We start from the raw sequence: 57,671 nt of genomic DNA on the forward strand, positions 1-57,671 counted from the left end.
GCACCCTCGAGATGTCCGAGATAGAACGGCGCATGGAACATCCTGATGCTCCCGCCCGAAAGATCGCCAAGAGCACCAGGACCGTTGAGGACAAGGACGTTGTCGACGAACTCCCGCACCCGGTCGAATGCTGCCTGCTGCTCAGCCGGGTTCGTGGCGAGCAAGCCGGCGATCTGAAGTACGGCAGCGTACGGCACGAACGGCTGAGGCTTCCCGCCATAAACGTGTGGCCATCCTTTTATGTCCGGCACCCAGTATGATGTGACATACGCATGCCGGATCAGCGCCAGCTCTTGCTCCCAGGAGAACGGCTTATCAGCCGGCTCTGGCAGGCCGTGTACTGCGTACCAATGGTCGATCGCCCGGAGCACATCACCGGTCACCTCGGCCACCAGTTCGGCCCGCACCTGCAGCGGACGGCCGGCCACCGCAGAATACGGCGCTGCAGTCGCCCACGGCGCATTTTCGTCAACGAGTTCAGGTATGTCTGGCACGAACAGCGTCAAGGCATGGTTGGCTTGCCCTTCAATCCAGTTGGGAGACGCGAACCGTGGTGTCGGATGCCGCCGATTACCGTCCCATGCTTGGTTGGTGTCCCACTGCAGCGAGACGAGCCCCCCGTCTTGCAGCACTGCCATCAAGGGGACTGTCACCTTGAAAGGACTCGGGGTTGAGCGCAGGTGGTGCGGCGGAAGCACGTCGAGCGTCCCTGAAGATCGCTCTCCGGCCACAAGCCACTCCAGCCCGGGGAAAAGAGCCATATCCTGTACACTGCCGAAGCTACGCTCACCGGCTGTGAGGGACGGCCCACGGAATGCCAGAAGGTCACTGTCGTGGTCTGGTGTCGCAGTGTACGATGCACGCACGAACACATCATCGGCACCGAGCGAATAGGACAGCTCCACGCTCCAACGGGTTCCAGCTGCGTCCTTGACCTCACCGTTCAGGATGACTTGGCTGCGGTTACCTGCAACCAAGCGTACTTTATCGGGAACCACTGGCAATAGCTCCGGCCCACTCGCTGTCTGAACGCAAATCCAGGTCAACGGCTGACTGCTGGCCAACAAACGCCACCTCTCACTAGCGCGCACGCCAAGCAGGGCTTGCGTGAATCCGCGACGACCGCTGAGGAAGACTATCCGCACATCTGCATTCTGCAGGTAGATGTGGCCACTACTGTCGCGGAACACCTTTACCCCACTGGGGGACCAGTCTTGCAAGAGCTTCGCATCAGGCACAGCGGGCACGACCGCGCCGAATCGAAAAGCCCCTCCTGGTGCAGCAAGGTCGATAGTCACAGCGCCTGGGACCGATTCTGACACCCGCGCAATCCAACTGAGCGTCACTTCCGCATTAGGGGCGAGCGCGGGTACGTTAGCCACAGTGTCACCAGCGGTCAACATAACTCCTTCAGGTAACGTGAGTTGCACCGGAAATGCTGCTGAGGCCTCGCCGCCGAGGTTTCTGACTGTCGTCGCCAACTCGAACTCCTCGCCCGGGCGTATGCTTCCCAACGAGAGCGTCGGAGTGGTTGCCGAGAGGCGGGCAGCGAGCCGCTCAATGCGTATGTAATCGATCTCCAACTCCGTCCCCTCACTTGAGCCGCCCGGTTCGATGTCAAGCCGGATCATCGTAACGGTACCCGTCATCCATTGTTGGTGAGCTGCACCCAGGTCAAGCATCAACTCGTGGAACTCACCATCCAACGGCAGATCCACCACGATCATCTTGTCCCCGGAAAGCTTCGGCGACTCCTCAGTCATAAAGTAGAGGGCAAACCGACGGCCGCCACCACCACTCCCCTTGGCACGCATCCGCAGCTGTCGGTCGCGCCGACCGATAAGTCGTACTGGTGGCACGGAGATGAATGGATCGAATCCGATTACCGTTGTGCGGAGCATCCCACCTGACACGATGAAAGGCGACATGCCGTTAATGGCCTGTCTTCCCTTTGCATCTCTGTTGGTGTTGAACTCCCAAGCTATGGCGACACCGGTCGACACAAGCGGTTGTGCGAAAAGACCGAGCTTCGAATCGAAGCTCCAGCTACCACTCTGTGCGCTTCCCTTAGTGCTTGGCGCGCCAAGGGACAGACTTGCGAAGAATCCATTGGTTAATGCGGTGAACAGGCCGGCACCAGACCAGCGAAGCACAGTGCGCCGGCTCAGTTGGTGGGACTCAGGGAGAGATTCTGACTTTCTGGACATAGGAGGATCTCCAATGACAGCTTCCTGTACTTCGCGCAGCCATAGCGACGGCGCGCTCCTGTAATACCAAGGTAGGTAGCGCATGAATGGCATGGATCGGACTGGCTCAAATAGCTTCGGCCGTCTTTGACACTGTGATCCCAGAGTCGTCCTACCCGAGCTTGCAGCCCATACCGGGTGGGCAACGCTCCGCTTGCCCACCCTGGATGGCATCAGGTTTCCACCAGACTCCACTGCTTGCTCAACCGCTTGTCCGACACCGGCACCTTGGTCCCCAGCTGCTGGGCGAACAGCGACACCCGGTATTCCTCCAGCATCCAGCGGTACAGGGTCAGGTTGGGGTCGCGCTTGCCTTCCTGGGCGTGCTTGGCGGCGCGGGCCTGGTACTGTTCCCAGAGGCCGGCGAGTTCGCCGGTCCAGACGCGGTCGCGCTGGAGCTGGCCGCCGACCTTGTCGAGGCGCTGCTCGATGGCTTTCAGATAGCGGGGATACTCGCGCAGCCATTCGGCCGGCGTGTCGCGGACGAAGCCGGGGTAGACGAGCCGGGCGAGCTGGGCCTTGATGTCGTTGAGGGCGACGGCCTGGGCCAGGTCGATGCGGCCCTTGAAGCGCTTCTGCAGGTCGTGGCGGAGCTTGAGGATTTCCAGCACCAGCTTCGCCAGGCGGCCGGCATGCTCGGCCCAGGCGCCACGCTTGCGCTCGGCCAGCGCGGCCAGCGCGACACCGTCGCGGGGCAGCTGCGGCTCGCCATCGAGGATGCAGGCGTCGAGACTGGCCAGCAGGATGTCCTCGATCAGGGCATCCGGCTTGCCCATGTCGCGATACAGCAAGCTGAGCTCGGTGAGACCCGGCAGCTTGCCGCGCAGCTGCTTGGCCGATTCGGCCAGTTGCTGCAGGAGCAGGCGCTGCAGGGCACGGCGGTGCTGGAAGTCGGCCTCAGCCTGGGTGGGGAAGCGGTTCTCCTTCACCGTGCAGCCCTCTTCCACCAGCGCCGGGAACACGGTCATGGACAGGCCGGCGATCTTCTGCTGGGTCTTTTCCGCCACCGGGGCGAAGGCCCTGGCCTCGACCGGAGCAGCCGCGGCCTTCTGCTGCGGGATAGCCAGGGCCGCCTGGCTGGCTTCGGCGAAGCGGGCAGTCAGCTCGGCCAGGTCACGGCCCTCGCCGAGGAACTTGCCGCGGGCATCGACCACTTCGATGTTCATCTTCAGGTGGCTTTCGAGCTGAGCGGCGGCCTCCATCCAGGCCTCTTCGGGCACGCGGGCGCCGGTCATGCGCGTCAGCTCGCGGCCCAGCGCCTCGGGCAAGGCGCCTTCGGCGAAGACCAGCTTGGCCAGCGCCGCCTTGACGAAGTCCGGCACCGGCACGAAGTTCTTGCGGATCGCTTTGGGCAGGTTGCGCACCAGAGCCACGCATTTGGCCTCCAAGAGGCCCGGCACCAGCCAGTCGAGGCGCTCGGCCGGCAGTTGCGGCAACAGCGGCGCCGGCACGCGGACGGTCACCCCGTCGCGCGGATGGCCCGGCTCGAAGTGGTAGGTCAGCGGCAGCTGCAGCTCGCCGAGGCGCAGGCTGTCCGGATACTGCGCGGCGGTGACCTCGCTGGCATCGCGGGCCAGCACGTCCTCCTCGCGCATCATCAACAGCTGCGGATCCTTCGCGCTCTCGCGCTTGTACCAGCTGTCGAAGCTGGAAGTCTGGTAGATGTCCGCCGGCAGACGCGCCTCGTAGTAGGCGAACAGGGTTTCCTCGTCGGCGAGAATGTCGCGCCGGCGCGCCTTGGCCTCCAGCTCGTCGAGCAGCTCCAGCAGCTCGCGGTTGGCGGTCAGGCATTTGGCGCGGCTGGCGATCTCGCCACGCACCAGAGCCTCGCGGATGAACAGCTCGCGGGCGATGAGCGGATCGACCGGCCCGTAGTGCACCGGGCGGCGGCCGACCACGATCAGCCCGTAAAGGGTGATCTGCTCGAAGGCGACGACCTGACCGCGCTTCTTCTCCCAGTGCGGCTCGAAGTGGTTCTTCTTGACCAGATGGCCGGCCAGCGGCTCGATCCACTCCGGGTCGATCTTCGCCACCATGCGGGCGAACAGCTTGGTGGTCTCGACCAGCTCGGCGGCCATCACCCAGGCCGGCTTCTTGCGGCCGATCACGCTGGAAGGATGGATCCAGAACCGCCGCTGGCGGGCGCCGAGGTAGTCGCCCTCCTCGGTCTTCTGGCCGACCTGGCTGAGCAGGCCGGAGAGGATCGCCTTGTGGATGGCGGCGTAGTTCCTGGCCTTCTGCGCGGCTTCGCTGGCCTCGACCTGCTGGCGGGCGATGGCGTTGACCTTGTTGTCCTTGGTCGGGGCGATCTGTCCGGTGGAAAAGCCTTCGGCGTTTTCCACCCTACGGGAGTCGGATTTTGCGTAGGGTGGATGGCCGGAGCCATCCACCGACTTTCCGGTGCCGAGCTTCAGCTCGCGGCAGATCAGGGTGAGCTGGCGGTGGGCGTCGCGCCACTCGCGCAGGCGCAGGTAGTTGAGGAAGTTCTTCCGGCACCAAGAACGCAGGGCATTGGCACCCAGCGCCTGGCGCTGCTCCTCGAAGCCGCGCCAGAGGTTGATCAGCGCGGCGAAGTCGGAGTCCGGGTCCTTCCACTGGGCATGGGCCTGGTCGGCGGCCTGCTGGCGGTCCGCCGGACGCTCGCGCACGTCCTGCACGGACAGCGCGCTGGCGACGATCAGCACTTCCTCCAGGCTGCCCTGGCGGGCGGCCTCCAGCAGCATGCGGCCGAGGCGCGGGTCCACCGGCAGGCGTGCCAGCTGGCGGCCGAGCAGGGTGAGCTGGCCCTCGCGGGTGACCGCGGAGAGCTCCTGCAGCAGGTTGAAGCCGTCGCTGATCGCCTTGCCGTCCGGCGGCTCGATGAAGGGGAAATCCTCGATGCTGCCCAGGCGCAGGTGGAGCATCTGCAGGATCACCGCGGCGAGGTTGGTGCGCAGGATCTCCGGATCGGTGAACTCCGGACGGGCGAGAAAATCCTCCTCGCTGTAGAGGCGCACACAGATGCCCGGCTCGACCCGCCCACAGCGGCCCTTGCGCTGGTTGGCGCTGGCCTGGGAGATGGCCTCGATGGGCAGGCGCTGGACCTTGGCGCGGTAGCTGTAGCGGCTGATCCGTGCGGTGCCGCTGTCGATCACGTAGCGGATGCCCGGCACGGTGAGCGAGGTTTCCGCGACGTTGGTCGCCAGGACGATCTTGCGTCCGGCCGCCGGGCGGAAGATCTTCTGCTGCTCGGCCGGGGTCAGGCGGGCGTAGAGCGGCAGGACCTCGGTGTGTTTCAGGTTGGCCTTGCGCAGCACCTCGGCGCAGTCGCGGATCTCGCGCTCGCCGGGGAGGAACACCAGCACGTCGCCGGGACGCTTGCCGACCGAGCGCTCGTGGGCGGCGATCTCGTCAAGGGCGGCGAGGATGCCCTGATCGACGGTCAGGTCGTCCTCGACCCGGTTGCCCTCCTCGTCCACTTCGGCAGCCAGCGGGCGGTACCAGGTTTCCACCGGGTAGGTGCGGCCGGACACCTCGACGATGGGCGCATCGCCGAAGTGCCTGGAGAAACGCTCCAGGTCGATGGTCGCCGAGGTAATGATGACCTTGAGATCGGGCCGGCGCGGCAGCAGGGTCTTCAGGTAGCCGAGCAGGAAGTCGATGTTCAGGCTGCGCTCATGGGCCTCGTCGACGATGATGGTGTCGTAGCGCTCCAGGTAGCGGTCGTGCTGGGTCTCGGCGAGCAGGATGCCGTCGGTCATCAGCTTGATCAGGCTGCGCTCGTTGGACTGGTCCTCGAAGCGCACCTGGTAGCCGACCAGCTCGCCCAAGGGCGAACCGATCTCCTCCGCCACCCGGGTGGCCACGCTGCGCGCGGCCAGGCGCCGCGGCTGGGTGTGGCCGATCAGCCCGTGCACGCCGCAACCGATCTCCAGGCAGATCTTCGGCAACTGGGTGGTCTTGCCAGAGCCGGTCTCGCCGGCGATCACCAGCACCTGGTGCTTCTCCAGCGCCGCCTTGATCTCCTCGCGCTTGGCGGCGATGGGCAGTTGATCGTCGTAGCGCAGCGCCGGCACGCTGGCCCGCCGCGCCTCGACCTTGGCGCAGGAGGCCTGGAAACGCTCCAGCCACTGCGCCTGCCTGGCTTCATCCGGCTTCTTGCGCAGCTCGTGGACTTGGCGGCGCAGGCGGTGACGGTCGGCGATCAGGGCGTGGTCGAGGTTGTGCAGCAGCTGGTCGAAGGCAGGTGTTGCGTCGGTCATGGACAGCCGTGGGCGATTGCGGGGAAAGGGCACGATTGTCGCAGATTTCGGCGAAAGGAGCCGCAAGCACGTGCGCTTCCGCACCGCCCCTGGAGCCGCCAGGGCCGGCAAGACTCGCTATATCGCAGCCGGACTCAATAGGCGTTCTTGTCCACGAATCCCTTGTACAGCGTAAGCCCGATGATCTTCAGATCCAGCCACAGCGACCAGTTGTCGATGTACCAGAGGTCGCACTCGACGCGTTTCTGCATCTTTTCCAGAACGTCGGTCTCGCCACGATAGCCGCTGACCTGCGCCCAGCCGGTAATGCCCGGCTTGACCTTGTGCCGCTGCATGTAGGACTCGACCAGGTCCTTGTAGTACTCGTTGTGCGCCAGCGCATGGGGGCGCGGCCCGACGATGGACATGCGCCCCTGAAGCACATTGAAGAACTGCGGCAGTTCGTCCAGGCTGGTCCGCCGCAGGAAGGCGCCCAGCGGCGTGACCCGGGCATCGTCGCGCGTGGCCTGGGTCACTTCGCCCTCCGCCTCCCTGTGCACCACCATCGTCCGGAACTTGTAGACCTTGAAGCGCTTGCCGTTGATACCGGTACGGTACTGCTTGAACAGCATCGGCCCGCGGGAAGTGAGCTTGACGGCCAGACCGATCGCCACGGCGAGAGGCAGAACCAGCAACACGATCGGAATGCCGAGCAGTAGATCCTCCAGCCGCTTGAACAGCCGTGCCGGACCATCCATGGGGCTGCAGCTCAGGTCCAGGGTGTAGAGACCGGCGATATGGCTGACCCTGTGATTGAGCAGGCGGATATCGCCCCATTCGGGAATGAAGCGCACCGCCGCCGTGTGGTGGCGCAGCGCATAGAGGATCGAACGGATGGCGCCCCCCTCACTCATGGGAAGGCAAAGCCAGACCTCGTGTACCGCATGCGCACTCACTTCGGCAGCCAGGCTTTCCAGCCAGCTCTCGTCATGGCGGAACGGCAGACTGTGGACCACCTTGAAGCCGTACTCCTCCAGTGCCCGACCGCTGCTCAGGCGCTCGGCGCCCTCTCCTCCCGACTCCACCAGCAGTACCGTTTTCAGGTTCCTGCCGGAGGCACGCAGGCGGCGCAGGACCAGAAAGACACAGAAACGCAGCAGCAGGCATGTACTCCAGCCGATCAGCAGCAGGCTGACGAACCAGAGTCGCGAATAGGTTTCCGACACCTTGAGCAGGAAGGAAAGCGAAAGCAAAGTGCCTGCCGCCGCGAGCCAGGCGATGCTCAACACACTCGACTGGCGCAGAAAGGGTCGACCCCGCTGGGAGCCATAGACGCCGCCCAGCGCCAGACAGAACACCACGACGATGCCCGTCAGGGAAGTCGCCGTGTTGTAGCGCCCCGGCATGTCGAAATCGCCAAAACGCAGGTAATACGCCGCAAATCCCGCGATGACGACAAGCAACAGATCCAGTAGCGCCACGAACAGCGGCACCGGATAACGCTCGGCAAAGGTGGGTTGATAAGCAGGAGTCAAGGGTATGTCCTTAGCGTCGGCAGCCCTGCTGGTTCGAAGGATGGACTCGAGTATGCTGGAAGTACGCTAGCCGACACACTCCTCCAGCAGCCTGGCATAGGCGGGCAGGCACACCGACTCCAGGTCGAAGCGATCCAGGACCGTCTGCCGGGCCGCGGCACGCATGTCATCGTAGCGCCCGGGATGGGCCAGTACGTCGCACACCCGCTCAGCCAGGCCCGCCACATCGAAGAAGTCCACCAGCAGCCCGTTCCTCCCGTCCTCGATCGCATCCAGCACAGGTGCGGTACGGGAGCCCACCACCAGCGCACCGGCACTCATGGCCTCCAGCATCGACCAGGACAGTACGAAGGGGTATGTCAGATACACATGACAACGGGTGATCTGCATCAACTGCAGGAAGACCTCGTACTGGATATTGCCGAGGAAAAACACGCGCTGCGGATCAAGCCGCCTGGCTACCTCCATCAGGTAGCGCTGACGGTAGGAGCCACTCTCGGGAGCGGCCCCATAGCTTACGCCGTCGCCGCCGACGATAAACACCTTGGCGTTCGGCCTGCGCGCCATGATCTCCGGTAGCGCCCGCATGAACATGTGGTATCCCCGTACAGGCTCCAGATTCCGTGCCACGAAGGTCAGCACCTCATCCCCCGGACGAATTTCCACCCCCCGGTCTGGCAAGGCGATCCTGGCCGAAGCATTCGGCCGGCACAGCCCGGTGTCGATGCCCTCGTGAATCACCCGCAACTTGTCGCCCACCCAGGAAGGCAACGTCGAGGCCTGCCAGGGAGTGGGCGACACGCCGTAGTCCATGGCCTCCATTGCCAGCAGCAGATTGGCATTCTTGCTCGCCAGGCGCGCCTGATCCTCAAGGCCCACAACGGGAAACTCCGGATCGAACCCCAGGTCCTGCCCTTCGAGACGGTAGTAATACTCCATCAGGCAGACCAGCTTCGCCTGCGGAAATACCGCCTTGACGAACAGTGCCTCTCCCCAGCCCGGATGCGCGAAGATCACGTCGGGCTCGAAGCCTGCAGCCTTCAAACGCTGCAAGGCCAGAGCACAGGCCTCGCCGCGAATGACCTTCGACTCGAACTCCTGTGCCCAGGAATGAACGCCCGGTGCATTCCCCCGGCCCAGCGCATAACCGAGCACACGCATACCCTCGATTCCCGCGACCTGCCCCGCCCCCAGGCCGACCACTTCGTGTCCGCCTGCCTGGCAAAAGCGCACAAAATGCTTGAACTGTCCCGGGAAATTCTGGTGCACAAAAAGAAGTTTCATTCGAATTCAAAACCGGCAAATAAACTTGGGAGTCGTGAGCGCTGGATGCAACACTATTATGAAAATTGAAAGAGCATATCATGCTGCAACGATACCTCCCTGTCACGCGCTCGTGGCGTCACAATATTTCGAGAATGCACAGTCCCATGCGACGAAACACTGAGACAGTCGCACCTCTTGCAGAAGGCTAACTTGTCGAAGCCCTGTCATGGCAATTGACGCAATACCAGTGGAACTGGCACGACCAGCCACCCAGCAGTACGGCATAAAGCGACAATGCGACGCTCGATCATCGCCGATATATTCCAATAGCCAAGGAGCCAATAACCACACGAAGTCAGCCTGCCGGATCGACATGCGAGAGATGTTCTCTCAAGAACATTGCCCCACTCGAACATTGTCATCCGCAGCCATCGGCCTTCAATGAGGCCCAGATAGTCTGGCAGGCATGAACGGCCATTTTCCGGAACCTTTCGGCCCGACAGACAGCGCAACACGATGAACACGTCAAGAGTGCAAATCGCCGCATGATCAGGGATGCATTCATGCCCCCTGAAGTCATACCGCACAGACACTCCGATACAAGCCCCCGCTGCTTCCGGAGCGCCACACGCATACTTCGCTCATGACAAGCCATCTCACTCAGCGAGCACCATGACATATCGCTCGACCAGGTTGTCGCACAAAGGCAGATTTCAGGCGTTATTCGCTGGAGCATCTGCGCACTGGCATCACCTCACCAAAGAGTCACGGCACCTCAAGGAAGATTGATCCGAATCATTGTTCGCGCCCTTATTAACGCGGCAATCAAATTCACGATATAAAGAGGCATGAAAAAGATCGATGCCCGAAAGCTCTCTCGAGAAACTCAGGACCAGATGCGGCGCCTGGCCATGAATCTGCGTGAGCAGCGCGAACTGACTTGGCAAGAGGTTGCCGACGCATTGGGCGTACATCTGAGTACCGTACTAGCCTGGTCCAAACGCTACAGCGAGCAAGGCAGCGAAGGTCTGAAATCCAGGACACGAGGTCGGCGCCAGGCAAGCGGACGGACCTTGACGCTCGCACAGGAGTGGCAGTTGCGCTCGATTCTGGTGGGCCAGACCCCGAACCAGTTGCAACTCGACTTTGCCCTGTGGAACCGCCGGGCCGTCATGCAGTTGATCAAGCACTTGTATGGCATCGAGATGCCGATCCGGACGGTGGGTCAGTACCTTCAGCGCTGGGGATATACCCCACAGCGGCCGACCCGGCAGGCGCTGGAACAGAACCCGGAGGCGGTCGAGCACTGGCTTGAAGAGACCTATCCGGCCATCGTGGCACGCGCCAAGGCCGAAAACGCGACGATCTACTGGGGCGATGAAACGGCCGTAGCTGAAGATGGGCATTGGATTCGAGGCTATGCGCCGGCAGGCGTCACGCCGGTGCTGGTGGCGCCGACTCGGCGTCATGGCCTGAGCATGGTCTCAGCGATCAGCAACCAGGGACTGGTACGGTTCGAGTTCCTGGAGGGGGCCATGAATACTGAGCGGATGATCGGTTTCATGTCGAGGCTGGTGGCGGACAGTGACAGGAAGATCTTTCTGATCCTGGACAACCTGCGTGTCCATCATGCGCGTCTGGTCAGGGAATGGCTCGAAGGGCACCAGGAAGAAATCGAAGCGTTCTACCTGCCACCCTATTCGCCTGAGTGTAATCCGGACGAGTATTTGAACCGCGACCTCAAGACACGCTTGCGCACCAGTGACCGGGCGCGAAACAAGTCGGAATTGCTGGAGAAGGCCGAGGCATTCATGAGCTGGTTGGCCAAAACCCCGGAGCGGGTAGTTGCCTATTTCCAGCATGCGTCGGTGCGTTATGCCACTTAGATTGGGTATTTGATTGCCGGGTTAATAATGGGCCTGCGCAAAGATAAATATTTCAATTGTTTTCAGAGCATCATCACTCGCCGACGCCCCGCTCATCGCCTGGCGACCACTTCGAGTATATGCAAAACGAGCCGGATCGAATCATGCTGCGCTCGTGCAGCGAACACCGGGGTATCCCACAAGAAAGGCAGCATTTGCGGCACGAACGTGCAAATGCGACCAACGCCTTCAAAAGGCCATCATTTCTATGCAATAATTAAAAGATAAATAGTACTAGACGTTTACAACGCCACCAAGATAGCATTGGCTAAGCTCCATGGAAGGGAATGGCTTTCAGCACGGAAGCGCTGCTTCTCCAGCACTGCAATCCGTGGCCGTCAGCTTCTTAACGGAATTGAAGAACGCCAGCGACCAGCATGAATAACCTCTCCTTGAAAGTATCGTCTCGCATCGTTGTATTAGACGTCGGCATGTACATCTTTCGCTACGTCTCCGACACACTCGCCGCCCCCAGAAACAGTAGCCTCAGCTTGCATCAGGCCCCCATCGGCAAGGGCGTGGTCGACTTCTTCCCTGCCAGCGGAGTCGTCCGCAACACGCTTACGACACCGGGCGACTGCGTGGTCGTGCGCATCAAGGGAGCACAAGCCAGCGTACTCGTCACCGAGTACCACCCTAAAGGCGAAAGCGCCGCCATCCAGCTTCGGATCGATCAAATCAGCACAGCGCCCTCCGGACCGAAAGCCATCGAACCGTCGTCAGCCCCCCCAACCCAAGCGGCCAGGCTCAAATTGCACGGGCATATCGAAACCCGTGGCGATGTCGTCGTCGAGGACGGTTGGCTCGGCACACCGGGCACTCCACTGCGACTCGAAGGCTTCACCATCGACTGGCAGGACCAGCCCCAGGACGTGAACCTCGCCTACCTCTGCCGCTCCGCCAAGGACAGCGAGCCCCAGGTCGCCCTTGCCGGCCAGTTCGTCGGCACCCGGCGCCAGGCGAAGCCCATCACGTCCGTGGCCTTTGCGCTTACCGGACAACACGCGGCGCATTACGAATTATCAGGACAGGTGGTCTTCGGAGGGCAGCCTCCGCTCGACATCATCCTCGACAAAGAATTGTCCGGTCCGAATGGAACGGAACAACTGGTCGCACTGCGACTTGTCATCACTCCCAAGGCTGCCCAGGTCTCTCCTCCTGCTTCCCCTTGGAGCGATACCGCAACTACGCAAATTTTCCGTAACAGCTAAGTAACGGTTCAATCGATTTTTCCGAAACCGTAAATAACGGTTTAAAAGGAGAGCAGTTCAATGTCTTTTAACTACGAGCAGCCGTTCCCCCTTCCGCCCGAAGGGCTTCAGGATCTGCTGGAAAACATCCTTCCCAGCGACCTTATCGAAATCATCGGGGACATCATCCCGTCCCTGCCGGACGGGATTAATACCTTCAACGTGGCCCAGGGTGTTCTGAACGGCAACACCCTCGAAGTCGAGGGCGAGGGCGCCAACGCTCCCAACGTGGTATTCGCCAACATCGCCGGCGTACAGGGCCAACAGCAGGGGGTCGTTATCCCGACCGGGATCCTGCAGACCGCCAGCCTCTACGCCTTCAACAGCGTGGCGGATCTGGCGCTGGCCTTCAACACCGTTGAGCGGACCATCATTTCCGGCGCTGGCAATGACCTCATTACCGTCTCCGGCGACAAGAACACCACGGTGGTCGGCGGTGCCGGCAACGACACCATCATCACCTCGGGCGGTAACGACTCGGTCGTCGGCGGTCTCGGCAACGACTCCGTCTCGACCGGTGCTGGCAACGACACCATCGTGTCCGGCCTCGGCCACGACACTATCAACGCCGGCAATGGCTTCGACGTCGTGAAGTTCAATGGCAGCGTCGACAACTTCAACCTCTTCGACCTCGACAACGGCCAACTGCTGGTACACAACAAGCTGAGCCCCACCAACTCGGCCACCATCAGCAACACCGAGATCCTCAGCTTCGAGACCCCGGCCGGCACCGACAACATCGTCCTCGTCGACAACGAGACAGATGCTGTTGCAATGCGTCTGTACGAAGGCTTCTTCGATCGCGACGCTGACATCGGCGGCGCCGAATACTGGCTCGACCAGCTCGAATCGGGTGCCGTATCGCTGACCGACATCGCCAACAGCTTCCTGAACTCGGAAGAGCTCCAGGCCAATGGCGAGCTGGACGACTCGGCCTTCGTCGAACTGCTCTATGAAAATGCCCTGAACCGTGAAGCCGATGAGGCAGGCAAGGACTTCTGGGTCGAGCAGCTTGAAGGCGGTGCAAGCCGTGCAGATGTGGCCATCAGCATCGTTGGCTCTCCGGAAGCGGCTGAAACCATCGACAACGTCCTGATCATCTCGGGTGATCAGATCTAAGTCGGTTTTCATTCACTAGCCAGCAAATACTCCGGCCGCAAGGCCGGGGTATTTCTCGAAGGATTTCGCCCATCGCGTGATCCTTCGAGAAATACCGGCCCTCTTCACAGTACGATGACATTCCAAGCCATGCCGCCTTCACTGTCTTCGCACATTCACAGCCATTTCAAGACGGGGGATGCGGACGCAACCCAGGCTGCATTGGCTCTGGCAATGCAGACATCGGCCCACCGCAGCGAGGCGCTGGTCTGGCTGGGCGTCGTTGCCCTGCGTGAAGGCCGACCGGCCGATGCCTTCCTGCACCTGGCCAGGGCGTGCGAGCGCTTGCCTGGCCGGGCCGACCTCAGGACCCTGCTCGTCCGCTGCTCCCAGCGCCCCGAACCGACCGAAGCGCTCCTCCGCACAGCCCTGCAGCGTTTTCCCGCCGATCCCACCCTGCGTCGCTTGTACTGGAGCACTTGCCGAGCAAACCACCTGCATGCGGAGGTCGCCGCGCAGATCCATGCGCAACTGGCCGACATCCGCGATCCGGCCGAGCTCCGGCAGGTGCTGGAGATCCTCGCCGCAGACCCGAAGACTGCACGACCGGTCGGCGTGATCCAGCATGATGCCGCCCGCGGCATCGTCACCGGCTGGGCCATCGATCCGAAGAACCCGGAACGCCCACCCCGCCTCCAGATGGCAAGCAATGAGTTTCGCCTCGAATGCGTGGCGGACAATCCGAGCCCCCTGCTCGCCCAGGCCGGTTTCCCCGATACCCACGGCGCCATCCTGGTCCGCCTGCCTCAGGCGCCGAGGGTGCTGCGGGCAAGCTTCCATGACGGCAGCGAGCTCATCGGCAGCCCGCTTGCCATCGAGCCGCCCTTCAGCCCGCCCGCTCCGAGCCCGAAGGATCCGGCCACGCAGCCGGTGGACGTCCTCGTCCCGGTATTCAAGGGTACCGAAGCTACCCTGGAGTGCCTCGACAGCCTGCTGCGCCACAGGCGCGACAATCGCACGCCGCACCAGATCATCGTGCTCGACGACGCCAGCCCAGAGCCACGACTGGTCCAGGCCATCGAGCAACTGGCCCGCCAGGGACGGATCCAACTGGTCCGCCGTCCGGTCAACCTCGGCTTCATCCGCAACATGAACCGCGGCATGGCCCTGCATCCCGAGCGCGACGTGGTCTGGCTCAATGCCGACACCCGCGTGCACGGTGACTGGCTGGACCGCCTGCGAGCCGCCGCCTACCAGGCCGGGGACATCGCCTCGGTCACCCCCTTCACCAACAACGGCGAGTTGATGAGCTTTCCCAAAAGCCGCATCGCCAACCCCATGCCGAGCCCGCAAGCCCACGCCCGTCTGGACCGGGCGGCCCGCCAGAGCGGCCTCACCCCTGTCGAGCTGGAAGTGGGTTGCGGCTTCTGCTTCTACATCAAGCGCCGAGCGCTCGATGCGGTCGGTTATCTGGACGAAGAGGCCCTGCAGCGCGGCTACGGCGAGGAAACCGATTGGTGCCTGCGCGCCCGCCGCCAGGGCTGGCGCCACCTGGGAGCCACCAACCTGTTCGTCGCCCATGCGGGCGGTCACTCCTTCGGCCCGGAAAAGGCCCTGCGCGTATACCAGAACAACAGCATCCTGCGGCGCCGCTACCCCGACGCCGAGCGCCGCTTCGACGCTTTCGTCGCCCGTGATCCGCTGCGTCCGGCGCGGGAAGCCCTGCAACAGCTGCTCGCCCCCCAGGAACGTCCGGCCGAAACACCTTCGCCTGCGCTCTCTCCATTGGCCACCGCTCGCCCACTCCTGCCCGGCCGCTGCTGGCTGATCGCCGATCGACTCGAACAGCCGGGAATCGGCGAACGCTGGCTGCGGCTCGCGCGGCACCTGGCCCGTCAGCAACCGGCGATCACCCTGCTGCTGGCCGACGACACGCCCTGGGAAGTGCAACTGCTGGCTACCGACTGCGTCAGCCGCCTACCCCACGTCGAAGGCCTGGACGCCCGGCAGACCCTGGAACTGTGCGGCACCACGCTCGCCCTGAGCCTGGATGCCAGCTCGCCGGGCGCAACGCAACTCCCCCATCCTCTGCAGATCGCGCAACGCCATCGGCTGCCGCTGTTCGCCCCCGAAACCGCCGGACTCGACCGGTTCGGCGCCTTCGGCTTGCACGAACTCCGTCCCTACCTGCCAGAAGAAATTCAGACCTGATCCATGAAGCAATATCTTGGTGCTATTACCGGCCTGCACGGCGATGTCCTGCAGGGCTGGGCAATGGACCCCGGCAACCCGGACCTGCGTCTGGCGGTGGAGATCTATCTCGACCACGCGTTTGTCGCGCTCGTGCGTGCCGACCGGCAGCAACCGGCGGATGCCCCCGGCGACGGCTTCCACGGTTTCGCCGTGCAACTGCGCCCGAGCTGGCTGGCCAATGCCCGCCATATCGCCGCGCGCATCGCCAACCACGGGCCCTGGCTGGAGGGCAGCATCAGCCTGCCGGCGCCAGCCCGCCCCGGGCAGCCAGACCCCATTGCCACCCAGGTCCAGTACCGGGGCGGACTCAAGCTCAAGGGCTGGGCCTGGGATCCCGAGGACCCGGCCCGCCACGTCGCGCTTCAGATACGCGAAGGCGAGCGGCTCCTGCTCACCGGCATGGCCGACCGGCTTCATGCGGCCCTGGCCAACCGTCCGACCAGCGACCATGGCTTCGACCTGGACCTGCCCTGGGAGTTGGCCGATGGCAAGCCGCACGAGCTGCACATCGAAACCGACAAGGGCGTGCCCCTGGATGGCAGTCCGATCCGCCTTTGCCTGCATCCCGAGGGACTGTCGGCCCTGCTGCAACGTCACTGGCCCCAGTGCGACCGGCCGACCGACGATGCCCTGCCGCTCCTGACCCGCCTGAGCACAATCCAGGAGCAGCTTTTCCCCGCCAGTGTCGGCTTTGCTCACTACCCCCAGTGGCACGCCCTGTTCCAGCAGCCGCAGCCGTTCAAGGACACCCCCGGCAAGGTGCTGGTCGTACTGCTCGGCGAAGAGGACACGCAAGCCGAAGCGACCAGCCGCGCCAGCCTGCAGGAACAGCGCCTGCCCGCCGAGCAGATCCAGACGATCGCGCCCACCGAAGCGGACCTGCTCGACGCCGTGGCGCGGCACGCCCCTGGCGCCCGTCTCGTCGTGCCGCTCTGGCGCGGCGACCGGCTCGCGCCCCAGGCACTCGACACCCTGCTCGCCGGCCTCGCCGAATCCGGTGCCGCCTGGGCCTATGCCGACTGCGACCAGGACAGCGCCGACAGCGCGCACCGCAATCCCTGGCTCAAGCCCGCCTGGGACGAAACCCTGTTCTACGGCATGGACATCGTCAGCCCCGGCAGCGCCTTCGCCAGCGACACCCTGCTGAAGGCGATCGCCTACCTGCAGCAAGCGGGGCTCGCCACGTCGCCGGACTGGCATCGACTGCTCGCCAGTGTCGTGGCCATCCGGGCCGGGGCGGTTGCACATATTCCCCAGGTGCTCTATCACCGCCGCGCCTCCGCGCCCACCAGCCCGTACCAAGCCTTGCCGGATGCCCGCCGCCAGGCCGCCGTGCAATGGCTGGCACAACAGCGCATGCCCGGCGCTAGTCTGGAGCTCGTCGAAGGCCTTCCCGCCCTCAACCGTGTGCGCTGGCCCCTGCCCGCCCAGTTGCCGGACATCAGCCTGATCGTGCCGACCCGCGACCAGCTCGCACTGCTGCGTCCGTGCATCGAAGGGCTGCTCACCGCCACTGATTACCCGGCGCTCGAAATCATCGTCGTCGACAACGACTCCCGCGATCCGGCCACCCTCGCCTATCTCGACGACATCGCCCGCCGAGGCGTGCGCGTACTGCGCTATCCGTACCCGTTCAACTACTCGACCATCAACAACTGGGCGATCGAACAGGCCCGGGGCAGCATCGTCGGCCTGGTCAACAACGACATCGAAGTGCTCGAACCCGGCTGGCTGAAGGAAATGCTCGGCCAGCTGCTGCGCCCGGGCATCGGCGCGGTGGGCGCCAAACTGCTTTGGCCCAATGGCATGGTCCAGCATGGCGGCGTGGTAGTCGGCATTAACGGGCTGGCAGCGCACGCCGGCAACCACCTGAACAAGGACGATCCAGGCTACCTCGGCTTCAATCGGCTGGCCCGCGAGCAGAGCGCCGTCACTGCCGCCTGCCTACTGGTGCGCAAGGCCGACTACCAGTACCTGGGCGGATTGGACGAGGACCGCTTTCCCGTCGCCTTCAACGACGTGGACTTCTGCCTGCGCCTGGGACAGACCGGCAAGCGCCTGGTCTGGACCCCGTTCGCCATCCTGACCCACGCGGAGTCCGCCAGCCGCGGCCAGGAGGACATCCCCTCCGAACAGGCCCGGACCATGCGGGAACAAAGAAACTTCATCGAGCGCTGGAGCAGTTGCCTGGAACCGGGCGACGCCTGCTACCACCCCGGCCTCAGCGCCGACTACCTGACTGGCCCCTATGGCGGCCTCGCAATCCCCCTACGCCCGGCCATTGCACGCAAACGCCCGGCGTAAGGGGATTACACAACACGAAAATCCCGTCCTCAGGAAAGCACGAAGAAAATCCTGGGGCGGTAGCGTGCCTTGAGCAAGCAGGACAAGAAAGAAAAACGAGGAAACACTGGAGACTCTGGAAAGGCAAGCGACATGGCCTCATCACAGGACACAGGCTTTCACGACGATGCGCTCTTTCGCCCACGGAACGCACCCTGAGCGCCCCGTCTGCATGCCGCAGGCAAGAAACCGCCGAATGATGCCAAGGCGCCACTAACCATGCGAAGCAACCCTATTCTCAACGCACAGAAAAACCCATGAAAATTACCCACGACGATCTCGCCAGTTTCATTCCCAGTCTGCGCCAACCGGGCGCCAAGACCCTGTTGCACGTCGGTTGCGGCACCGCCGGCCCCGAGCGCCTGCCCGACTGCTTCAAGACTCCGGACTGGAAGGAAATCCGGCTGGACATCAACCCCGGCCACAAGCCCGACATTGTCGCCAGCCTTATCGATATGTCCGTCGTGGAAGACACCAGCATGGACGCCGTGTGGTCATCGCACAACTTGGAACACCTGGAAGGCTTCCAGGTTCAGCAAGCCCTCGCCGAAATCCGTCGCGTGCTCAAACCCGGCGGCTTCGCCCTGATCACCCTGCCCGACCTGAGGCAAATCGCTCAACTGATCATCGACGACAAGGCCGACCAGGTCATCTACGTCTCTCCCGCCGGCCCGATCACACCGCTGGACATGCTGTTCGGCCACCAGGCTTCGCAGCAGCAAGGCAATCACTACATGGCCCACCGTACCGGCTTCACCGCCGACAGCTTGGGCAGAAAGCTTGTCGAAGCCGGCTTCGCCGAGGTACGGGTCCGTCCCGGCAACGCCTTCGATCTCTGGGCCATCGCTTGCGTCACGGCGTAAGACAAGGACTCGGAGCAAGGGGCTAAATCGCTCATCCCTTGCCCGCAGAAACAGCGCCGCCATACTCCGGAAGCACACAGCACCAAGCTAGGCCCCGACAGAGAAAACCGATCCCGGCCGCTGCCGGGTTCATCAACCGCACTCACCAACAGACAGCCCATGAAAAGCCTCTGCATTACCGGCAGCGTCCAACGCAACCTAGATGCTTTTGCCGCCAATCTCGGTAAGGCGGGCGCCGCCGCTGCGCGCCCCTCCATCCGCGACGCGGAAATTTCTATCGCCGCCTGGCACCGTAAGATACTCGCCATCCAGGCGGCCCGCGAAGCCGACCTTGCGGCTCCCCCGCCCCTCGGCCGGGTCTGGGAACAGTTGGCCGGCGACATTTTTCTGGCCAACTATACCCAGCCGCTCTGGTACTGGGCCGAGGCCGACAGCGTCCATGTCCTCGACTTCTGGCTCGACTTCGACCCAAACACCTTCTTCCTGCTCCTACACACTTCCCCCCATCAAGCCCTGCTGGGTGCAATCAAGCATGGAGAAGCCACCCTAGAAACCCTACAGGACACCCTCGACGACTGGTATACGCGTACCCAACTGATCCTGCGCTTTCACCTGCGCCACCCGGCGCGCAGCGTCCTGCTCGACAGCTGCGACACACTCGGCCAAACCGGCGCCTGCCTCGAAGTTCTCGCCCAACGCTGGCACCTACCGCTGGAAACGTCAGACATCAAGCCTCTCCGGCAAGCCGAAGATCCGCTGGCCTATTATCTAGTCGACACCTTCCTGCAGAACCAGCCTCAAGCACTGGCCCTGCACAACGAAGTCCAAGCCAGCCTGCTGCTGATCGACGATGAACCAACATCGGCAGCCCTCCCTGCATTGAATGATGCAGTCGTCGACTACCTCGAAACACGCTGCCTGCTCCTCAGTGGGCAAGCGAAAAACGCCTCCCTGCACCAAGCCCTGGAGGCCAGCCAGACGCAGCTCGCCGAAGCCGAACGATTACTGCACGAGCAAAAGATCTGCCTTGCCCAGACCCTGGCTCAGGCCAAGCAATACCAACAGGAACTCTCCGCGACCTGCGACAGCCTGGAAAGCAGTGAACAGAAAAACCAGCTCCTGCTCGACCAGTTGCACCGGACTCTGAGCGATCTGGAAAAACTGGCTCTTGAAGACCAACGCAAAACCCAGCAAGTCGCCAGCCTGAGTACGGAAAAAGCCGCACTGCAGAACCAGCTCGATACCCTGCGCCAGACCTTGAAGGCCAGCCAAGCACAACTCCAACAGTCCCAGCAAGACCTATCCGATACCCGCGGCAACTTGGAAAGCAGCGAAGAGGAAAACCAGCTCCTGCTTGCCCATCTACACCAGACCCAGGAAGACTTCGAGCGGCTGGTTCTGGAAGACCAGGGCAAGACCCGCCAGTTGGAAAACCTGAAGGCGGAAAAAAACGCGCTACAGAACCAGCTTGATGTCCTCATTAGGGAAAAGGCCGACCTCATTGCCAAGCGCGATGCCTTGACCCAGGAAAAAACCGCCATTGCCACCGCCCGTGACGAGCAGGCCAAACTGGCCAGCGAGCGCAAGACCCAACTCGACGCACTCGCCAAGGAAAAGGCCGACCTCCTCGCCAAGCGCCATGCTCTGACCCAGGAAAAAACCGCCATCGCAGCCGCCCACGACGAGCAGGCCAAACTGGCCAGCGAGCGCCAGACCCAACTCGAAGAAGCGGAAAGCGAAAACGAACTGCTGCTGGTCCAAGTCCACCAGACCCAGGAAGAACTCGAGCAATACCTCCTGCAATCCCAAGCCATCCAGACGCAACTGGACGAACAGCACAGGCGTCTGGAGAAAATACAGGCACGCTACCCCAACTACTGGTTCGACAGCCTTGAAGCCAGCCTGCTGGACAGCAACGACCCGCAACAGGCCGTCCAGTGGCGCCTGACCGATGTCTACCTAGGCAAACGCCTGATACCCGAGATCCACTTCAAGACTATCCTGGTCAACGGCTTGGCCAATATCATCATCCAACGCACAGCGGGTATCTCCTCACCAGCACCGCTGCTGCGCTGGCCCGGAGCCTTCGCCAGCAGCGAAGAACTGCCTTTCATCCCCAGCAAAGGTCCGGCCATCCAAGGCAGCAACGCCGCCTTGAGCGGACTGGGTCCGACCGACTGGAATAGCCTGAAGATACTCGTCAAACACCTGGCCAGCCTCCTAGTAAAGCCCGCTGACAGCCGCCTGCCAAAACGGCTCGATACCACCGCCCTGCGCAATGGCCTGCTCGTCTTTGAACAGATTCTAGCCAAGTGGCCCAAAGTACTGCGCTATGACAGCATCCAGAGCCAAGAGGAGGCGTTGCCTGGCAATGCTTACGGCTTGAGCCTCAAACTGCGCAATCTGCATTTTGGCGACCATCAGTGGCCCGAGCTTGACTACAGCCTCGCCACCATCCACACGGCAAAGAAACCCTTTGGTCAGAATATCCGCCTGGAATTCCCCGAAAGTACCCGCAGTGCCTTGGATAATTGGTTTGCTGAAAGCCACGATGAGCGTGGTCCTCGCTTGGAATTGCGCTTCACCCAGCCGGACGTCATGGATACCTTCGTCTGGAACACCCTTGCCCAGAATGACCGCCAACTGATCGGTGCCCTGATTGGTGGCCTTCCACTCCAGATCGAAGAACTACAACACATCCACTCCTGCGCCATCAGGCCTTGGCAGGATTGGCAAGCCCTAGCCAACTCACTCAGGGAAATCCTAGCCAACAGTGCCATTGCCGCCGCTCGCCAACTGCAAGGAGCATGATGATGGATACCGCACACCCCACTGAAATCCGACCAATGCCCACCCCTGCGCAGACCACCCGCCTTTTGCAAGGGCTGTTCCCACCCCGAGCGGCAATCATTGTCGGCGCCAGCCGTAGCCATCGCCACCTGCTCGAGTGGCCGGGCGTCCGGCCGGAACACGTCCTGCTGGTCGATGCCCATCCAGAAGCCCTGGCCAACACCCGGCAGAAGATTGCTACGACAAGCGCCTGGCAGATGCGCCACGCAGTACTTGCCGACAGCAAACGACAGGCCCGCTTCTTCTGCGCCAGCAACCCCGGCGAAGATGGCCTCGTCCCACCGCAAAAACTTGCCGAACTCTGGCCCAACCTGCGCGCCACAGACGAGTGGACCTGCACTACACAGACCCTTCAGGACGTGCTCGCCGACCCCGAGCAGGCCGAACTCGTCGAGGCCAGCGACATCTGGCTAGTCGTGAACTGCCTGCCGGCGCTGCGCATCCTCCAAGGCGCCGGCCCACTGCTCGAACACTGCAAGGTGCTCTGGCTACGGGTCCTGCTCGAACCTTTGGAAGACGGCGAACCCGGCTCCACCCTGGAGGAAGCCGAGCGTTACCTCGCCGACCGACATTTCCGTCGTATCCACTGCATCGAGGAAAACCATCCCCGGATCGGCCAAGCCATTTTCCTGCGCGACGACAGCACCTTGCACGAACGAGAAATCGCCCGCCTCCAAGCTACCTGCGACAGCTTGGAGACGAGAAGGTCAGACCTGTTCATCGAATGTGACGCTCTGCGTCAGGAGCAGATCCGGCTCGCCGCCGAACATCAAGCCCAGCTCGAAGCCTTTACCAAGGAAAAAGCCGAGCTACTCGCAGCCCGCGATGCCCTGCTCCAGGAGAAAGCGGCCCTCACCAAAGCCCGCGACGAACAGGCTAAACTGGCCAACGAGCGCCAGGCCCGCATTGAGGCACTGACCCAGGAAAGCACCGCTCTGACGGCAACCCACGACAAGATGGTTGGCGAACGTGACCAGCAGACTCGGCTGGCCGCCGAACGTCAGGCTCAGCTCGAAGCCCTCGCCAAGGAAAAAGCCGAGCTACTCGCAGCCCGCGATGCCCTGCTCCAGGAGAAAGCGGCCCTCACCAGAGCCCGTGACGAACAGGCCAAACTGACCAGCGAGCGCCAGGCCCGGATCGAGGCACTGACCCAGGAAAGCACCGATCTGACGGCAACCCGCGACAAGATGGTCGGCGAGCGCGACCAGCAGACCCGGTTGGCCGCCGAACGTCAAGCTCAGCTCGAAGCCCTCGCCAAGGAAAAAGCCGAGCTACTCGCAGCCCGCGATGCCCTGGTCCAGGAGAAAGCGGTCCTCACCAGAGCCCGCGACAGCCAGACCCAGCTTATTGCCGAACGTGATGAACGTGTCCACCAGCTCGAAGCCGACCTCCAGAAAAGCCTGACCTGCTTGCAACTGATGCAGGACGAACTAGTCAAGGGCGAGGCCCAGATCGAACTGATCAAAGACCTGTTGCTGCGCGAACCGGGGCTAAGAGCATGCTACACAACATTATGAACTGGCTGCGCCGCCTGGTCGGCGCCAGTCCACGCAAACAAAAATCCAATACCCCCCCCCTGACCGATCAGTCCGCTTCGAGCGATGAAAAGGTCATGGCTCTCTCGGAAGAGCATATCGGGACGGTCGTCCCCTATGACGAAAACCTACTAGAACGTGCTCGTACCCAATGGCAGTTCGGCGACTGGCAGAGCCTAGCTGCAATCGAGCAAAGCAGCTTGGAGCATCATCCGGATAGGGCCAAACTGGCCCTGCTGGCTGCTGCGGGGCATATGCAAATCGGCGCCCGCGAAGAAGCCCACCTTTTCTTCCAGCTAGCACGGGACTGGGGATGCAGCAAACAGCTGATCAGCCAAGTGCTGATTTCAGGTGTACATAACTCGCTCGGTTGCGCTGCCATCCTGATGGGGCAAGAGCAACGTGCATTGTCGCACCTCAATCAGTCTGTCGTGCTTGGTGGGCCCAGAAGCGATACGAAGCTGTTAACACAGGCTCGGGTAATCCAACAATGCAGAGCTATTGGCACGCCTCCTCCGCTAAGCCTCGAATTTAAGCAAAATATATAGTTAATGACCTCCTCAATCAAGAAATCCTCATTGAATATGACCGAGAAAAATATACTCACAACTTTTAATCAAGCAAATTTAGCTCTGCGGGCAGGCAAGCTCAAGGAGGCAATTGAACTATATACTCTGGCGCTTGATGAGCATCCACATCTAGAAAGTCACATTCGTTTTAGTATGAGCCTCGCATCCAAACGCCAGGGGAATTCACTTGAAAAAGCCTCAGAGGAAAAGCCACAATTTGCGCTGGTTATTCATGCCTTCCACTTGGATGTACTTGATGACCTCGTTTATCATGTTGCCAACTTCCCCAAAGATGCTGACCAATACGTCACATTTCCTGAAGATTTTCCTGATGACAAGCGTACGGCAATCAAGTCTGCATTTCCTAAGGCTACCGCAGTGGCAGTTCCCAATGTAGGCCAAGACATAGGCGCTCTGTTTTCTCTAATGGACAAAGTTAATTTGTCCAGATATGGATTCATATGTAAAATCCACTCCAAAAAAGGAAATAAGAAACCTCTTGAGTGGCGCCTAGCTCTTTTACGTGGAGTATTGGGAAGCCAAGCGCAGGTTTTGCGAACAATAAAAATTTTCCAAAGCGATCCGAGTGTTAAATTAGCAGGATCTCGCCAGCTGTACTTACATGGCCCATCGAACCTTTGGAAAAATGCCGAAAACATTCGTAAAATGTTTGGCAATCTAGTTACCGGTTTTGATTATACATCCAAGGACTGGGGCTTTATTGGCGGCACCTGTTTCTGGATTAGAACCGACATTTTGACAGCGATCCGTGATCAGATGCGCCGTATTGAACTGAAACCTACGGCCTATATTGATGATGGAACACCTGCTCATGCAGTGGAACGTATATTCGGTATGCTCCCTGTGATTTCTGGGGGAAAGGTTGTTCTCAATGATGTTATTGATATAGATGCGCCTGTGACTGAGACAAAAGCGTTCCCAACCGGCCTGCCTAAGGAGCGAGTATCTATTGTTGCATTACTGGACAAACTAAAGCTCCCTACAACCACAATCACACAGGTTGCAGCCACCTCACTTGAATCAACACTTGTTTCGAAAACCAGCCTCACGAAAAACCCACAAATTCGAGGCTCTTTGGAGTTAATTACTAATAGACCAGAAATTCATGGCTGGCTTGCCAATATGGGAGATGAAACACCACGTAAGGCAATCATCCGGATCGAAGATACAGACATCCCTGTCATGGCTGCGACCTTTCGCGCAGATTTGAAGAAACACAATATTAATGCAGGGAAGCATGCCTTCTCTATAACCGTACCAACCCTATTCATGGATGGAAAACCTCATCAACTAGCCTTGATAGATGATAAAACTAGAACCATAATAGTACAAAAAACATGCTCATGGGAGCGCCCTAAACGAAACTATGTCGACTTCGCGAGCTTCTTAGAGTCTTCAATGACTCAGCCAATCATTCAAGCTCCCTTCACCGAGGAGGACAAGCGCAGCTTTGCAATGATGGAGAATATTGCCAACCGCCTTTGCAAGCAAGCTGCTGACCTTACTTCACCACCGCTTGTTTCGGTGATAATGCCAGTTTATAATCGCGAAAAAATTCTTGCCTATTCTATCAAATCAGTACTTGAGCAAAACTATAAGTATTTTGAACTGATCATAATTGATGATGGCAGCTCCGATGGAAGCATCGCAGTTGCCGAAAGCTTTTCAGACAGAAGAATCAAGCTACTAAAACAGCGATCAAATGCCGGGCATTCAGCAGCGAGAAATGCCGGCTTGAGCGCAGCACGTGGAAAAATTATCGCTTATCTTGACTCTGACAATACTTGGGACCCGCGTTATCTTTCAGCTACAGTCGGTGCTTTTAATAACCTTCCAGATGCAGATGCCGTATACTCAGGCCAACTTCTTTATCGCGGCCACTCTAAAGAGCCGTTTGCAGTTCGCTATGGTCACTTCAACCGGTCGCTTTTAGAAAACAATAACTTTATCGACCTTAACTCATTTGCTCATGACCGAAAACTTCTCGAAAAAATCCAAGGCTTTGACATAAGCCTAAAACGTTTTGTCGATTACGACCTTGTTCTCAGAGCATCGGAACAGGGCAAGCTTTACTCTATCCCCGTCATTCTCAGTCACTATTTTTATGACAAAGCAGAAAACACAGTGACTAACGAGATCAAACATCTCTCCGACATGGATATTGTTCGGACCCGGCTTGAAACCCGCACCCGCAATCGTTTGCAGATTCTCGACAAAGCAGATTTAGAACATCATACAACGGTTGTAATCCCAAATTGGCAATCACTCGAGGATATACGTGATTGTTTAAAGTCGCTTTCTGCCCGTGACTGGAAGGGTATGCTCGACATTATCATTGTCGACAACAATTCAGACGAGAATGTGCTGGCATACCTTAGAGCAGAGTCGGTAGCCTCACACATCATCTTAATCGAAAATAAACGGAATTACGGATTTACTTACGCAGTCAATCAAGGCATTGCACGCTCGCGCCCTGGCTCGGATATTCTTCTGCTGAATAATGATGCCATCGCCCAACCCGGCGCTATTGCGGCGTTACAGCGTGCCTGCTATAGCCTGCCCGATGCCGGCATGACCGTTCCACGCCAGATATTGCCAACCGGGACAAAAACGCTACGGACTCATGTACCTTATGCTAACGAAGCAAGAGATTGCGATGTAAACATCTCGGCTCACCACCAAAATATCGTTACCCTCCCCCTCTTCCACGATGGTGGAGTGCTTGAGCTATCTTATGCGGCTTTCTTTGCAGTATATATCCGTAGAGATATAATTAACGACCTTGGCTCACTCGATGCCGAATACGGACGACATTATCGCTCTGACCGTGTTTATTGTGACTTTATGCGCAATATACTTGGGAGAAAACTATATTACATTCCAGATTCTTTTTTTATCCACAAGCTACAGAAAGCAACAGACACCTTGCGAGACTCAGGCAAGCGTGACACCGAGTTCGAGCTAATGTTCAAGCGAAATCAATGGGATACTGAAACAGCTGCCGCATTAAACTTCCGTCAAGCCGCATGGGATATATTCTAGCGAATTACCCCCTACATAACTTCCTATTAGGGCGGCATACCTTATTCGTGCATCCACAAGACTACAATTATTTGCTGCCCCATCAAAAAAACCACCCCAACTCATTCCCCTTATCTTTAAAAACTATCCCCCACCGGAACAACTTGCATAGATTGACTCGGCGAAATTTTAAAAGACCTTCCAACAACCGAGCGCACTACCAAAAGCCGAATCTCAAAGAAAACTCACCAAAAGGATACTCTGAAAAAGCCTTTTATGTCTAAAGGGAGATACTCTGGAAGCTTCGTCTCCTTTTCTATGAATACATGGGAAGTAGATTTTTCAGCGCTTCGAAGATCTAAAAGAAGGCTCTGCAGTTTTACTTTCCGGCACTTTAGATACTGTCAACTCAGCGACCACATCTAAGGAAGGAGCTTAAATGTACGACCACTATGTTTCTCTTGGCGAAAACTGTGAAGCTGCATTTAATTTCAGAAGAATACTTGGTAAAGACATAGCCTATTATTTTAACTGGCTTGTCACACCACTCGACTCATTAATCGACATCATTGAAAATGACTTCAAAGAAGACTTCGAGATAGGCAATCTTTATCACAAGAACAATCAGATTGTTATGATTACGGATAAACGTTATAACATCTCTCATCATAGCCCCTTCAAGGAAATTGAAGGTCGACTTTCAGGACATGACTTTGAAACCATCTACAAAAGCCACAAAGACAAACTAGCTCTACTCAAAGAGCGATTCAGGGCGCTTGCCCAGTCAGAGCTATTTGTACTCTATTTTATAAAAGCCGGAGAGCTAACCGGAGCAACTAACGTACGAGCTAAATGTGTAAAACTCAGAGACATCATGCTAGACCGTTATCCAAGCCATAAATTTAATATTGTAGTACTGCAAGAAAAGGACCGCTTTGAATTACAATGGGATGAGCCCAGGATATTTAATCGCTACCTCGACAGATTTGCCCCTTACAATAACGTACCTAATTATCATAAGGAATCATGGGATAGGATATTCAGTGAGTTTCCACTAAATCCTAGAGGGATGGTCTGAAAAAACTTTTTCTGAAAATCACAAGCCAGTAATCATGCGGCTTACAGGGCATGTGATCTCGTGAAAATGGGGCTTTTTCAGAGTTTCCAGAGCAATGGAGCGCACCATTAACTAGTGTGGTGAATCATAACTATTAATCCGGCAATACAATAGGGCACTTTCTGTATTTTGGTTTCTCCTTGAAAATCAAGGATATATGCCGATACTAGTATGAGCCTTATTTGTGCTTTCGTATTGCCGGATTAATACTAAGGAAATCCTGAAAAAGACTTCCCGATTCTGGTGAAATACACCCGCTCCCTTGTCCGAGTTTCCCGATGAAGCAACTGTCCTTCGCCGATGCCGAGTATGCCGGCAAGCGCAAGCAGACCCGCCGCGAGCGCTTCCTGCTCGAGATGGACCAGGTGGTGCCGTGGCAGGGGCTGATCGCCCTGATCGAGCCCTACTATCCCAAGGGCGAAGGCGGTCGGCCCGCCTACCCGCTGGCAGCCATGCTGCGCGTGCACCTGATGCAGAACTGGTTCGGCTACAGCGATCCGGCGATGGAGGAAGCGCTGTACGAAACCACTCTCCTGCGCCAGTTCGCCGGCCTGAGCCTGGAGCGCATCCCGGACGAAACGACCCTCCTCAACTTCCGTCGCCTGCTGGAGAAGCACGAACTGGCCGGGGGAATACTGGAGGTGATCAACGGCTATCTGGGCGAGCGCGGACTGTCGCTGCGCCAGGGCACCATTGTCGACGCCACCCTGATCCATGCGCCGAGCTCGACGAAGAACAAGGACGGCAAGCGCGACCCGGAAATGCACTCGACGAAGAAGGGCAACCAGTACTACTTCGGCGCAAAAGCTCACATTGGTGCCGACGCTGAGTCGGGTCTGGTGCACAGCGTGGTGGTCACGGCAGCCAACGTGGCAGATGTCACCCAAGTCGACCAACTGCTGCATGGCGAGGAAAACGTAGTGAGTGCCGATGCGGGCTATACCGGCGTAGAGAAGCGCCCCGAGCATGAAGGTCGGCAGGTCATCTGGCAGGTCGCGGCCCGGCGCAGTACCTACAAGAAGCATGGCAAGCGTAGCGCCTTATACAAAGCGATCCGCAAGATCGAGAAGGCCAAGGCCCAGGTACGAGCCAAGGTCGAACATCCGTTCCGCGTGATCAAGCGCCAGTTTGGCTACACCAAGGTGCGCTTCCGGGGATTGGCCAAAAACACGTCACAGTTGGTGACGCTGTTCGCCTTGTCGAATCTGTGGATGGCGCGCCGATATTTACTGGCGAATGCAGGAGAGGTGCGCCTGTAATGCGGGAAACGGTTGCTGCGACGTGCTTGCGGCAGCTAAAAAACGCAGAAACGAGCGGGTGATCTGATCGTTTTTGATCGATTCTCCGCTTTCAAAGTCGGCGGGGGGCTGAAGTCAGCCAGAAATACATGACTACTTCAGACCATCCCTAAGGATAAGTCTTGTCTGCCGCAGAGCCGACAGAGCTTTTCGGAGGGCATGGCGATGAAAACAGGCCGCCCAGCCGTTCGGATCGAACGGACCGAACAAGAGCAAGTCGAACTCACCCACCGCCGAGCCAGGCGCGCAAGGGGCCTGCCGATATGCAACTGATCTTGCCCAGCAGTCGTGGACACAGTTTTAAGCACTCATCCGGAGCTCGAAGGATTCCGGACTGATGTATCCCAGCGTGCTATGACGCCGCTGGCGGTTGTAGTTGGCGTCAGTCTGGTCAGGGGCCTGTCGTTGGTCAGGAGGCTGCCTGCCATCCTGGCCGAGCAGGAGCTGCCGCGCCGGCTAACCGTGCAACTGATACGCCTGCATGAGCATTTCCGCTACCTGGATGAGCAAATCAAGGCGCTGGACAAGAAGATGGCCGATCAACTTGCTGAGGATGACCTGTGGGCAGCCGGCTGCTTACCATCCCCTGTGTCGGCCCCATTACCACGAGCCTGCTGTCCGCAGAGGTTAGCGATGGCAAGCAGTACGGCTGTAGTCGGGACTTCGCTGCGTCGCTGGGACTGGTTCCACGTCAATACAGCACTGGGGGGCGGGCCAACCTGCTCGGTATCAGCAAGCATAGCGACAAGAATCTGCGAAGGTTGCTGGTACAGTGCGCCAGGGTTTATCTCCAGCGCCTGGAGCATCAGAAAGGCGCACTGGCCAACTGGGTTCGCTCATTGCACAGTCGCCGCCATTCGAACGTGGTGGCCTGTGCCCTAGCCAACAAGTTCGCCCGGATCGCCTGGGCAATAGCCGCCAACCACTCGACTTTTAAAGTAGGACCAGATGCTCGCGCCGCCTGACCCTGTGGTTGTTGCGGTACCGCGGACACTCTTTTGGGTTTTGCGATGACTGGACAATCGATAACATGAACGGCCCACCGGCCTGGCGAAGAACCTGTCGTAAAAATCGGCTTTCGAAGCCGCCGGCCTTTTCAGGATCGCCAGGCGTGACTCTCATCGTGGCGCGGGCATGCCCCAACCAGACGCCGGATAGATTTAGGCAAGCCAGACATTCATTGTTAATCAGTATTGCAAAAACGGAGGGACCATAGATTTTTACGATGGCCAACTCCCCGGCCTGTTCGGCAAGCAGTCGCTTGAGCCGGGCATTCTCGTCGGCCAACAACTGCTCGCGTTCGCTGCCGGCCTGGTTCTGCTGTTGCTTGCTCCGCCAGCCGTAGAGCTGGGAAGGCTGCAGGCCAAGTTGTTCGGCGGCCTGGCTGACGCCAATCTGCTCGGCCAGGGCCAGTGCCTCATCCTTGTAGGCTTGGGAGTGGCGGATACGGGTTGGTTTCATCGGGCTTGCTTGCCTTGCCATGATTCACCTCGTTGCAGTGTATCGCTTAACGGGGTGTCCACTGAGGCTGGGCAAGATCACAGGTTGGATGAATCCGATCAGGCGACAACTATCCTGACACCGGGGTGTGGTAACACGCTATGATTTAGGGTGACTTTTTATTCATGAGCAACTAAATTTTCCGACGAGATTAGTCTTGATCTTGCTCTGAAATAGTGGGATGCGACCGCCTACGAGCTGAGCGTTCGGTCTCGCAAATGTTTCGATCTCAAGGATTTGATCGAAATGATGCTGAGACAGCGTTTAGGTTTCCGTTTATATGTGTCATTTCTTGGAGGAATATACGTTTCGCACTCAGTTAAAATGATATATTGCCGTTTTTGAAGGGAAGCTTAATAAAACAAATAGTGCAAGGAGTGGCAATATTATGAAATATACGGTAAATATTGTAAGGCACGAAGTAAAAAGCCAAAAAATAAAATATGCTATTGATTTTCCGATAGCAGAGACAATAGAAATAAATCGCGGATTTTTTTTTGAATTTAAAGGCTGGGCCTTTTCCTTAGATCTAAGAGAGGTAAATTTTGTTTTTAGCTTTTCAGCAGGGGCCAAGATAAAGCCAAATGTGAATAGGCATGATGTTGTAAGAGTTTTCAATGATGCTCCTTTGTTGTGTGGAATAAGTCATTTAATATCATTTAATGGAGACTTTAAGTTAGGGTTGGACTTGGGTGGAAATATTGAGTGGGTGGCATCATTCAACTTTATACCAGTCAAAGTTATTGAGGGGAGGGAGGGGTATCTTTTTTTGGATAAAGATTCGAACCATAGTACTGATCAGTATTCTGGAAAGAAACTTATCGATAGGCAAAATATAAATGCATGGTCTAATTATTTTTCCGAAGTAGAGAAGAAAATAATAGCAAAAAATAAAAAATTTGCATTTGTTATCGCCCCAGGAAAAGAATACATTTTTCCAGATTTCTATCCAGTTCAGCGGGGAATGCCGACCCCGGTTGATCAATTCATATCGCTTTTCTCTGAAAGAACAAAAATTATAGCTCCATGGTCAGTGCTAATGGAGCAGCGTAATTTTTCTTACTCAAAAACTGATACTCACTGGACGGGATACGGAGCTGGATTGGTTGCTGAGGTGGTATGTAAGGAGCTTGGTGTTAATTATGTTGATCCAAAATTTAAATACGTTCTTTCAAAGAGGACTGGTGATTTAGGGGCAAAGTTTATTCCGCATAGAACAGAGTTCTGTTTAAGCGCCGACTACTCTCAAGCTTTAAAATATTTGACTTTTGATAATGGGGTTCCGGTAAGAGGTAATATTTTAGTTTTATCAAATCCTAACACAGCGAGCGACAGGGCCTGTGTCATATTTGGAGATTCTTTTTCTAGGGCTTTTGCACTGCATCTGAGCTTTACTTTTAAGCGAGTTGTTTTAATTTTTTCAGGAGCAGATATAGACTGGGGTATTGTCGATAATGAAGATCCAGAGGTTGTTATAGCAGAGCTTACGACTAGATTTTTAATTTGCGCTCCGAAGGCAGGGTTTTCTATAAGCCAAGAAATTAAAAGAAAGTATAAGGCTATGTCGAGCGGCGAAAAGAATAAATTCAAAGAAAAACTGAATAAATTTAAATCGATAGAAAATGATTACTATCAAAGAGTTTCAAGTGATCTTACTGATGATTTAAGCTCGTGCTTGGGCGAAATATGTTAGGGTTTGTCTGAAAAGTCGGCACGCAAGCATTTATCGATGCAGGCCAGCGTGACCATGGCCTTGAAGCTGCTGGCCAGCTTGTCATAACGGGTGCAAAGACGGCGCTTTTCCTTGAGCCAACTGAACAGTCGCTCAATGGCATTGCGCTTTTGGTACTGAAGCCTGTCAAACAGGCGAGGCAAGCCCGGTCGAGGCTTACGGTGCATCTTGCATAAGGGAATGATGGGCTTCATGCCATACCGGTCGCAGTATTGGCGCGGGCTTTCGCTGTCGTAGCCTTTGTCAGCCAGTACATACCGGCAGCGCTTGCGCGGACGACCCTGGCTGCCAGGCAGGCTGATCTGCTCAAGCAAGGGCATGAAATAGCGCGAGTCGGCGTCCTGCCCGGGTGAAAGCATCACTGCCAGCGGATACCCGTTGCTGTCACAGGCCAGATGAAGCTTGGTGGTCAGCCCACCACGGCTTCGGCCGAGACATTGGTGCTGCGGCTCTTGCAGGCCCCTTTTTTTCTCGCACCGCTGGCGGCTCTGGTGGCCCGAATCGACGTTGAGTCGACCATCCAGGTATCCAGGTCGATAAAGCCGTCCTCACGCAGACGCAGATGCAGATGCCGCAGCACCTGCTCGAAGGTGCCGTTGTCACGCCACAGCCTGAAGCGCTGATATACCGTCTTCCAGGGGCCATAACGCTCGGGAAGATCGCGCCGCTTGGCACCTGAGCACAGAATCCAGAAGATGCCGTTGAGCATCTGGCGGTCATCTCGCCGGGGGCGGCCCATGCGTTGAGGGGGGAGAAACGATGGCTTCGATCATCGCCCAGCACTGGGCAGAAATTTCGTAACGGCCTGACATGGCTGCGCTCGGAACAACGGAGGTGGCATTTTAGCCAAGTCGACTTTCAGACAAACCCTAAGCAACGCATCAGGCCCTTGTTCACTCAGGAGCGCGTAGCCGCTTCTGCAGCCTTGTTTCTGGATGGCTTGTTGGGTGCCGAGCCACGCAAGACCGGCTGGATGCGCGCCGAGGCTGCGGGTGATCCCGGCCTCTGGTGACAACAGGCCATTCTGGGGCGCGGCCGCTGAGAGGCCGATGCCTTGCGCGATCTAGTTCGTGACTATGTGCTCGAGCAACTGGCCGACGATGAAGCCGTTCTGGTTCTGGACGAGGCGGGCTTTCTCAAGCAAGGCCGTACTTCTTGTGGCGTTGCTCGCCAATACACTGGCTCGGCCGGCAAGATCACCAATTGCCAGATCGGTGTCTTTGCCGCTTATGTCTCGCGCCACGGACAGGCCTTCATCGACCAGACCCTGTATCTGCCCAGGGACTGGACGGCAGACCCCGAACGCCTGGCGGCCGCCCATGTGCCGGAGGGCATCGGATTCTCTACCAAACCCCGGATAGCCGAGGACATGATCGAGCGGGCCATCGCAGCGAATACGCCGTTTGCCTGGGTAGCCGCCGACAGCGTCAATGGTGTGAATCATCTCGAGACCGCCCTGCGACGTGCCGGGAAAGGTTACGTGTTGGGCGTCAAGGGCACCCATGCTGTCAAGGCCTGGATTGACCGGCCGGGCCTCTGGACACGTGGCCTGCTGATCCGCCGCCGTCTGGTTGACGGAGAACTGGCCTATTTCGCTACCTGGGCACCGATTGGAACCTCTCTGGAGAAGCTGGCTTGGGTGGAGGGCCATCGCTGGTCGATCGAGAGCGCTTTTGAAACGGCCAAGGGCGAGCTGGGCCTGGATCACAACGCGACCCGCTCCTGGCATGGCTGGCATCGCCATGTCTCGCTGGTCATGTTGGCCTTTGCCCTGTTGGCCCGGGTGCGCCATCAGGCCAACGCCCCGACTCCCCCAAAAACCATCCAGCGGCTGATAGCCCTGACATATCCGAGCTGATCCACTGGTCCATGCGGGAAATCCGGCGAATGGCTACCCGGCTGGCACAACGACAAATCGCACCGGATCACATCATGGCTTGGTCTCTCTGGCGCAGGAGCACCAGTTCAGAGCTCAACAAGCGCATATGAAGGCTATAAAATGCAACTGTAGTGTTAGAGCCTGTTCAAAGTCTTTTGAGTAGGAGGCACAAGCCTTCTCATCGGCCAGTTGCTCGAGAACATAAGTGATTATACAAAATTAATCCGATATTTTTTGCCGTAACCTGACAACACCTGAAGCACATGGCTGGTAAGTGACGAGAAGCTCTGGTAAGCTGTTACAGGCAGCCATTCGTACTTGATTTTCCGCCAGAGGATCTCGATTAGGTTGAGCTCAGGTGAGTACGTTGGCAGGAAGATCACGTAGAGCCGTTGCACTCTCCACTCCCGTTCCTTGCGCAGAAACAAGGCCGAGCGATGAATGTTGGCATTGTCGAGCACGACGATCGCAAAGGCTTCCGGCGACTTTTGCTCAAGCAGGCAATCGAAAGCCTCGATGACCACCTCCGTCGTCACGGTGTCGGTTGTCGTGTGTAAATCAGCTTGCCCTGGCGACTCAGAAACCCCAGCACATTGAGACGCCGACTACGCGAAAAGGCCACCCTTTCCCTGCAGGCCATCCAGAAACAAGGCTGCAGAAGCGGCTACGCGCTCCTGAGTGAACAAGGGTCTGATGCGCTGCCTAACGTCCCGCAGCGAAAAGGCCCATAGCTCCAGAGTGGTTTCGATGGATGCATAAGTCATCTGAAGTCTCCCTTGCCAGAAGGAAGATCATCAGGACAGATAAGCTATAGATATGCAAACGTAGTGCAAAATCAAAACAATCCATTTTAATGCAATAGTATCTCCCTCCTCCTAACACCAACATAAAAGACGTTCGTACACTTCACTCAAGCAATGATATCAACACAATACCATTCCGTAAATATAACTTTCAAATCCTTAAATACCTCTTCATCGATACCTTTAAACCATCTTCAAACACTACCACAATGACACTAGAGATATTCAGCATAACAAAAAGCGAAGCCTTTCTTGTACAAAGAGAAGGGCACTACAAAGTAGCTATGGGGGGCTTCACTCTTCAATTCTACTTCAAGCCCAGCCTTTCAAAAAAGGCACTAATATTTAGCCCCGGTTTTATTGACAGAACCAAGTTCCCCAACCCTTACTTCCAAAGAATCAAATGGCTTAAAAAATTTGATGCCGTCGGAATCAGCCTTGCAGACCCGACTCTCGACTTAAATGAAACAATTGAAATAGGCTGGTTTCTCGGAACCATTCAAGACTATTATTTGCGCCAAATTACAGAGTTCCTTCATGAACTTTTAAACCATCTTAAAATAAGAAAAGAATCAACTCTTTTTTTTGGATCTAGCGCCGGAGGCTTTTCATCGCTTGCTTTTGCAGCCTATATAAGAGGCTCATGTGCATTTGCAGTAAACCCGCAAACCAATATTTTAAAATTTCATGGCTACGAGGAATTGGCAAAAATTTCTCACCATTGCTTCAAAGGCTCAAGCGCAATAGGCATGGAGAAAAATTGGAAATCCCGCCTTTGCATATCCACACTTTACGCCACAATAAAGTTTATACCAAGAATCATGATTTGGCAGAACACGGCTGACGCATTTCACTATAGTAACCATCTTGTCCCATTCCTTCAGGAACTCGAACAAGTAGACTGTGCGAAGCAAATCTCTATCGAGCTGCATTCCGACTCCATACTTGGACACACTCCCCCAGGACTTGATATACTGAACGAGAAATTCGAACTCATCTTAAAAAATTGGTTATAGCACCACTCTCTTGAAAGCTCCTCCCCAATCAAAAACTTTGCACATCACTAGTGTGGTGAATCACAACTACTCAGGATAAGACTTGTCTACCGCGGAGCTGACAGAGTTTTTTCGGAGGGCATGCGATGAAAACAGGCCGCCCAGCCGTTCGGATCGAACTGACCGAACACGAGCATGCCGAACTCACCCGCCGCCGAGCCAGGCACAAGGGGCCTGCCGATATGCAGCTGCGCGCCGAGATCATTCTGTCCTGCGCTCGAGGCGAGTCCGGCTCTTCCATTGCTCGACGGCTCGGCATTACGGCGCAAACCGTTTCGAGGTGGCGCCTTCGCTTCGCCCGTTTGGGCCTGCAAGGCCTCAATGACGAGCCGCGCTCAGGCCGCCCACGCAGCATCAGCGATGAAAAGGTCCAGGAAGTGGTCGACCGGGTGCGGCAGACCCGGCCCGACGATGCCAGTCATTGGAGCTCGCGCCGGATGAGCAAGGCCACCCATATTTCACCGGCGAGCGTACAGCGTATCTGGCGAGCCTTCGGGCTCAAGCCTCACCTGGAGCACACCTTCAAGCTGTCCACCGATCCCGCCTTTGTCGACAAGGTGCAGGATATCGTAGGGCTCTACCTGAATCCGCCGGATAAAGCGCTGGTACTGTGCGTCGATGAGAAAAGCCAGATCCAGGCGCTCAATCGAACACAGCCGGGGCTGCCGCTGGAGCCTGGGTATCCGGCGACCCGTACCCATGATTATCAGCGCCATGGCACGACGTCCTTGTTTGCCGCCCTGGATGTGGCCACCGGCGAGGTGATCGGACGTCTCAAGCGCCGTCACCGCAGCGCAGAATTCCTGGAGTTTCTCAGGGCCATCGAGGAAACGGTCGAGAGCGACAAGGCCATCCACCTGATCATGGATAACTATGCCGTGCACAAGACCGACAAGGTGCGCGCCTGGCTTGTCGCGCACCCGCGTTATCACGTGCATTTCACCCCGACGTCCGCGTCATGGCTGAATCTGGTGGAGCGCTTTTTCTCGATGCTCACCCAGAAGTGGATAAGGCGCCAGGCCCATACCAGCGTGAAGGATCTCGAGCAGTCCATCGAGTATTACCTGGCGACTTACAACCAGAATCCAAGGCCCTTCCGCTGGCGTAAGGGAGCAGGTGAAATCCTGGCCTCTGTCGGCAGGGCTGCTCGAGCCTTGCAAAGAAATAATGAAGCGAACTTGTGATTCACCACACTAGGAACAACTTTAAAAGACAAGCCATTTGAATTCTTTATATGGCAAAAATAAAACCAAGTGAGCACCTTACTCAAGTCAAATCATCCTTACTTGTTCAAAAAATACCAATTCATGCGCCGATCCCACCAGCCACATATTTCATAGCCCTCAAGAAACACTCCAGACAACTTACGTCAACCGCCTCCTTTTTCAAACCTACTTAATTAATCTACACCTCCAAGGAAATTATCCAAAATGAAAATCTCAGTCTCTGGCACAGGATATGTAGGGCTTTCAAACGCAGCCTTATTTGCCCAGCATAACCAGGTCGTGGCCTTGGATATCGCTCCGAAGAAAGTTGAGTTACTAAACCGTCGTCAGTCGCCGATCGTCGACCCAGAGTTGGAGGAATTCCTGCGAGATAAGCCGCTGAACCTGCGCGCTACCTTGGACAAAGAAGAAGCCTATCGGGATGCTGACTTTGTCATCATCGCCACCCCTACTGACTATGACCCTGAAACTAATTATTTCAATACCCGCTCGGTAGAGGCAGTAATCCGTGATGTACTGGCAATCAACCCCAATGCCGTTATGGTAGTGAAGTCCACGGTACCCGTGGGCTTCACTGAGCGTATGCGCCGCGAGCTGAACTGCGACAACATCCTCTTTTCGCCAGAATTTCTCCGGGAAGGGCGCGCGCTGTACGACAACCTGTATCCCTCACGCATCGTGGTGGGCGAACGCTCGGAGCGGGCGCGTGGCTTTGCCGATCTGTTACTGCAGGGTGCGCTGAAAAAGGACGTACCGGTACTGCTTACCGAGCCGACTGAGGCGGAAGCGATCAAGCTATTCGCCAATACCTATCTGGCCATGCGTGTAGCCTACTTCAACGAACTGGACACCTACGCGGAAACTCACGGGCTGGATACTCTGCAGATCATTCAGGGCGTGGGGCTTGATCCACGCATTGGCAGCCATTACAACAACCCATCCTTCGGCTATGGCGGCTACTGTCTGCCCAAGGACACTAAGCAGTTGCTGGCCAACTACCAAGATGTGCCGCAAACCCTTATTCGCGCTATTGTCGACTCCAATACTACGCGTAAAGACTTCATTGCAGAATCCATCCTCAAGCGCCAGCCGCGTCGGGTGGGGATCTACCGCCTGATCATGAAGGCTGGGTCAGACAACTTCCGAACCTCCTCCATCCAAGGGATCATGAAACGCATCAAAGCCAAGGGCGTGGAAGTGGTAGTCTATGAACCGGTATTAGAGGAAGCAACTTTTTTCAGCTCTCCGGTAGTACGCAATCTCGAAAACTTCAAGCAGAGCTGCGATATAGTGGTAGCCAACCGGCTGACAGATGAAATTCTGGACATTCGCGATAAGGTCTATACACGAGATTTGTTCGGCAAAGATTGAGCTTTTGCCTATCCTCCTTTATACCGTAAATCAGCCCAGCCATAGGCCCATGCCGATGACACAAGCGAATACCCTCGAACATCTCTATGCCGAACACAAAGGCTATGTTTCGGATAAGTGGGCGATCTACCTGGCCGAATACCAGCGTCTGCTCAGCCCATTCAGAGACTCCCCCGTCCGTCTGGTGGAGGTCGGCGTGCAGAATGGCGGCTCATTGGAAATCTGGGCGAAATACTTTCCCCAGGCCCAACTGATCCTCGGCTGCGATATCAACCAAGCCTGCACCCAACTCACCTATGCCAGCGACAAGATTCAGTTGGTGGTCGGCGATATCAACCAAGCCGCCACACTGGATGCAGTTTTTAACCATTCCTACGATTTCGATATCGTCATCGACGACGGCTCGCATACCAGCCGCGATATCATCCAGACCTTTTGCAAGCTTTTCCCGCACCTAAAGCAGGGAGGTCTCTATATCGCCGAAGATCTGCACTGCAGTTACTGGGAAAAGTACCAAGGCGGGCTCTATCACCCCCGCTCGTCCATGGCCTTCTTCAAGGCGTTGGCCGATGTGCTGAATTTCGAGCATTGGGGGCTGGAACAGCATAGCCGGGAGCGCCTGCTACAACCTTTTGGCATCACGCCCGAGCTGAGCGAGACACTGCTGGCCGATTTGCACTCGGTCGAATTTGTCAATTCAATGTGCATCTTGAGCCGTCGACCTGCCGAGCAGAATCAGCTGGGCAGGCGCCACATTGTCGGTCAGCGGGAGCTGGTCTGCCCAGTCAAGCATCTCGATGGCACATATTGTCAGACGCCGCCGCAACAGGTTGGCGGTGCAATGGCCACGCCGCCGGTGCTGTCGCAGGAACTGGAGGAGGTTGCCTCATTGCTGCAAACCCGGCTTGCCAATCAAGATCATCTGCTAACCGAGCAAGCCCGAAAAATTGCGGAACTGGAACAGATACGCCGGCAGATGGGTGAGCAACTGTTACGCGCGGAAAGCCAGCTGGAACTGCTCAAGGAATTGATGCTAGCCAACGGGTCACTGGAGTCGCTGTAGGCTGTCACTGCCATCGGAAGCAGAACGATGACAGAGGTCGACAGCACCGCCAGCGGATATGGAGCCTCCCCATTCCTGTACTCCATGCAATTACCCTCTACTTTTGCTCTCTATTTTTAACTTCGTCACACTAAAAGGAAGACCATGATCCTCGTAACTGGCGGAGCCGGCTTCATCGGCTCGAATTTCGTCCTGCAATGGTGCAAGCACTCTGAAGAGGCCGTCCTGAACCTGGATGTCCTCACCTATGCGGGCAACCTGGCCAACCTACAGTCCCTGGCCGGCTCGCCGCAGCATGTCTTCGTCCAGGGCGATATCCGTGATTCGGGCTTGCTGGAGCGCCTGTTCGCCGAGCACAAGCCGCGGGCGGTGGTGCACTTCGCCGCGGAGTCCCATGTGGATCGCTCGATCCTCGGTCCGGAGGCCTTCGTCGAGACCAACGTGGTCGGTACCTTTCGCCTGCTGGAGGCGACACGCGCCTACTGGAGCGGCCTGGAAGCGGCGGACAAGGCAGCGTTCCGCTTCCTGCACGTGTCCACCGACGAGGTGTACGGCACCCTGGGGCCGAACGATCCGGCCTTCAGTGAAACCACGCCCTACGCGCCGAACAGTCCCTACTCGGCGTCCAAGGCCGGCTCCGACCATCTGGTGCGCGCCTACCACCACACCTATGGCATGCCGGTGCTGACCACCAATTGCTCGAACAACTACGGGCCCTATCACTTCCCGGAGAAACTGATCCCGCTGATGATCGTCAACGCCCTGGCCGGTAAGCCTTTGCCGGTGTACGGCGACGGCCGGCAGATCCGCGACTGGCTGTACGTGGAGGACCACTGCGCGGCCATCCGTCGCGTACTAGAAGCCGGCAAGCCGGGCGAGACCTATAACGTCGGCGGCTGGAACGAGAAGGCCAATATCGAGATCGTGCAGACCGTCTGTGCCCTGCTCGACGAGTTGGCCCCAGCCTCCGAACGGGGCGTATCCGATAGCCGCAGCGGCGCTCCCCTGGCGCGCTATGACGAGCTGATCACCTATGTAACCGACCGTCCCGGCCACGACCGCCGCTACGCCATCGACGCCCGCAAGCTCGAACGCGAGCTTGGCTGGAAGCCGGCGGAAACCTTCGAGACCGGCATCCGCAAGACGGTGCAGTGGTATCTGGCCAACCAGGACTGGGTCGCCGGCGTGCTGGACGGCAGCTACCGTGATTGGGTGCAGACACAATACGGGGCCAGGGCATGAGGATTCTGTTGCTGGGCAAAAACGGCCAGGTCGGCTGGGAACTGCAGCGCGCCCTGGCGCCGCTGGGCGAGCTGGTGGCACTGGATCGCCACGGCGAGCGGGGCTTGTGCGGCGATCTGGCCGACCTTGATGCCTTGGCCGCCACCGTGCGCACGATCGCTCCGGATGCCATCGTCAACGCCGCCGCCTACACGGCCGTGGACAAGGCGGAAAGCGAGCCGGAGCTGGCGCTGCGCATCAACGGCGAGGCGCCCGGCGTGCTGGCCCGGGAGGCCGCCCGCCTCGGCGCCTGGCTGGTGCATTACTCGACCGACTATGTGTTCGATGGCAGCGGCGATCGGCCCTGGCGCGAAGACGCCCCCACCGGACCGCTGTCGGTCTACGGCCGCACCAAGCTGGCCGGCGAGCAGGCGATCGCCGCCGCCGGAGCGCAGGCGCTGGTGCTGCGCACCAGCTGGGTGTACGCCGCGCGCGGCGGCAACTTCGCCAGGACCATGCTGCGGCTGGCCCGGGAGCGCGATCAGTTGCGGGTGATCGCCGACCAGATCGGTGCGCCGACCGGTGCCGAACTGATCGCCGACGTGACTGCCCATGCCTTGCGTCAGGCAATGGGCAGCGCCGACGGGGCCACCCTCGGCGGGGTCTACCATCTGGCAGCCGCCGGCGAAACCTCCTGGTGCGATTACGCCCGTTTCGTGCTCCACCAGGCCGAGCAGGCCGGCGAGACGCTCAAGGTCGGCCACGGGCAGATCGAGGCCATCCCGACCACCGCCTACCCGACGCCGGCACAGCGTCCGCTCAATTCGCGGCTGGACACCCGCAAACTGCGTGAAACCTTCGGCCTGCACCTGCCACACTGGCAGGTCGGCGTTGCACGCATGCTCACCGAAACAAGGAACTGACCTCATGCAAAAACGCAAGGGCATCATCCTCGCCGGCGGCTCCGGCACCCGTCTGTATCCAGCCACACTGGCGGTTTCCAAGCAGTTGCTGCCGATCTACGACAAGCCGATGGTCTATTACCCGCTGTGCACCCTGCTGCTGGCCGGTATCCGCGACATCCTGATCATCTCCACCCCGCAGGACACGCCGCGCTTCGAGCAGTTGCTCGGCGACGGCCATCAGTGGGGCATCCGGCTTTCCTATGCGGTGCAGCCCTCGCCGGACGGCCTGGCGCAGGCCTTCCTGATCGGCGAGGAATTCCTGGCCGGCGCGCCTTGTGCCCTGGTCCTCGGCGACAACCTCTTCCACGGCCATGACTTCGTTACCCTGCTGAAGCACGCCAACGGCCGCAGCGCTGGCGCCACGGTGTTCGCCTATGCGGTCCACGACCCGGAGCGCTACGGCGTGGTCGAGTTCGCACCGGACGGCCGCGTGCTGAGCCTGGAGGAAAAGCCCAAGCAGCCCAAATCGCGTTACGCGGTGACCGGTCTGTATTTCTACGACAAGCAGGTGGTGGAGCTGGCCAAGCAGATCAAGCCTTCGGCCCGTGGCGAGCTGGAGATCACCGATCTCAATCGTCTGTATCTGGAGCGCGGAGAGCTGCATGTGGAGCTGATGGGCCGCGGCTATGCCTGGCTGGACACCGGCACCCATGACAGCATGCTGGAGGCCAGCCAGTTCATCCAGACCATCGAGCGTCGCCAGGGACTGAAGGTGGCTGCGCCCGAGGAGATCGCCTGGCGCCAGGGCTGGATCGACGACGCTACCCTGCAGACCCTGGCCGCCCCCATGTCCAAGAACGGCTACGGCCAGTACCTGCTCAACCTGCTGCGCGAGAAAGTATTCTGATGCAAGCGATTCAGACCGAAATTCCCGATGTCTTCATCATCGAGCCCAAGGTGTTCGGCGATGAGCGCGGCTTTTTCTTCGAAAGCTTCAATGCCCGCCGCTTCGCCGAGCTGACCGGTGCCGATCCCCAATTCGTGCAGGACAATCACTCCCGCTCGGTGAAGGGCGTGTTGCGCGGCCTGCATTACCAGATCCGCCAGCCGCAGGGGAAACTGGTGCGGGTGGTTGCCGGCGAGGTGTGGGACGTGGCAGTGGACCTGCGCCGCAGCTCGCCGACCTTCGGCAAGTGGGTCGGCGTCACCCTGTCGGCCGAGAACAAGCGCCAGCTGTGGATACCCGAGGGCTTTGCCCATGGTTTCGTGGTCGTCTCCGAGGCGGCCGAGTTCCTCTACAAGACCACCGATTACTGGGCGCCGGAACACGAGCGCAGCATCATCTGGAACGACCCGACCCTCAACCTGCCCTGGCCATTGGAAGGCGAGCCCTCGCTGTCGGCCAAGGATCGCCAGGGCGTCCCCCTGGAACAGGCCGAGACCTTCGACTGATCCGGCGACAGCTCCCGGAAAACCCGCGCGGGTTTCACCCGCCCTACCCAAGCGCCAAGCGGCTCTTGTAGGGCGGGAACGACCCGCCATGTTGCGCCCAAATTGCGGTGCCACACTGAGGTTGGGCCCTTGTGGCCCGCCCAGCCTCTCACGGCTTGCCACGCCCTGCACGCATACGCACACTGCGCGCTTTGGATCTATCCGCAGGCTTGGCATGTCCCTTCCGTTCTCTGCCCCTCCCTCGAACAATCTTCCCTGGAATCCGCGGCTGGCCCACCTGCGCTGCCTGGCAGCACTACTGGTGCTGGCGTTTCATACATTCCATTCGTTTTTCGGGGGCTGGCAGCCTCGCCCCGAGGCGTTCGGTTTCGGCTGGCTGGTAGAGGGACATACGGGGGTGAGCCTGTTCTTCGTGCTCAGCGGCTATCTGTTCATGAGTATCGCCTTGCGGGCCGAGGGCGTTCTCGACTACCGCCGCTTTCTACGCAACCGGATACTCCGGATCTTTCCGCTGTTCGTGGTGGTGTTCATGGTGGCGGTGTCAGTGAACCGGGACGCCTTTCGCCCGCAGGACATCCTCTATCTGTTCTTTTCCAACATCGGCGATCCGCCGACCAGCAAGCAGTTCATGACCGGCGCTGCCTGGACGATCTCGGTGGAGTTCGGCTTCTATCTGATATTTCCTTTCCTGGCACGCTTCGCACTGGCGCAGGGGCCCTCCTATCTGCTGCGGCTGATCGGCTTGTTGCTCCTGTTCAAGCTTGGCGCCTTCCTGCTCAGCGAACGCCCCACCCATATGATCTATTCAACGTTGCTGGGGCGTCTGGATCAGTTTCTGGTCGGCATGCTTGCCGCGCAGTACGCCGCGACGCACATCCTGCGCCCCATGCATGGCGCCTGGGTGACGGGGGCTGGCCTGGCGATGTGGATGCTGCTGGAGCTGCAGAAATACTGGGCGAGCTTCCTCTCGCCCAACCCGGTACAGGTCGCCTGGCTGGCCTGGCCGACTGTGGAGGCCCTGGCCTGGGCGCTGGTCATCCTGAGCTATGCACACTGGCGTGGTGATTTGCCGGGCTGGTTGGGGGGATGGCTGGAGCGCGGCGGGGAGATCAGCTTTTCGCTGTACCTGTGGCACGGGCTGGTGATCTTCCTGGGAACACGGCTGCTCGGTACTCCCGACTGGTTCGCCGACTGGCGCCTGAATGCGCTGCTGGTGGGAATCGGCGTGCTGGTGGTGTCCTGGTGGGTGGCGGGTCTGAGTTATCGGACGATCGAGGCCCCCTTCCTGGAGATGCGTGGACAGTATGTGAAGCCTACTCAGGTAACCCTGGAATAGACCTCCAACGTCTCGCGCGCGCAGCGCGACCAGGAGAACAGCCGCGCCCGCTCCAGCCCCTGCAGGCTCAGGCGATGGCCCAGTTGCCCGTGCTCGAGCAGTTCGTGCAGGGTGGCCGCCAGCCCTGCCACATCGTTCGCCTCGCACAGCATGACGGCCTCGCCGGCGAACTCGGCCATCGAGGTCCCGGCCGTGCAGATCGTCGGCGTCCCGCTGGCCATCGCCTCCAATACCGGCAGGCCGAACCCCTCGTAGAGCGAGGGGTAGACGAATGCAGCCGCCCCTGCGTACAGGAACGGCAGATCGGCGGCGCTGACGAAGCGCAGATACCTGATCTCGCCGGAAGCCTGCAGGGTATGGATCTGCTTCATCAGCGCGTCGTTCCGCCAGCCCGAGGCGCCGGCGATGACCAGTGGACAGGACCGGCGCAGCGAAACCGGCAACTGCATCCAGGCCGCCAACAACCAGTCGACGCCTTTGCGCGGCTCGATCGTTCCGACAAAGGCCACATAGCGCCCGTGCCGCAGCCCATGCCGTGTCAGCACTGCCTGGGTCTGCTCCGCCGTGCGCGGAAAAAAACGCTCGTCCGCGCCCAGGTAGATCGCCCGCACCCGGCCGGCCGGCACGCCGAACTGCTCGATCAGTTCGCGACGGATCAATTCCGAGTCGGTGATGACGAAATCGGCCCGGCGCAGGGTCCGCGGCAGCTCGCGGGTCTGCCAGGCGACCCGCTGCGGCGGATGGAGGTGGGGAAAATGAACGAAGGAAAGGTCGTGGATGGTGACGACACAAGGGCCGTCATGGTTCTTCAGGATGAAGTTCGGCTCGTGGTAGACAAGGTCTTGCCTGGCGTGCGTGGCCAGTCGGAAGCGGGCATTGCCCAGGGCGGCATGCGCCCGATAGGCCAGTGGCAGGCCACGTACCAGCTTGCGCAGCCGCGCCCCCACTGCATTTCTCCGGGCTTGCCCCCCTGCCCCGGCCGCATCGTCGTGCAGGGCGGCCAGTACTTCGGCGGCCGTGGCCAGGGTCGAGCCTGTGAAGCAATCGATCCGCTCGATGGCCGCCAGCCCCTGCAGTGCGCGCAGCAGGTTGAGGGTGTAGTTGCCGATCCCTGCCAGCGGCGGAACCAGCGACTCCGTGCCGAGCAGCAGCTTCATCGAGCTCCGGCGGTCTTTTCCCGCCAGTAGGCCAGGAGTTCCCCAAGGGTTTCACTCAGGGCATGGGCCGGTCGCCAGCCCGTCGCGGCCTGCAGGTGCCGGCAATCGCCCACTGCGAAGGGGATGTCCGAAGGACGCAAGCGTTGCGGGTCCTGCTCTACCCTGATGGGCAGCGAGCTCTGCGCCAGCAGCTCGTCGAGGATTTCCTGGATCCTTCTTGCCCGGCCCGAGGCGACATTGAAAATCCGCTGATCCGCAGGCTGGTCCGCAAGGTCCAACAGCCTTGCATAGGCGTCGCAGACATCGCGTACATCGAGAAAGTCGCGACAGGCTTCCAGATTGCCGACCTGCAATACCGGCGGCTGCAGGCCGTGCTCGATCTCGGCGATCTGCCTGGCGAAGGAGGCCGTGACGAAATCGGGCGACTGGCCCGGGCCGATGTGATTGAAAGGTCGGGCAATGACGCCGCGCAGGCCCCGGCGAAAGTACTGGACAAAGGCCAGCTCGGCCGCCAGCTTGCTGGCCGCGTAGGGATTCATCGGCTGGCAGGGGCTGCTCTCGTCCAGCGCCACCCCCGTCTTGAATGCTTCGCCATAAACCTCGGAAGAACTGGTGAACAGCACGAAGGCCTCGGGCGCATGGCGCTGGATGGCTTCGAGCAGGTTCAGGCTGCCCAGCACATTGGTCTGCCAGGTCAGCAGGGGGTCGCGAAAACTGGTCGGTACGTGGGAAATTGCCGCCAGATGTAGTACATGGGTCGGCCGTACCTGCTGAACGACCTGTTCGACGGATGCCGCATCGCGAATATCCATGCGCACCTGCGCGACATCGTCCTGCGGCAGCGGATTCGAGGATACCGTGCAGGTCACCTGATGCCCGGCTTCGCGCAAGTATGTCCGCATCACCTTGCCCACGAAGCCGTTCGCTCCGGTCAGCAAAACATGTTTCATTGCCCCTTCCTTTGCATACAGTGGTTTTGCCGGGGATTAAAACGAAAAACCCTGCTCGTTGCGGCGCAGATCGGCTTCCACCATCATGCGGCACAGCTCCTCCAGCGAGGTCTTCGGTTCCCAGCCCAGCTTCTCCCTGGCCTTGGCCGGATTGCCGATCAGCAGGTCCACTTCCGCCGGCCGGTAGAACTTCGGGTTGACCGCCACGATCACCTTGCCGGTCGCGGCATCGATACCCTGTTCCTGCTCGCCCTCGCCCTTCCACTCCACCTCGATATCGACCGCCTTGCAGGCCAGGGAGACGAAATCGCGCACGGTTTCGGTACGGTTGGTGGCCAGTACGAAGGTATCCGGTTCGTTGGCCTGCAGCATGCGCCACATGCCTTCCACATACTCCTTGGCGAATCCCCAGTCGCGCTTGGCGTCCATGTTGCCGAGCTCCAGCCTGTCCTGCTTGCCCAGCTTGATCTTGGCGACGGCGTCGGTGATCTTGCGGGTCACGAACTCACGGCCACGCAGCGGCGACTCATGGTTGAAGAGGATGCCGCTGGTGCCGAAGATGCCGTAGGACTCGCGGTAGTTGATGGTCATCCAGTGGGCATACAGCTTGGCCACGCCGTAGGGGCTGCGCGGATAGAACGGGGTGGTTTCCACTTGGGGAATCGCCTGCACCTTGCCGAACATCTCGGAGGTGGAGGCCTGGTAGAAACGCACCTTCGGGTTGACGATGCGGATCGCCTCCAGCAGGTTCACCGCCCCCAGGCCGGTAATCTCCGCCGTGGTCAACGGCTGCTCGAAGGAAACCCCCACGAAGCTCTGCGCTGCCAGGTTGTACACCTCGGTGGCCTCGGTGCTCTGCAGCAGACGGATGCTGGCGGACAGATCGGTCAGGTCGTACTCGACCAGATGCAGGTTGGGGTGACGATCGATCCCCAGCTCCTCGATGCGCCAGAAGTTCACCGAACTGGTGCGGCGGTAGGTACCGTAGACGGTATAGCCCTTCTGTAGCAGCAGTTGTGCCAGATAGGCGCCGTCCTGGCCGGTGATACCGGTGACGATTGCAGCTGTCATCTTATAACCCCTGTAAATAAGAAATCTTTCTATTATTGCAAAGTAATCGAAACCAAGCCAAGCGCCAAGGCTCGACCGTCATTGCCGGCGCCAAGATCGACAGGTCTTGCCGCATCAGAAAACTCAAACTGTAGGTTCAGAGGTTCGCTTGCCGATAAAAGACCATGCATCTCGTCGGCAATAGGAATTTCGATTCGGTTTGCAGTATTTGACTTCAAGGAAATGTCTTTGGCGAAGATTCCGTTAAGCGACACCCTGACCCTTTGCTCGGGATGTGCTGGCGTCACCCAGGCATTGGCCTCGAGGACGATCATCCGGAGATTCTCGGCTGCCGGCAAAAGTACCGTTGCATCTTCTCCATCCGACCAAATCCCCCATGCTTCCGGAGAAGACCAGCCTGACGCCAGATAGGATAGACCGCGACTGCCTGGCCTGAATTCAAGTCGATCCCCAATCCTTACAGGCGGCAGCAAATCGGCGAAGTCCACTTCGCCCTGTATCCTCATGCAGTGCTGACACTTCTTCCATCCTGGAGCCAAGAAGGAAAAACCGTCGATCCGGGCTAGTAGATCAGCCTCCTCGTTCAATGAAAGCGCCGCCGCACGCAGTGCAGCCTCATTCAGGATATAAAGCGTATCGGCCTCATAATGGCTGGCCTGCACGGCATCCTGCGCTCGGGCTTGTGCATCGGTCAGGGCAGAGTGGCTCACACGTGCGAGGTAGACCGCATCCGTCGCCATATGATGCTTGGCGGCAAACGTTGCCAGCACTTGCCAGTTTGGCGACACGTTGGCCGGCTGAATCCATCTTATTTTCTTGTATTTCCTGGCAGCATCGGCCCAGAACGGGTCCTTGAGAGGCGAACTCCATTCCGAGGCCGGCTCCGCCATCAGGCTTGTCCGAATGCCAGCCCATGCCGCGCTGGTATCCACTACCTGAAGAATCAAGGCTCCAGCCAATATGGTAATGGCCGGACGTGCATCGTGCCCACGGATGACAACAAATAACAGCACGAACACCAGCATATAAAAGACCGGCCAGAACATCCGTCCCGAAGCTCGAAATATATTGGCTCCTCGAAGCACCCATTCCGGCAGGGAATAGTGAAAGACCGTATCGGCAATGCCTACGCTGTTCGACAAGGCAAACAGCGTTAGTCCGAGCAAGACGAGCAAAAGCATGGCCTGTCTTCTCACCGCGGGCCATATATTGACTCGACCGGAAATCAGAATTGGTATGGACCAGAGCGCCAGAATAATGGTACCCAACCCGAGAAAATTGAAACCTTCGAGATTATCCTCGGCTTTTGGAATGTCCTTGAGTGCGAAGGACCATCCGCCCGCATCGAAAATAGAAAGAAGATTCATCCGATACTGGCCGAATCCCCCGCCCACCACACCTTGCCCGACACTGAAATAACCTGCCATCCAGCACACAAGGGCAAGTATTGCAAGCATGCCAATCACTTCCCGCACGGCCTCGCCTACCGGGCGCTTTCCAATGAAAAGCCTTCCGGCAAGGTCGGCAAGCCAGATGAGCCCCACCATGGCCAACAGGTAAGCATGTACCAGGGCAGATACCGACAACAAGATTGCCCACGGCAAGGCACGCCCCTCAATTTTCGGCTTGAGCGCAAGATATAATGCCGCCAATACGAGAAAATGGCCTGCCAAATTCAAATGGACAGCCATTCGAAATATCATCGGCGGAGAGAAAACGAAAAAACCTGCCCCGAGGATACGCACGATCTGATTATTGGTAATCAGACCGAGCAACTTCCAGGCAAACCAGGCTTGTAAAACGAAGCAGACCAAGAGCCATAATCCGAAATACTGAAACACCTCAGGCAGGATATTCGAAAATGGCTTGAATAAAAGAGCCAGCAACGGATTCGAGTCGGAATACACTATGGCGCTTGAAAGCTCGATTCCAAAATCGGGATTCAGCCCAGGCGGCAGTGTCCAATCGGAATTGCGAAAAAAATGCCACCCCAAAAAATGCTGGACCTGATCTCCCTGGCCAAGCCATGCAATATTTTCAGGATTGAGTGCTCTCGGCCCGACAACGATAAGAAAGGCCACCACACCCAGCATATAAGGCATAGCGGTCCAAGGAATTAATGTTGAAGGAGATTGCTTCAGCATGACAAGTTTTATTTTCCTAATCTGAGTTCAATGGGCCAAGCAGGCTAGAAGGAGCCTCATTGAGCTTAGTGGAGCATACAGTTGGCGCGATAAATTATTTTTGACGTGCCAAGCCTTCCCTGCTCACCATACCGGTAAGCACCCGGCCCTCCTGCTCTCCTCTACCTGAAAGACTTGGCCGGGCACTTATTAATCCGGCAATAAAATAGGGCATAATCAGCATTTTCCCGATGACCCGTGACGCCCGAAGCCTCAGCCCCCTGGAACAGCGCGAAAAACGCGCCATCGCCCTTCGCATGCGCGAGCAGGGGTATACCTACCGAGCCATCGGCGAAGCCGTTGGCGTTCATCTGCGCACCGTGGCGCACTGGGTTGAGGTGGCGCAGCGCCAGGGCAAGGCGGCTGCCATCGAGGGTGGCCAGCGCGGGTCACTGCCAGGAGAGCGCCGCAGCCTCAGCCCGGAGCAGGAGGCGCTGATTCGCACGTTGCTGCTCGATACCATGCCAGACCAGCTGAAGCTCGCTTTCGCGCTCTGGACTCGGGAGGCGGTACAGGCCCTGATCGCCCTGCACTGTGGTTTTCAGATGCCGATCCGGACGGTCGGCGAATACCTCAAGCGTTGGGGCTATACCCCGCAGCGGCCGTTGAAGCGCGCCTATCAGCAGCAGCCCGAGGCGATACAGCGCTGGTTGAAGACCGAGTACCCGAAGATCGAACAGCGTGCCAAGGCCGAGAGCGGCGAGATTCACTGGGGCGATGAAACCGGCTTGCGCAGCGATAGCCACGCGGGGCGCAGCTACGCCCCGACAGGGCGAACGCCGGTACGCGAGGTCAGTGGAAGCCGCTTTGCCACGAACATGATTTCGACGGTGACCAACCGGGGCAAGCTGCGCTTCATGCTGTACCGGGAAACCATGACGGCGACTGTGTTGATCCGCTTCCTGGGGCGGCTGATCCGGGACACCCAAGGGCGCAAGGTGTTCCTGATCCTGGACAACCTGCGCGTGCATCACTGCAAGACAGTGAAAGCCTGGCTGGGCGAGCGACGAGAGCGGATCGAGGTGTTCTTTCTGCCTGCGTACGCCCCGGAGCTCAACCCGGACGAGTACCTCAATGGCGACCTCAAGCAGCAGGTGCGCAGCGGGCCGAGCGCGAGAAGCCGGGAGGCTCTGGAAGGACGTGTTCGTTCGGTCATGCGCCGCCTGCAATCAAAGCCCGAGCGAATTCGCTCGTACTTCAGGCACCCCAAAATAGCCTATGCGGCATGATTTGGGGTATTGGATTGCCGGATTAATATTAAGCGTCGAATGACGCTTCAGAGTTCTTGCAGGTGAAGTGCAAGCGAAGCGGCGGCAGGGGCCGGGTCTCCTTTGACTTCCCACCAGATTATTAACGCGGCAATCAAATTCACGATATAAAGGGACATGAAAAAGATCGATGCCCGAAAGCTCTCTCGAGAAACTCAGGACCAGATGCGGCGCCTGGCCATGAATCTGCGTGAGCAGCGCGAACTGACTTGGCAAGAGGTTGCCGACGCATTGGGCGTACATCTGAGTACCGTACTAGCCTGGTCCAAACGCTACAGCGAGCAAGGCAGCGAAGGTCTGAAATCCAGGACACGAGGTCGGCGCCAGGCAAGCGGACGGACCTTGACGCTCGCACAGGAGTGGCAGTTGCGCTCGATTCTGGTGGGCCAGACCCCGAACCAGTTGCAACTCGACTTTGCCCTGTGGAACCGCCGGGCCGTCATGCAGTTGATCAAGCACTTGTATGGCATCGAGATGCCGATCCGGACGGTGGGTCAGTACCTTCAGCGCTGGGGATATACCCCACAGCGGCCGACCCGGCAGGCGCTGGAACAGAACCCGGAGGCGGTCGAGCACTGGCTTGAAGAGACCTATCCGGCCATCGTGGCACGCGCCAAGGCCGAAAACGCGACGATCTACTGGGGCGATGAAACGGCCGTAGCTGAAGATGGGCATTGGATTCGAGGCTATGCGCCGGCAGGCGTCACGCCGGTGCTGGTGGCGCCGACTCGGCGTCATGGCCTGAGCATGGTCTCAGCGATCAGCAACCAGGGACTGGTACGGTTCGAGTTCCTGGAGGGGGCCATGAATACTGAGCGGATGATCGGTTTCATGTCGAGGCTGGTGGCGGACAGTGACAGGAAGATCTTTCTGATCCTGGACAACCTGCGTGTCCATCATGCGCGTCTGGTCAGGGAATGGCTCGAAGGGCACCAGGAAGAAATCGAAGCGTTCTACCTGCCACCCTATTCGCCTGAGTGTAATCCGGACGAGTATTTGAACCGCGACCTCAAGACACGCTTGCGCACCAGTGACCGGGCGCGAAACAAGTCGGAATTGCTGGAGAAGGCCGAGGCATTCATGAGCTGGTTGGCCAAAACCCCGGAGCGGGTAGTTGCCTATTTCCAGCATGCGTCGGTGCGTTATGCCACTTAGATTGGGTATTTGATTGCCGGGTTAATAATTCTTTGGAGAAGGTTTAAATCCCCAGAACCTGCTGGCCAGAAAGCTGATCATTGGCACTACTGCAGCCGCTACGACTGCCGCAACCGAAGCAGATACCCAGCCAGCCTTGAGGAGGCTGGCCAGCAAGACTGTATTGGCGAGGAAGGCTGAGGAGGAGATTAGAAAAAGCCGCTTCAGCGCACGGCCTGGATGCCCGGCTCCCTGAAAGCTCCAGTGGTAGTGACCGGTAAATGACACGACGAATGCAGTCAAAAAGGCCATCAGATTTGCCAGCAGGGAGGGGAGCAGCGTCAGCTCGATCAATGTCCATACCACAAGCATATGAGTGAGGGTCGCAGCAATACCCACCAGTGCAAAGCGCCCAGCCAGGAGCAGCTCCCTGCGGAGCTTCGCAAGAAGAGATTCGCTTATGCCTATCCGAAGCATATCAATGAACCTGTCTTTGACACTCATGAATATTTTTTTCTTGAGGAGCACAAGGGACAGCTCCCGAACCACCGGGCTCGTAGATATGACGGACAAGATAAATCGGCCGACGCTTCGACTCCAGATAAGTTCGCCCGAGGTACTCGCCAATTATTCCGATGCCGATCAATTGCAATCCGCCGAGAAAGGTAATGGCAACAAAGATCGATGCGTAGCCCGGTACATCGACGCCAAGCAACAGCACTTTCAATGCTATGTAGAAGCCCCAGAAAAACGAGACAAACGCAACCATGGCCCCGAAGTACGTCCATATCCGCAAGGGGTCGATGCTGAAGCTCGTCATGCCCTCCAGGGCAAAGTTCCACAGCCGCCATCCATTGAACTTGCTCGTACCCGCTATCCGCTCCGGCCGTGAATAATCGACATAGGCAGTCCGGAATCCGACCCAGGCAAACAGGCCCTTCATGAATCGGCGAGACTCGGGCAGCACGTTGAGTGCGTCGATTACGGCACGATCCATCAGACGAAAGTCACCTACATTCTCGGGGATTTCCGGATCAGCAATCTTGTTGTGGATGCGGTAGAACCAGGTGGCCGAGACACGCTTTGCCCAGGAGTCGGAATCACGGTTCATCCGGCGCCCCAACACGACCTCGTATCCCTCGCGCCACTTGGCGATCATGTCCAGAATCAGCTCCGGCGGATCCTGGAGATCGACATCGATGGGCACGACCACCTGGCCGGTGGCGGCCTGCAATCCTGCGGTCAGTGCCGCCTCCTTGCCGAAATTGCGGCTCAGGTCGACCACCCTGACCCGGGCATCGCTCTTCTGGCATTCAAGAAGACGATCTAGGGTGCCATCGGTACTGCCGTCGTTTACGAACACTATCTCCAGCCTCACCGAATCTTGATGTTCAAAGACCCGGTCAACCCGCGCGAGAAACAGATCGATGGTTTCCAGCTCATTGAAAACCGGTATGACGAGAGATAGATGCAGTACAGGATCAGGGTGCATATCAGGTTTCCATCCATGGAAAAGTATTCATGCGTCCCTGGCAGGAGAGCGAGGGCCGAGCAATACACGCCTGAGCTGATCCGCACTTTCCCTCCAGGTCAGCCAGGGCATGGTGTCGGACGTTGGATGCCGCCCTTCGCCATATAGTTGCAGCCATTCAGCGATAGCCGTTGCCAAATCCTGCGCCGCCCCCCCCCCGAAGTAATGGGCGTGTTCGCCGGCCACCTCACGGAAGACCGGAATGTCGCGGGCGATGATAGGCAGCTTGTGCTGGGCCGCCTCGATCAGGGGCAGGCCAAAACCCTCACCCTCGGAGGCGGCGATCAGGCAGGTCGAGGCTGCATAGAGCCTTTCCAGGTATTCGTCGCTGATGCCGTCGAGCCAGAAAAGGCGCTTGCCGCACTCGATATGCTTGCGTAGCCTCTCGGCCAGCGTCTCCACCATCCAGCCTTGTTTGCCCACGACCACCAGATTCACGTTCGCGCCCTGCGCCCACAGTTGTTCGAAGGCCGACAGAACCTGGCCATATCCCTTCCGAGGCTCGATGGTGCCGACCATCAGGAAGGTCGGCCTGCCATGCAGGCTCTCGAGAACACTCGCAGCCTGCCTGGGCAAGCCCGCCGTAGGTGCGGAGCGATCGATATCGCCCCCCAGATGGAACCAGTTCAGGCTGAATTCCCGCTGGCGAACCACCTCATGCGCCTGTAGCCAGTCCGCCAATTCGTCCGCCACAGCTTTGGAAATGCAGATCGCACCGTCAGATTCCGCGACCACCTCTAGCCAATGCTCGAATGATCGAGCTCCTCCCTGCGGGAAACAGTGCGGAAGCTGCAGCAGGAGCAGGTCGTACACGACAAACTGTACCTTTACCCCCTGCCGGCGCATCGCCTGATATACCCGATGTTGCGCGGGAACAACTTCCGGCTGGAGGTCCAGACCGAGGAACACATCGCCTGCATGGTAGGTAATGGGCTCGTCATGCAGGGCGTTATCGGGACATTGCAGGAAACGCAGGGTGAACTGGCGGGCATAGCGATAACCGGGCCGATCCGCGGAGGCATACACCGGCTCGACCCTGTAGCCTTGCGGCGGATCCAGCAGCCACTCCAGCAGGATGCTGCGCACGACGCGCTGAATGCCGCTCTTCGCGTCGCGCTGCACTAATTCGGAAATGTCGACGAACAGTTGCCGCTGCTGGAATCGGGGAGCAATGGAGCGGTCGATCGATGCAGCCAAGGCCAGGCATTTCTGCGGGTCGCCCGATATGCCGGCATGCCGTGCCAGCGCACGGGAGAGCCCATGAACACCGCTTGTCGCCTTGCGCTGAAAATGCTCGATTGCCTCGAAATAGCGATCGGCACAGGCGCGGGGAGCATGCAGGGTACGGACGATGCCCCTGGCCTGTTCGCCAAGCCGGCGTCGCGCCTGCCTGTCCTGCCAGAGGGACTGCAGCGCATAGGCCAGCTGGGCATCCGTGAACTCGTCGGGCAGTTTCCAGACCCCATCGTCCTGAAGATCGGACATGCTGCCGTTGGCATTGACGATCGTGGCCAGCCCATGGTTCATGCAGTCGAGAACGGCGGCAGAGGTTTCGCCGCGCGAATGCGTGCGCAGTTGCACCCCGACGTCGGCGGCAGCCAGGTAGCGCCGGAAGAGGCCGCTGTCCGCCCAGCCGGTAATCCTGACCCGAGAGCCCCCGGGACTTGCGGAAATAGCCTTGAGCAGGTTCTCGCCGTATTCGCCTGCTGTATTTTCACCAACGAATACCAGCATGCATTGCTCGTCCCTGGCCATTGGCGAGCGCAGCCAGACATCCAGCAGTCGATGATTGAGCTTGCTGGGACCGAGCAGACCGAAGCTGCACACGAGAAAATCGTCCGCCCGCAGCCCCAGCGCCTCGCGCGCCTGCTGTCGCTCATGTGCAGAAGTGAAGTTCGGCTCCCGGAGAAGAGGAATCAGCACCCAGTCCCGCCCCGCCTCGTCGCCATACCACTGCCGCGCCAGCCGCCGCGAGTTTTCCGAATGAACGATGACCCCCTGAGCCTGCTCCAGTACCCGCTGGTTGCATGGATAGCACCAGATGGCCTCCGCCTCGTCCGCTGCATGGAAGCGGTGCCGTAACGCGGCATAGCCATGCCCGGCATACAGGGCCTGCGAGAAGTTCGATCCGCCCTCCTGCCATTCCATGTGCCGCTCGATCCCGGAAAGGAAGAAATCATGCAGCATGACAACCCCGGGAACCTCCTCCAATAGGGCAAACATGTGCTGGTGGAAGGAGGAATTTCCGAAGTGGTACAGAACCCGGTCGAACTCCTCGGCATGGGTGCGGAACCATTCGACCGTGCGGATTGCACAATTCGCCCCGATCCAGGGCGTCGCGACAGCATCCTGCGCCACGATGACGTCGATATCATAGTGGCGGGCCAGTTCGGGCAGCAGTTCGGCGCTGTAATCGCTGATGCCGCTGCGCTCTGGCGGAAGCGGCGAAACATAGGCCAGCCGCGGGCGACGCAACGGTCTGTTCGACAGGCTGCCCTGTTCTTCGTGACGAGCGAGGCGTGCCTCAAGTGCGCGGATCGCCAACATGGCGCTCTTGTCCCAGGAGAAGTTCTTTGCCTGCTCGATACCGTGCTGCTCGAGCGCCTTGCGGAAATCTTCGTCCGTCAGCACCTGCTCCAGTTTCCGGGCGATGGAGTCGTCGTCCAAGGGATCGAACAAGGCCTCGTCACACCCGACGACTTCCGGCAGGCTGGAGCTATTGGCAGCGATCACGGCACGGCCGCAGGCCATGGCCTCCAGGGCCGGCAAGCCAAAGCCCTCGTGCCAGGAGGGGAAGATGAAAGCCTTGCACAGGTTATACAGTGCAATCAGATCCTCTTCGGGAACGAAGCCGGTCAGAATCAACTCATCGGATGACAGTCCATGCTGCCTGGCAAGCCTCTCCAACCGGATGCGGTCCTCCGGCCGAATGGAGCAGACGATGGCCAATTGATGAGCCTGTCTCAATGAAACCGGCAACCTGGCATAGGCACGAATCAAGCCTTCGATGTTCTTGCGATGATCGATGCCCCCCGTATACATCACGAAGGGGCGTTCGAAGCCGTATCGCTGAAACACGGCAGCCTGCCGTTCAAGGCCGATGGATTGCTTGCAAAAGTGTGCATCCGTTGCGGTCGAGATGTTGACGACCTGGGTTTCAGGAAAACCAAGGTATCGCATGCCCTCCTGCCGGGACGAGTCCGAGATGGCGAGCAGCAGGTCGGCGCGGCGCAGATGGCCTACCTTGTTCTCGTACCATTCGGCAGCCGAAGGATCGTCCAGGTAGGGGCTGCGATGGATCAGAGGAATCAGGTCATACAGGATGACCGCCGTGGGTATTGCCTGACTCAGGCAGCCAATGCTCGTGACCGCGTTATCCCCAAGCCCCTCGAACAGACTGGTGACCAGTACCACCGAGGGATCG

General features: G+C 58.7%; 37 protein-coding genes and 5 pseudogenes (2 of these 42 only partly in view). 26 read left to right on the forward strand and 16 right to left on the reverse strand.

Annotated features, from left to right (window positions below; translation table 11 throughout):
- From GCU53_RS05470 to GCU53_RS05485, 4 genes are all read right to left on the reverse strand, one after another.
- Nucleotides 1-2,207, reverse strand: the 5' portion of a protein-coding gene (locus GCU53_RS05470; RefSeq protein ID WP_208845447.1) for a hypothetical protein. 1,066 nt of this gene lie to the left of the window's left edge; only the first 2,207 of its 3,273 coding nucleotides appear in the window; its start codon is at nucleotides 2,205-2,207; the stop codon falls past the left edge of the window.
- A gap of 212 nt (nucleotides 2,208-2,419) precedes the next feature.
- A complete protein-coding gene (hrpA, locus tag GCU53_RS05475; RefSeq protein WP_152386718.1) occupies nucleotides 2,420-6,487 on the reverse strand; it encodes an ATP-dependent RNA helicase HrpA in 4,068 nt (1,355 codons plus the stop codon).
- 134 nt (nucleotides 6,488-6,621) lie between these two features.
- A complete protein-coding gene (locus tag GCU53_RS05480) occupies nucleotides 6,622-8,001 on the reverse strand; it encodes an undecaprenyl-phosphate glucose phosphotransferase (RefSeq protein ID WP_152386719.1) in 1,380 nt (459 codons plus the stop codon).
- 66 nt (nucleotides 8,002-8,067) lie between these two features.
- Complete coding sequence (locus tag GCU53_RS05485; protein WP_152386720.1) at nucleotides 8,068-9,285, reverse strand: glycosyltransferase; 1,218 nt, start codon at nucleotides 9,283-9,285, stop codon at nucleotides 8,068-8,070.
- Between the two features lie 830 nt (nucleotides 9,286-10,115).
- On the opposite strand from GCU53_RS05485, the gene GCU53_RS05490 reads away from it, so the two are divergent.
- The 13 genes and pseudogenes from GCU53_RS05490 to GCU53_RS05550 form a co-directional block, all read left to right on the forward strand.
- The gene (locus tag GCU53_RS05490) at nucleotides 10,116-11,153 is read left to right on the forward strand and encodes an IS630 family transposase (protein WP_152386602.1); all 1,038 of its coding nucleotides are present in this window, start codon (nucleotides 10,116-10,118) and stop codon (nucleotides 11,151-11,153) included.
- Between the two features lie 416 nt (nucleotides 11,154-11,569).
- Nucleotides 11,570-12,403, forward strand: coding sequence for a hypothetical protein (locus GCU53_RS05495; RefSeq protein WP_152386721.1), 834 nt, complete (start codon nucleotides 11,570-11,572; stop codon nucleotides 12,401-12,403).
- Nucleotides 12,404-12,463: 60 nt separating this feature from the next.
- Nucleotides 12,464-13,561 carry a DUF4214 domain-containing protein gene (locus GCU53_RS05500; protein WP_152386722.1) on the forward strand — a complete coding sequence of 366 codons (1,098 nt, stop codon included), beginning with the start codon at nucleotides 12,464-12,466 and terminating at the stop codon, nucleotides 13,559-13,561.
- 213 nt (nucleotides 13,562-13,774) lie between these two features.
- Entirely contained in the window at nucleotides 13,775-15,751 is a 1,977-nt protein-coding gene (locus tag GCU53_RS05505; RefSeq protein WP_152386723.1) for a glycosyltransferase family 2 protein, read from the forward strand.
- 3 nt (nucleotides 15,752-15,754) lie between these two features.
- Nucleotides 15,755-18,097: a glycosyltransferase family 2 protein gene (locus GCU53_RS05510; RefSeq protein WP_152386724.1), complete on the forward strand. Its 2,343-nt coding sequence runs from the start codon at nucleotides 15,755-15,757 to the stop codon at nucleotides 18,095-18,097.
- 296 nt (nucleotides 18,098-18,393) lie between these two features.
- Nucleotides 18,394-18,999 (forward strand): class I SAM-dependent methyltransferase, encoded by a 606-nt coding sequence (locus GCU53_RS05515; protein WP_152386725.1) that lies wholly within the window; start codon nucleotides 18,394-18,396, stop codon nucleotides 18,997-18,999.
- Between the two features lie 159 nt (nucleotides 19,000-19,158).
- Nucleotides 19,159-21,810 carry a coiled-coil domain-containing protein gene (locus GCU53_RS05520; RefSeq protein WP_152386726.1) on the forward strand — a complete coding sequence of 884 codons (2,652 nt, stop codon included), beginning with the start codon at nucleotides 19,159-19,161 and terminating at the stop codon, nucleotides 21,808-21,810.
- Nucleotides 21,811-21,812: 2 nt separating this feature from the next.
- Nucleotides 21,813-23,366, forward strand: coding sequence for a coiled-coil domain-containing protein (locus tag GCU53_RS05525; protein WP_152386727.1), 1,554 nt, complete (start codon nucleotides 21,813-21,815; stop codon nucleotides 23,364-23,366).
- Nucleotides 23,348-23,932 carry a hypothetical protein gene (locus GCU53_RS05530; RefSeq protein ID WP_152386728.1) on the forward strand — a complete coding sequence of 195 codons (585 nt, stop codon included), beginning with the start codon at nucleotides 23,348-23,350 and terminating at the stop codon, nucleotides 23,930-23,932. Before GCU53_RS05525 ends, GCU53_RS05530 begins: the two co-directional genes overlap by 19 nt.
- 36 nt (nucleotides 23,933-23,968) lie before the next feature.
- On the forward strand, nucleotides 23,969-27,016 hold the full coding sequence (locus GCU53_RS05535) for a glycosyltransferase (protein ID WP_152389798.1): 3,048 nt from the start codon (nucleotides 23,969-23,971) through the stop codon (nucleotides 27,014-27,016).
- A gap of 418 nt (nucleotides 27,017-27,434) precedes the next feature.
- Nucleotides 27,435-28,073 carry a DUF1796 family putative cysteine peptidase gene (locus GCU53_RS05540; protein ID WP_152386729.1) on the forward strand — a complete coding sequence of 213 codons (639 nt, stop codon included), beginning with the start codon at nucleotides 27,435-27,437 and terminating at the stop codon, nucleotides 28,071-28,073.
- Nucleotides 28,074-28,390: 317 nt separating this feature from the next.
- Nucleotides 28,391-29,371 carry an IS5 family transposase gene (locus GCU53_RS05545; protein ID WP_152385958.1) on the forward strand — a complete coding sequence of 327 codons (981 nt, stop codon included), beginning with the start codon at nucleotides 28,391-28,393 and terminating at the stop codon, nucleotides 29,369-29,371.
- A 417-nt stretch (nucleotides 29,372-29,788) separates the two neighbouring features.
- Nucleotides 29,789-30,375: pseudogene (locus GCU53_RS05550) on the forward strand (IS110 family RNA-guided transposase); the annotation flags it as partial.
- A 253-nt stretch (nucleotides 30,376-30,628) separates the two neighbouring features.
- On the opposite strand, the pseudogene GCU53_RS05555 reads toward GCU53_RS05550, so the two are convergent.
- Nucleotides 30,629-30,892, reverse strand: a pseudogene (locus GCU53_RS05555) (transposase); the annotation flags it as partial.
- A gap of 406 nt (nucleotides 30,893-31,298) precedes the next feature.
- Between GCU53_RS05555 and GCU53_RS05560 the strand changes: the two are divergent.
- Nucleotides 31,299-32,603: an alginate O-acetyltransferase AlgX-related protein gene (locus GCU53_RS05560; protein ID WP_152386730.1), complete on the forward strand. Its 1,305-nt coding sequence runs from the start codon at nucleotides 31,299-31,301 to the stop codon at nucleotides 32,601-32,603.
- Here GCU53_RS05560 and GCU53_RS25950 read toward each other — a convergent pair.
- Nucleotides 32,600-33,166: an IS5 family transposase gene (locus GCU53_RS25950; protein ID WP_341873594.1), complete on the reverse strand. Its 567-nt coding sequence runs from the start codon at nucleotides 33,164-33,166 to the stop codon at nucleotides 32,600-32,602. The two genes, GCU53_RS05560 and GCU53_RS25950, sit on opposite strands and share 4 nt — an antisense overlap.
- Nucleotides 33,052-33,351 carry a transposase gene (locus GCU53_RS25955; protein WP_244307060.1) on the reverse strand — a complete coding sequence of 100 codons (300 nt, stop codon included), beginning with the start codon at nucleotides 33,349-33,351 and terminating at the stop codon, nucleotides 33,052-33,054. Before GCU53_RS25955 ends, GCU53_RS25950 begins: the two co-directional genes overlap by 115 nt.
- 105 nt (nucleotides 33,352-33,456) lie before the next feature.
- On the opposite strand from GCU53_RS25955, the pseudogene GCU53_RS05570 reads away from it, so the two are divergent.
- Nucleotides 33,457-34,684 (forward strand): annotated as a pseudogene (locus GCU53_RS05570) (IS701 family transposase).
- Between the two features lie 46 nt (nucleotides 34,685-34,730).
- Here the strand turns inward: GCU53_RS05570 and GCU53_RS05575 are convergent.
- Together GCU53_RS05575 and GCU53_RS05580 are read right to left on the reverse strand one after the other, a co-directional pair.
- A pseudogene (locus GCU53_RS05575) lies at nucleotides 34,731-35,069 on the reverse strand (transposase); the annotation flags it as partial.
- Between the two features lie 78 nt (nucleotides 35,070-35,147).
- Nucleotides 35,148-35,285: pseudogene (locus GCU53_RS05580) on the reverse strand (IS701 family transposase); the annotation flags it as partial.
- 248 nt (nucleotides 35,286-35,533) lie between these two features.
- Between GCU53_RS05580 and GCU53_RS05585 the strand changes: the two are divergent.
- The 9 genes from GCU53_RS05585 (at nucleotide 35,534) to GCU53_RS05625 (ending at nucleotide 44,953) form a co-directional block, all read left to right on the forward strand.
- The gene (locus GCU53_RS05585; protein ID WP_152386732.1) at nucleotides 35,534-36,340 is read left to right on the forward strand and encodes a hypothetical protein; all 807 of its coding nucleotides are present in this window, start codon (nucleotides 35,534-35,536) and stop codon (nucleotides 36,338-36,340) included.
- A gap of 125 nt (nucleotides 36,341-36,465) precedes the next feature.
- Nucleotides 36,466-37,563, forward strand: a complete 1,098-nt coding sequence (locus GCU53_RS05590; protein WP_152385966.1) for an IS630 family transposase — start codon at nucleotides 36,466-36,468, stop codon at nucleotides 37,561-37,563.
- Between the two features lie 246 nt (nucleotides 37,564-37,809).
- Nucleotides 37,810-38,976: a nucleotide sugar dehydrogenase gene (locus GCU53_RS05595; protein ID WP_152386733.1), complete on the forward strand. Its 1,167-nt coding sequence runs from the start codon at nucleotides 37,810-37,812 to the stop codon at nucleotides 38,974-38,976.
- Nucleotides 38,977-39,025: 49 nt separating this feature from the next.
- Nucleotides 39,026-40,039, forward strand: coding sequence for a class I SAM-dependent methyltransferase (locus GCU53_RS05600; protein ID WP_244307062.1), 1,014 nt, complete (start codon nucleotides 39,026-39,028; stop codon nucleotides 40,037-40,039).
- Between the two features lie 144 nt (nucleotides 40,040-40,183).
- Complete coding sequence (gene rfbB, locus GCU53_RS05605; protein WP_152386734.1) at nucleotides 40,184-41,281, forward strand: dTDP-glucose 4,6-dehydratase; 1,098 nt, start codon at nucleotides 40,184-40,186, stop codon at nucleotides 41,279-41,281.
- Nucleotides 41,278-42,183 carry a dTDP-4-dehydrorhamnose reductase gene (gene rfbD / locus GCU53_RS05610; RefSeq protein ID WP_152386735.1) on the forward strand — a complete coding sequence of 302 codons (906 nt, stop codon included), beginning with the start codon at nucleotides 41,278-41,280 and terminating at the stop codon, nucleotides 42,181-42,183. Before rfbB ends, rfbD begins: the two co-directional genes overlap by 4 nt.
- A 4-nt stretch (nucleotides 42,184-42,187) precedes the next feature.
- The gene (rfbA, locus tag GCU53_RS05615) at nucleotides 42,188-43,072 is read left to right on the forward strand and encodes a glucose-1-phosphate thymidylyltransferase RfbA (protein WP_152386736.1); all 885 of its coding nucleotides are present in this window, start codon (nucleotides 42,188-42,190) and stop codon (nucleotides 43,070-43,072) included.
- Complete coding sequence (rfbC, locus tag GCU53_RS05620; RefSeq protein ID WP_152386737.1) at nucleotides 43,072-43,617, forward strand: dTDP-4-dehydrorhamnose 3,5-epimerase; 546 nt, start codon at nucleotides 43,072-43,074, stop codon at nucleotides 43,615-43,617. Before rfbA ends, rfbC begins: the two co-directional genes overlap by 1 nt.
- Before the next feature lie 214 nt (nucleotides 43,618-43,831).
- Nucleotides 43,832-44,953, forward strand: coding sequence for an acyltransferase family protein (locus tag GCU53_RS05625; RefSeq protein ID WP_167520040.1), 1,122 nt, complete (start codon nucleotides 43,832-43,834; stop codon nucleotides 44,951-44,953).
- Here GCU53_RS05625 and GCU53_RS05630 read toward each other — a convergent pair.
- Genes GCU53_RS05630 through GCU53_RS05645 form a run of 4 tightly spaced genes read right to left on the reverse strand, consistent with a single transcriptional unit; the run spans nucleotide 44,935 to nucleotide 50,275 of the window.
- Nucleotides 44,935-46,110: a glycosyltransferase family 4 protein gene (locus GCU53_RS05630; protein WP_152386739.1), complete on the reverse strand. Its 1,176-nt coding sequence runs from the start codon at nucleotides 46,108-46,110 to the stop codon at nucleotides 44,935-44,937. The genes GCU53_RS05625 and GCU53_RS05630 overlap by 19 nt on opposite strands.
- Nucleotides 46,107-47,060: a GDP-mannose 4,6-dehydratase gene (locus tag GCU53_RS05635; RefSeq protein ID WP_152386740.1), complete on the reverse strand. Its 954-nt coding sequence runs from the start codon at nucleotides 47,058-47,060 to the stop codon at nucleotides 46,107-46,109. Before GCU53_RS05635 ends, GCU53_RS05630 begins: the two co-directional genes overlap by 4 nt.
- A gap of 36 nt (nucleotides 47,061-47,096) precedes the next feature.
- Nucleotides 47,097-48,131 (reverse strand): GDP-mannose 4,6-dehydratase, encoded by a 1,035-nt coding sequence (gene gmd, locus GCU53_RS05640; protein WP_152386741.1) that lies wholly within the window; start codon nucleotides 48,129-48,131, stop codon nucleotides 47,097-47,099.
- Between the two features lie 32 nt (nucleotides 48,132-48,163).
- Entirely contained in the window at nucleotides 48,164-50,275 is a 2,112-nt protein-coding gene (locus GCU53_RS05645) for a DUF6311 domain-containing protein (protein WP_152386742.1), read from the reverse strand.
- A gap of 230 nt (nucleotides 50,276-50,505) precedes the next feature.
- On the opposite strand from GCU53_RS05645, the gene GCU53_RS05650 reads away from it, so the two are divergent.
- Both GCU53_RS05650 and GCU53_RS05655 read left to right on the forward strand, forming a co-directional pair.
- Nucleotides 50,506-51,543: an IS630 family transposase gene (locus GCU53_RS05650; protein WP_152386499.1), complete on the forward strand. Its 1,038-nt coding sequence runs from the start codon at nucleotides 50,506-50,508 to the stop codon at nucleotides 51,541-51,543.
- Nucleotides 51,544-51,699: 156 nt separating this feature from the next.
- Complete coding sequence (locus tag GCU53_RS05655; protein ID WP_152386602.1) at nucleotides 51,700-52,737, forward strand: IS630 family transposase; 1,038 nt, start codon at nucleotides 51,700-51,702, stop codon at nucleotides 52,735-52,737.
- A gap of 21 nt (nucleotides 52,738-52,758) precedes the next feature.
- Here the strand turns inward: GCU53_RS05655 and GCU53_RS05660 are convergent, their stop codons facing one another.
- The 3 genes in view from GCU53_RS05660 to GCU53_RS05670 are tightly spaced (at most 27 nt apart) and all read right to left on the reverse strand, a layout consistent with a single transcriptional unit that may run on beyond the window.
- Nucleotides 52,759-53,220, reverse strand: a complete 462-nt coding sequence (locus GCU53_RS05660) for a GtrA family protein (RefSeq protein WP_152386743.1) — start codon at nucleotides 53,218-53,220, stop codon at nucleotides 52,759-52,761.
- On the reverse strand, nucleotides 53,195-54,208 hold the full coding sequence (locus GCU53_RS05665; protein ID WP_152386744.1) for a glycosyltransferase family 2 protein: 1,014 nt from the start codon (nucleotides 54,206-54,208) through the stop codon (nucleotides 53,195-53,197). Before GCU53_RS05665 ends, GCU53_RS05660 begins: the two co-directional genes overlap by 26 nt.
- Before the next feature lie 27 nt (nucleotides 54,209-54,235).
- Nucleotides 54,236-57,671, reverse strand: partial view of a glycosyltransferase gene (locus GCU53_RS05670; RefSeq protein WP_152386745.1) — the 3' portion only. It continues 302 nt past the right edge of the window; the window shows 3,436 of its 3,738 coding nt (coding positions 303-3,738); its start codon lies beyond the right edge, outside the window; it ends in the stop codon at nucleotides 54,236-54,238.

The organism is Azotobacter salinestris (assembly GCF_009363155.1).
In the GTDB taxonomy this organism is placed as follows: Bacteria; Pseudomonadota; Gammaproteobacteria; order Pseudomonadales; family Pseudomonadaceae; genus Azotobacter; species Azotobacter salinestris.

What these genes read in the sequence shown, in the direction of transcription:
- GCU53_RS05500 (WP_152386722.1), top strand. Translation starts at nt 12,464, where the DNA reads ATGTCTTTTAACTACGAGCAGCCGTTCCCCCTTCCGCCCGAAGGGCTT.
- GCU53_RS05600 (WP_244307062.1), top strand. Translation starts at nt 39,026, where the DNA reads ATGCCGATGACACAAGCGAATACCCTCGAACATCTCTATGCCGAACAC.
- gmd (WP_152386741.1), bottom strand. Translation starts at nt 48,131, where the DNA reads ATGACAGCTGCAATCGTCACCGGTATCACCGGCCAGGACGGCGCCTAT.
- GCU53_RS05510 (WP_152386724.1), top strand. Translation starts at nt 15,755, where the DNA reads ATGAAGCAATATCTTGGTGCTATTACCGGCCTGCACGGCGATGTCCTG.
- GCU53_RS05530 (WP_152386728.1), top strand. Translation starts at nt 23,348, where the DNA reads ATGCTACACAACATTATGAACTGGCTGCGCCGCCTGGTCGGCGCCAGT.
- GCU53_RS05485 (WP_152386720.1), bottom strand. Translation starts at nt 9,285, where the DNA reads ATGAAACTTCTTTTTGTGCACCAGAATTTCCCGGGACAGTTCAAGCAT.
- rfbB (WP_152386734.1), top strand. Translation starts at nt 40,184, where the DNA reads ATGATCCTCGTAACTGGCGGAGCCGGCTTCATCGGCTCGAATTTCGTC.
- GCU53_RS25955 (WP_244307060.1), bottom strand. Translation starts at nt 33,351, where the DNA reads ATGCTCAACGGCATCTTCTGGATTCTGTGCTCAGGTGCCAAGCGGCGC.
- GCU53_RS05585 (WP_152386732.1), top strand. Translation starts at nt 35,534, where the DNA reads ATGACACTAGAGATATTCAGCATAACAAAAAGCGAAGCCTTTCTTGTA.
- GCU53_RS05645 (WP_152386742.1), bottom strand. Translation starts at nt 50,275, where the DNA reads ATGCTGAAGCAATCTCCTTCAACATTAATTCCTTGGACCGCTATGCCT.
- GCU53_RS05525 (WP_152386727.1), top strand. Translation starts at nt 21,813, where the DNA reads ATGGATACCGCACACCCCACTGAAATCCGACCAATGCCCACCCCTGCG.
- GCU53_RS05545 (WP_152385958.1), top strand. Translation starts at nt 28,391, where the DNA reads ATGAAGCAACTGTCCTTCGCCGATGCCGAGTATGCCGGCAAGCGCAAG.
- GCU53_RS05660 (WP_152386743.1), bottom strand. Translation starts at nt 53,220, where the DNA reads ATGAGTGTCAAAGACAGGTTCATTGATATGCTTCGGATAGGCATAAGC.
- GCU53_RS05490 (WP_152386602.1), top strand. Translation starts at nt 10,116, where the DNA reads ATGAAAAAGATCGATGCCCGAAAGCTCTCTCGAGAAACTCAGGACCAG.
- GCU53_RS05655 (WP_152386602.1), top strand. Translation starts at nt 51,700, where the DNA reads ATGAAAAAGATCGATGCCCGAAAGCTCTCTCGAGAAACTCAGGACCAG.
- GCU53_RS05590 (WP_152385966.1), top strand. Translation starts at nt 36,466, where the DNA reads ATGAAAACAGGCCGCCCAGCCGTTCGGATCGAACTGACCGAACACGAG.
- GCU53_RS05630 (WP_152386739.1), bottom strand. Translation starts at nt 46,110, where the DNA reads ATGAAGCTGCTGCTCGGCACGGAGTCGCTGGTTCCGCCGCTGGCAGGG.
- GCU53_RS05495 (WP_152386721.1), top strand. Translation starts at nt 11,570, where the DNA reads ATGAATAACCTCTCCTTGAAAGTATCGTCTCGCATCGTTGTATTAGAC.
- rfbC (WP_152386737.1), top strand. Translation starts at nt 43,072, where the DNA reads ATGCAAGCGATTCAGACCGAAATTCCCGATGTCTTCATCATCGAGCCC.
- GCU53_RS05665 (WP_152386744.1), bottom strand. Translation starts at nt 54,208, where the DNA reads ATGCACCCTGATCCTGTACTGCATCTATCTCTCGTCATACCGGTTTTC.
- GCU53_RS05505 (WP_152386723.1), top strand. Translation starts at nt 13,775, where the DNA reads ATGCAGACATCGGCCCACCGCAGCGAGGCGCTGGTCTGGCTGGGCGTC.
- rfbA (WP_152386736.1), top strand. Translation starts at nt 42,188, where the DNA reads ATGCAAAAACGCAAGGGCATCATCCTCGCCGGCGGCTCCGGCACCCGT.
- hrpA (WP_152386718.1), bottom strand. Translation starts at nt 6,487, where the DNA reads ATGACCGACGCAACACCTGCCTTCGACCAGCTGCTGCACAACCTCGAC.
- GCU53_RS05560 (WP_152386730.1), top strand. Translation starts at nt 31,299, where the DNA reads ATGAAATATACGGTAAATATTGTAAGGCACGAAGTAAAAAGCCAAAAA.
- GCU53_RS05515 (WP_152386725.1), top strand. Translation starts at nt 18,394, where the DNA reads ATGAAAATTACCCACGACGATCTCGCCAGTTTCATTCCCAGTCTGCGC.
- GCU53_RS05635 (WP_152386740.1), bottom strand. Translation starts at nt 47,060, where the DNA reads ATGAAACATGTTTTGCTGACCGGAGCGAACGGCTTCGTGGGCAAGGTG.
- GCU53_RS05520 (WP_152386726.1), top strand. Translation starts at nt 19,159, where the DNA reads ATGAAAAGCCTCTGCATTACCGGCAGCGTCCAACGCAACCTAGATGCT.
- GCU53_RS05595 (WP_152386733.1), top strand. Translation starts at nt 37,810, where the DNA reads ATGAAAATCTCAGTCTCTGGCACAGGATATGTAGGGCTTTCAAACGCA.
- rfbD (WP_152386735.1), top strand. Translation starts at nt 41,278, where the DNA reads ATGAGGATTCTGTTGCTGGGCAAAAACGGCCAGGTCGGCTGGGAACTG.
- GCU53_RS05650 (WP_152386499.1), top strand. Translation starts at nt 50,506, where the DNA reads ATGACCCGTGACGCCCGAAGCCTCAGCCCCCTGGAACAGCGCGAAAAA.
- GCU53_RS05535 (WP_152389798.1), top strand. Translation starts at nt 23,969, where the DNA reads ATGACCGAGAAAAATATACTCACAACTTTTAATCAAGCAAATTTAGCT.
- GCU53_RS05540 (WP_152386729.1), top strand. Translation starts at nt 27,435, where the DNA reads ATGTACGACCACTATGTTTCTCTTGGCGAAAACTGTGAAGCTGCATTT.
- GCU53_RS05625 (WP_167520040.1), top strand. Translation starts at nt 43,832, where the DNA reads ATGTCCCTTCCGTTCTCTGCCCCTCCCTCGAACAATCTTCCCTGGAAT.